Source organism: Desulfobaculum senezii, assembly GCF_054657395.1.
Window position 1 is genome coordinate 1 of sequence record NZ_BAAHYU010000003.1, and the last position, 57,671, is coordinate 57,671.

Here is a 57,671-nt window from a genome sequence, read left to right on the forward strand (position 1 = left end):
GAATGAGGTGAATTGCAATTCAAAACTGAACACAGCCCTCAAGCCCAAGCTGCTGCAGTTTTTCAATTGTCGAGCTATACCCAAACTTCTTGCGCGGCCTGTCTGCAAGCAGTCGGAGTTTATGTTTTAATTCAAATTCGCTTATTTTTCTGAAATCCATTTTGCGAGGGAAGAACTGCCGAAGTAATCCGTTTGTATTCTCATTCAGGCCACGTTCTTGTGGACACTGCGGGTGACAGAAATAGAATTTAGTCTCGTATTTCAACTGTAGGGCTTCATAGCCAAAGAACTCCGTACCTCTGTCAAGGGTCATAGTCCGTCTCAAGTCACCTGGAACATCCTTCATAAAACATTCCATAGCATGGGATACTGTAGCCTTTGACTTGTCCTTGCATCGATACGCTAAAGTAAGGCCGGTAAGACGTTCTACAAACGTGGCAATGAAACCTGTTCCTCTTTTTCCTGATATTAGGTCGCCTTCCCAGTCACCGAACCGAGCTCTTTCATCGACTACTGATGGACGCTGTTCAATGGAAGGCAAGGTGCGATTCACCTCTGCAGCGCTTCGGCTCTTGCCATGTCTAAAACTTCTTGTGCGTGCATGCTTCCGCCGAAGGTATTGCTTGTAGTGGACAAAATCTGTTCGAGGCGCACCCTTTGCTGGACAAATCTTATTGTAGATCGTTTTAAAGCTGATTCGCATTCGATGAGCAGTCGGGAAATCTTTTCTCAAACGGCCAACGATCTGTTCTGGAGACCAGCAGAAGCTGAGTTTTTCCTTAATATACGCATACAAAGCCGTATCTACAGGCTGGCGGTCTCTGTTGGCTCGAAGCCTACGTATCCGCGCTTTTTCCTGCGCCGACTTTGGAACATATCGCCCATCCTTCAAGCTGTTTCTCCGTACTTCCTGACTAATCGCTGAGGGGCTAAAGCCAAGAATATGGGCGATCTTTCGGATGCTCATGCCCTCAGAAAGTAATCGGGCTAGTATTTCGCGCTTCTCTAACGTAAGGTGTTTTTTGCCCATGCAGTTGCGCTCCCTTGTGGAGTTTTGGTCTGGTAACCAGCAGCTAGCATGGGCTTTTTTATTTGTTCAAGTCTGAGAAGGCGGCTTCCTGCCAAGTGTTCAGTTTTGGATTACAATCTGCCTGATTCCCTTAACAATCCCCAGGTTTTCGGGCCAGAAGCTGGCCCGAAAAAGGGTTGGGTGGGTTGAGCCTCAACGCACTCACCCCTCCCGCCCATATACTATATAATGGGCCACACACTCTTCACTCTCCCCTCTTCACTCAAACAGGGATCCTCACCGCCCATCCGGGGCACCAAAGCCCCCCAAAAAATCCTCTTCCATCCACAAGCCCGGGAGCCACTCAGGGGTGACGACAGTACCCGCCAAAGGAAGCCGGTCTGTGCGCAAAGGGGATATCTAAGGGCCCGCGGCCCTTAGACCGCCGGAGGCATCTCTTCCCTCTGCCTCCACGGCTCCACGCCAACACCAACCCAGACCAACTCCGCCCAACACACGCCGCCACAATACCCCATAATTCAACTGGCAGACAACGGTTTTCACGCCTTTAACCGCCACTGCACCACATTTATCGCCAAGGCCTTGGCTTCCCTTGCCATCTTCCACGCTCATCCCACTGGGCAAAAGAAAAGGCCCTCTCGCGAGGGCCTCTCCGTGTCGTCTCTTTACGCCCCACGTCATCTTAATACGTGCGGGGCCCGCGCATGCGGGGTGCTAGGCGTCGGCTTCCTCTTCGAGGGAGCGGGTGTACTTGCACTTCTTGTTGGGGCAGGCGAGGTGCTCGCCTTTGGCCTTGGTGGTCTTCTTCTCAAGCACGGGGAACCCGCAGTCGGGGCAGGTCTCTGCCACGGGCTTGTTCCACTGGGCGTACTCGCAGTCGGGGTAGCGGCTGCAGGAGAAGAAGAGCTTGCCGCGGCGCGAGGACTTCTCGACGAGGTCGCCTTCGCCGCACTTGGGGCACTTGATGCCTGTGGTGAACGGCTCGGTGTACGTGCAGTCGGGATAGTTGTCGCAGGCGATGAAGCGGCTGCCGGTGCGGGCGCGCTTGAGAACGAGCTCGCCGCTGCACTCGGGGCACTTGCGGCCAATCTTTTCCACTTCGGCCTTGGTCTTCTCGATGATTTCGATTTCGCCCTTGTCGTTTCGCGTGAAGTTCTTGGTATTGGTACACGCGGGATAGCCGGAGCAGGCGAGGAAGGTCCCGGCCTTGCCGAACTTGATGACGAGGGGCTTGCCGCACTCTTCGCACATGATCTCGGTCTGCAGACCGGTCTTCACGCGGGCCATGTTCTCTTTGGCCTGATCGAGGGTGGGGTAGAAGTCGGTGGTGAAGTCCTTGAGGAGCGCCACCCAATCCTGACCTCCGGTGGCAACCTTGTCGAGGCTCTCCTCCATGTTGGCGGTGAAGCTAACGTCGAGAAGCGTCTCGAAGTGCTCGGTGAGCTGGTCGCTGACCACGGTGCCGAGGTCGGTGGGGATAAACCGCTTCTCGGTAAGCTGCACATACTCGCGGGCGAGAATGGTGGAGATGATGGCGGCGTAGGTCGAGGGACGCCCGATGCCTTTCTCCTCCAGCTCCTTCACGAGCGATGCTTCGCTGTAGCGGGGCGGCGGCTGGGTGAACTTCTGTTCCTTCTGGAAGTCCTCAAGGGTGAGGTCCTGTCCTTCGGCGAGCTTGGGCAGCTCGTTGACGTCTGCCTTGTGGGCCGAGATGGACTGGAATTCGACGAGCTTGGTTCCCTGATAGGCCATCATGTAGCCAGGGAAGAGCAAACGCTCTCCCTTGGAGCGCCACTGCGTCTCACCGGCTTTGGTGATGACGGTGGTGTCCCAGAATTTGGCGGCGGCCATCTGCGATGCGACAAAGCGCTCCCAAATGAGCTTGTAGAGGCGGAACTGATCCGAGGGGAGCAGGGCCTTGACGTCATCGGGGGTGATGTTCACATCAACGGGACGGATGGCTTCATGCGCATCCTGCGCGGAGGACTTGGTCTTGAAGGCGCGGGCTTTTGGCGGATAAAAATCCTTGCCGTAGCGATCGGTGATGAAGTCCTTTGCGGCGTCGCGGGCATCGGCGGCGATGCGCACGGAGTCGGTACGCATATAGGTAATGAGCGCGGTGGTGCCGCGTTCGCCAAGGTCCACACCTTCATAGAGGCGCTGCGCGGTGCTCATGGTGCGCTTGGCGGAAAAGCCCATGCGGCGGTTGGCTTCCTGCTGCAGGGTGGAGGTGATGAACGGCGGCGCGGGCTGGCGGCGGCGTTCCTTCTCGGTGACGGACTCCACCACGAAGGAGCCTTCGCGCACGGCTTTTTCCAGCGCGAGGGCCTGATCCTCGGAGCCGACCTTGGCGGTCTTGCCCTTAATTTTCCAGAGGTCCGCGTCAAAGGGCGGCGGATTTTCGCCGGCCAGACGCACCTTGAGCACCCAGTATTCCTCGGGCTCGAAGGCGCGGCGTTCTTTTTCGCGCTCCACGATAAGGCGCAGGGCGACGGATTGCACGCGCCCGGCGGAGATGCCACGCTTGACCTTCTTCCACAGAAGAGGCGAGACCTTGTAGCCCACCAGCCTATCGAGGACGCGGCGCGCCTGCTGGGAGTTGAACAGGTTCTCGTCGAGATCGCGCGGGTGTTCAAGCGCTTCCTTGACGGCACGGGACGTGATTTCGTTGAACTGGATGCGCCGGATGGTGGCGTCCTTGTTCTGCTCGTGAATGAGGTTGGCCACGTGCCATGCAATGGCTTCACCCTCCCGGTCCGGGTCAGGTGCAAGGTAGACGACTTCGGCTTTTTCCGCCGCCTTCGTCAGCTTGTTTACCACCTTTTCCTTACCGGGGATGACACGGTATTCTGGCTCGAAGGTATCTTCGTCCACCCCGAGCTTCTTGTTTGGAAGATCGCGCACGTGGCCAACACTGGCCTCGACGGCGTACTTCCGGCCAAGAAACTTCTTGATGGTCTTCACCTTTGCCGGGGACTCGACGATGATTAAGTTCTTACTCATAACAAGTGGGTTCCGTAGCCGAAGGGTTGACGCAAGGCAACCCTTGCATTTCGGATTGAATTGATGGACGTTTCCGGTGCCGGAACATAACTGATTACGGTATACTATCTTTTGCCCGAGTCAATATCGGACAGAAAAAAACACCCTTAACAGGGCGAAAGCATACATCATCTATCAAGGAGAATAACTCCGCATGACGCATCGATTTGGAACTGTGGTCCTGCTGGGACCGCCGAATGCAGGCAAGTCCACGCTGCTGAACAACCTGCTCGGCCAAAAAGTGGCCATTGTCACGCCCAAGCCGCAGACCACGCGCAACCAGATAACCGGCATCCTCAGCGATGAGGATTCGCAAATCATCTTTTTGGACACGCCCGGCGTCCACCGCCTGCGTGGCAAGATGAACCGGTTCCTCTTGCAGGCGGCGTGGAACGGCGCTGGCGCGGCGGATGTCATGGTCGTTTTGGCGGACGCGGACCTCTACGCGAGAAAGCCGCACCTGCTGCAAAAGGAAATGGATCCGCTGGTGGAACGCGTGGCCGCGACATCGCAGCCCGTGTACCTGGCGCTCAACAAAATTGACCTCGTAAAGGAAAAGAGCGATCTGCTGCCGCTGATGGAGTATTTTACCTCCGTTTGGCCAAACGCAGAGATTATGCCCATTAGCGCGGCCAAGGGTGAAGGGGTAGACCGCCTGCTTGCGTCCGTCAAGGAGCACCTGCCGGAATGCCCGCCCATGTTCCCCGAGGATCAAATCTCTACCGTGCCGCTGCGGTTTATGGCTTCGGAAGTCATCCGCGAGAAGCTGTTTATGGGCCTGCGCCATGAACTGCCTTATACCACGGCGGTGGAGATTGAACAGTGGGAAGAGACGGACAAGCTGCTGACGATGTCGGCCATCATCTATGTTGCGCGGGCAAACCACAAGGCCATGGTCATTGGCAAAGGCGGCCAGAATCTCAAGGATATCGGCAAAAAGTCGCGCATTGAGATTAAGGAGCTGGTCGGCAAGAAGGTCCACATTGAGTTGTGGGTCAAGGTCCGCTCCGGTTGGACCGAGGACGAACCCTTCCTGCGTGCCATCGGCCTGACGGGCGGGCTGGAGGAATAACCAGCGCGCCAGAATGAGCGGAAAGCGGCGGAGCCGGGGACGGGTTCGCCGCTTTTATGTGCCACGCCCAGCCTGCGGCGTGAAACCCGGCCTGCGGCAAGGGGCGCGCTGCCCCATGCCCGCCGCCGATGTTTTGACGCCACCACCCCGAAACAGTTATATTTTTCCGCCTTTCACGGGCAAAATCCATGCATGAGGAAAAGTTTTCATGATTTCTGAACACGAAGCCCGCGCCATCGGCGAACGTTTGGCCGGTACGCGTGACGCCATTGCGGACGCAGCGCGCAGGGCAGGGCGCGCTGCTGAGGACGTCTCGCTGGTTGCCATTTCCAAGTTTCACCCCGCCGGTGCTGTGCGCGCCGCATACGACGCGGGCCAGCGCCAGTTCGGCGAAAACTACATTCAGGAAGCCCTCGCCAAGCAGGACGAACTGACGGATTTGGACATCTCGTGGCACTTTACGGGCAAACTGCAAAGCAACAAGGCCAAGTTTGTCCCTTGCCGATTCGACCTCATCCACACGCTGGAGTCCCCTAAGCTGGCCCAAGCCTTGCATAAACGCCTGTGTACCGCTGCCGCGCCACGACAGCGCGTGCTCCTTGAGGTGAACCTTGCCGGAGAGGAGCAAAAGGCGGGAGTGATGCCGGAGGCGCTTCCGGCGCTGGCCGAAGCCGTGCTAGGCTATGACAGTCTGGAGCTTGCCGGGCTGATGCTGCTGCCGCCCTTCGACCTCACCCCCGAGCAGCGACGGCCGCTGTTCGCGGAGCTGCGGCGCCAGCGCGACGCGCTTGAAACCCGGCTGAACATGACGCTCCCGGTCCTTTCCATGGGCATGACGGATGATTTTCCGCAGGCCATTATGGAGGGGGCAACCATCGTGCGTGTGGGAACGCGCATTTTCGGGCCACGACCAACCAAACAGTAGGAGCTGGCGAACGCCATGGATCTTGCGACGCTCATAGGCATTGTCCTCGCTTTCGGCCTGGTGGCCGCTGCCATCGTCACCGGGGGCAGCCCCCTGATATTCATTTCCATTCCGTCCATGCTCATTGTGATGGGCGGAACCCTCGGCGCGACCATGGTGAACTACCCCCTGGCCAATGTGCTGGGGGTGATGGGCATCATCAAAAAGACGTTCTTCTCCAGCTTGGAAAGCCCGGCGGAAATCATTGAAAAGTTCATGGACTACGCCAACCGCGCCCGCCGCGAGGGCATCCTCTCGCTGGAGCCGCTGATCAAGGAAATCGACGACGAATTCCTCAAGAAGGGCTTGCAGTTGACCGTTGACGGTCTGGAGCCGCAGACCATTCAGGAAATTCTGGAGACGGAAATTTCCTACATTGAGGAGCGCCACAGCAAGGGTGCGGACATCTGCTCCACCCTTGGGGCGTTTGCCCCGGCCATGGGTATGATTGGTACGGTTATCGGCCTTGTGCAGATGCTGCAGACCATGAGCGACCCCAGCACCATTGGCCCGGCCATGGCCGTGGCCCTGCTGACCACCTTTTACGGTGCGGTGCTGGCGAACCTTGTGTTCAACCCCATGGCGGGCAAGCTGAGAACGCGCAGCAAGGAAGAGGTCCTGCTCAAGGAAATGGTCATGAACGGCATTCTGTCCATCTCCAAGGGCGAGAACCCCCGCATCATTGAAGAAAAACTCAACAGCTTCCTGCCGCCCAAAGACCGCCGGCAGACCGACTAGCTCCCGGCACGGGACACAACAGCATGGCAAGAAAGGAACGAGAGGAAAAACAGGAAGGCGTCCCGGCATGGCTCGTCACGTTCTCGGACATGATGACCCTGATGCTGACGTTCTTCGTGCTGCTCGTGAGCATGAGCGTGATGGACGAACGCCGCAAACTGGTGGTCCTTGGGTCCATCGTGGGCACGTTTGGCCTTGGGCGCGACAGCTACGAGGTTCTCTCCCAGCAGGATAAAAAGCGCAGCGTGGAGCCCGGCCCCATAGAGGTGGAGGACACCAACGACCTGGAGCCGCTCAAGGAACTCATCTGGGACGACGCCAACGAGGACCTGGATTTCAAATCCAACGAATTCGTGCAGGTCTTTTCCATTGCGGACGATGTGCTCTTTGAAAGCGGCAGCAGCCGCCTGAAGCCGGGCGGCAAACGGCTGCTGGAAATGGCGCTGCCGGTGTTCTTTTCCGTACGCACGCCCATTTTGCTGGCGGGGCACACCTCGTCCCTGCGTGACGAAGAGGGCACGGCCTACCGCGTGGAAGACCGCGACAAGCCCATGGACAGCTCGTGGCGGCTCTCCTTTAGCCGCGTCATGAGCCTGTATCTGTTTCTGCTGAACTCGGGGATGGACCCGGACTTGATGCGCGTTGAGGCCTTTGGCCGCTTCCACCCCCGGTATTCTGAGCTCACGCCCAAGGGGCGGCGCAAAAACCGGCGGGTGGACATCATCCTCGACAAGCGCAACGCCCGCTGGCAGGACAAGTTCTTCTACCAGAGCAAGGACACCACGCCCGAGGAATTCAAGTACAAAGACTTCATCTTCCGGTTTGAACGCCGGGGCAGGACAGAGTAGGGAACCGCCATGGCACGCAAGAAGAAAAAACAAAGCGGCGGGCTGACAGGCGACGAATGGCTCATCACCTTCGGCGATCTGGTGACCCTGCTTTTGACATTTTTCGTGCTCCTGCTCAGTATGTCCTCAATGGACAGGAGCATCCTCACGCGCATCACACTGTTCACGGACGATATTGGCTTTTTGACGTACCGCAGCGCCGGGCAGATCCCCCAGCGCATCAAGTTCATCATCGACGCCATTGAAAAGCCGTGGGAAGTGCTGGATAAACAGCAGCGCATCAAGGATTTGCTGTTCCCCGAAGACGTCCTGCCGCCGGAGATCAACAAGAGCACGCTGGACGAAAACCTCCAGATACTGCAGCGCCCCGAGGGCGTGGCCCTCGTTTTGACGGACAAGGTGCTGTTTCCCCTTGGTGGTTCGGAGCTCAGCCAGCCGGCCAAGGTTGTGCTGGCGTCCGTGGCCGAGGTGCTGGCCTACATGACCGCGCCAATCAACATCTCCGGCTACACGGACAACGTGGGCGGCAACGCCGCGGGCAACTACCGCCTTTCTGGCGAGCGCGCGCTGTCCGTGCTGGACTTTTTCCTGTCGCGCGGGATTCCGGACCAACGGTTTTCCGTGTCCGGCTATGGTCCCAACTGGCCCATCGCCCCCAACACCACCCGCGAAGGGCAGGGGCAAAACCGCCGGGTTGAGATTCTGCTGAAGACCACCCCGTGGCTTGGCGCCTACACGCAATAGACTTTAACCTTCCGTCCGATAAAAAAGGAGCGACACCGTGGCTGACGAACAAATGGAAGCCCCAAAAGAAGAAAAGAAAAAAAGTGGGAAACTCAAGTGGATCATTCTGCTGGTCCTGCTGCTGGCCATTGGTGCCGGCGCCTTCTTTGCTTGGCCCATTGTGCAGGAAAAGCTGCTGGGCGGCGGTGACGCCCCCGCCAATGCCACAACCCAGACGCAGGAACCCGGCGCGCAGCCCATGGCTCCCGCCGGCGAGACGGAAATGGTCACCCTGCCGACCTTTGTGGTCAATCTGGCGGACCCGCTGGGCCGCAGGTACCTGAAGCTGACCCTCTCCGTGGAGGTTGCCAGCAAGGAAGCCGCGGAAACGCTCAATCAATCCGAGGCGAAAGTCCGCGACGCCGTGATTTTGCTGCTGTCCAGCAAGACCTTTGCGGACCTGTCCTCCATCGACGCCAAGCTGGAGCTCAAGGACCAGATTGTGAAGCGCCTGAACCAGATTATGGGCGGGTCGTCCATTCTGCGTGTGTACTTCACGGAGATGGTGGTCCAATAACTGCATTGGACCTGACAGGATTAAAATCAGACCCGATACGAGGATAGGCATGGAAAAGGAACTGGATCAGGATCAATTGGCCGCGGAATGGGCCGCCGCACTCTCGGACGAAGACGAGGGGCAGGACGCCCAGAACGGCGCTGCAGAAGCCCCCGCAGCTGACGCTGGCGGTGATGGCGACGACGACGCTTTGGCCGCAGAGTGGGCCGCCGCTCTTGCCGAGGACGAAGCCTCGGACATGCAGGCCGAGCAGGAAAAACAAGCGGGCTTTGCCGCTCAAAGCTCTGACGCCGCGTTCAAGGATTTGACGGACGACGCCAAGGCTCCGCGCCCGGATGCCACCAAGCGCGACCTTGATTTCATTCTGGATATTCCCCTTGATGTCTCGGCAGAGCTTGGCCGCACCAAGCTGCTCATCAACGAGCTGCTGCAGCTGGGTCAGGGTTCGGTCATTGAGCTGAACAAACTGGCTGGCGAACCGCTTGAAATCTACGTCAACGGCAAGCTCGTCGCCCGCGGCGAGGCGGTTGTCATTAACGAAAAGTTCGGCGTACGGCTGACGGACATCATCAGCCCCATCGAACGCGTGAAGCAGCTTGGGTAGCCGCATGCACGCCCTTTTGCGCCGCGCGCGTACCTGCGCCGCCACCGTTGCCCTGATGTGGCTGCCGTCCACACTTCTCGCCGCCGAGGAGGCCGCACCGGTTATGGCTCCCCAGCCAGCACTGGGTGCCGCCTCCCTCAAGGTGGTGGGGGTGCTGTGCTTGCTGCTGGCCGTCCTTTTCGGGGGCTTTTGGCTGCTGCGGCGCTTTGGCCCCCGCGCGGGCCTTGGCATGCTGGGGCGCAGCGACCTGAAACTGGAAGGGCAACTTGCCCTTGGCCCCAAAAAGAGCGTCATGGTGGTCCGTTTCTTGAATAAGCATTTGGTGCTTGGAGTCACCGACTCCACCATCAACCTGCTAACAGAAATGGACGCTGATGATGACGAGACCAACACCAATTTTTCCAAAGCGCTTCAAACGGCCAGCCGCAGCGACCGCTAGCATTGCGGCGCTTGCGCTGGCCGCGCTTGTCCTCCTTCCGGCGCTGGCCTGCGCCGAACCGAACATCCCCTCGCTGACCCTCAACCTCGCCGCCGGCCAGGCGGAGCCGGAGAAGGTCTCCGTCCTTTTGGAGATTCTCTTCCTGCTCACCATTTTGTCGCTGGCTCCGGCCATCGTCATCACGATGACGTCGTTTACGCGCATCATCATCGTGTTCTCCTTTTTGCGGCAGGCCATGGGCACGCAGCAGATGCCCCCCAATCAGGTTCTGGCCAGCCTTGCCATCTTTATGACCTTCGTCATCATGCTGCCCGTTGGCACCAAGGTGAACGACACCGCCCTGCAGCCCTACCTCAATGAGGAAATCGGCTTTCAGGAAGCCTTAGGCCGCGCGGAAATCCCCATGCGCGAGTTCCTGTTCCGCCACACGCGCGAGAAGGACCTCTCCGTCTTCTACTCCGTGACGGGTATGAACCAGCCCCAGACCAAGGTGGATGTGCCCATGCCCATGCTCATTGCCGCCTTTGTCATCAGTGAGCTGAAAACGGGCTTCACCATTGGCTTTCTCATCTACATTCCGTTCCTCATACTGGATATGGTTGTGGCGTCCATCCTGCTGGCCATGGGTATGATGATGCTGCCACCAGTCATGATATCACTCCCGTTCAAGCTGCTCTTGTTCGTGATGGTGGATGGCTGGAATCTGTTAACGGCGTCGCTGGTCAACAGCTTCTTTTATTGACGGGAGGAAACCGCATTATGACCCCGGAATTCGTTATCGGCTTTGCGCGTCAGGCCATTGAAATGACGCTGATGATTTCCCTGCCCATGCTGGGCATCGGCCTTGGCGTCGGCCTGTTCATCAGTGTGTTGCAGGCCGCCACGCAGATTCAGGAGATGACCCTGACCTTCATACCGAAGATTATCGCCATCTTTCTGGCGCTGCTTGTGGCGTTCCCATGGATTCTTGACAAAATGATCACCTACACCACCAACCTGTTCCTGAACATTCCGCAGTATATCCGCTGACGGCAGGGCAGAACATCATCGGCGTCCGCCGCGCGTCTCGTCCACGCGAAAAACGGGCCCGGAAGACATTATGTCTTCCGGGCCCGTTTTTTCATGTTCGTCGTAAGAAGGGGAAGGAGCTAGAACCCAAACTGGCGGCAGTAGCCATCCTTTCGGTTAATGAGCTGCATATAGCGGTAGCTGCCCTTCACCTGCGCCTCTTCCCACAGCCGAAGGCCCGTGTTCCGGCACCGCTCGCAGGCAGTGATGGGAATCTGGATGCCGACGGACAGCGGATTGACCGAGGACCACGTTTCTATCTTCAACACGCCCGGGCATTCGTCGCACACCTGCACGGACTCCACCTGCGATTCGCTGATGCCGTCGGTATCGTAGAAGATATCCTTGTGGCGCACAAAGAAGCCGTCCACCATCTCGCCCTTGAGGGCGCTTTTTGGCGGAGCAAAATACAGCTGCCGCATCTGGTCGGACATCTCCTTGATGTAGTCCGTCACCTTTTGCGGCTGCCGCAGGCGCTCGGCGTCAAAGTCGGGCTCGCGCACACCGGAGTAGTCCACCCCAGCCATGGCGAGGCAGATGCCAAGATTCACGTAGGGCAGGGCGCCCTGAATGGAGTAGCCGCCCTCCAGCACCGCGATGTCCGGGTTCAGCCGCTCGTTGAGCATAGCGTAGCCGCGGGCGGAGAAGTTCATATTGGTGATGGGGTCGGAGAAGTGATTATCCTGCCCGGCGGAATTGATAATAATGTCGGGCTTAAAGTCATCAAGGATGGGCTGCACCACATTGTCGATGACATGCAGGAACCCTTCGTCACTGGTGAAAGGGGGCAGGGGGATATTGATGGTCCGCCCGAGGGCGTTGGGACCGCCAAGATCCATGGGGAACCCCGTGCCCGGATACAGGGTGCGCCCGTCCTGATGCAGGGAGATGAACAGCGTATCCGGATCGTGCCAGTACACGTCCTGCGTGCCGTCGCCGTGGTGGCAGTCGGTGTCCACGATGGCGACGCGCTTGTGCCCGTAGGTGACGCGGATATACTCAATCATCACGGCTTCGATGTTGATATTGCAAAAGCCGCGGTTGCCGTGGACCACCTTCATGGCGTGGTGCCCCGGCGGGCGAACAAGGGCAAAGGCTTTGTCCTCCTTGCCCTCCATAACGAGGCGCGCGGCCTTGATGGCGCCGCCGGCGGAGACAAGATGGCTCTTGGTGGCCACGGTAGCGACATCGGGCATGCAAAAGTGCACACGCTCCACGTCCTCATTGGTGGCAACGTCGGGCTTGTGTTCGGTAATGCCCTCTATGTCGAAAAGCCCTTCCTCGCGCAGCTGATCCTGCGTGTAGAGCAGGCGCTCCTCCCGTTCGGGGTGGGTGGCGCTGATGGCCCAGTCAAAGGCCGGGAAAAAGATAAGGCCGAGTGAATGTTGTGCTTCAAGCATGGTGCGGATTCTCCAATGACCGCGCGGGACTGTTCGTTGTACGCATCCCGTGATGAGACGACGCAAAGGGGGAAATGTCAACCACCTCCACCCAAAAGACACTCATACGCTCCGCATGCGGCGTGGACGGCAGGCCGCACCCGGTCTATACTGCCGAAATGACGGCGCAACACTCCCACCCGGACCCGGACACGGCGCGGGCCGTGGCCATCATTCCCGCGCGCGGCGGCTCAAAGAGCCTGCCGCGGAAGAATATCCGCACTCTCGGCGGCGTTCCGCTCATTGCGTGGTCCATCATGGCCGCGCGCCGCGCCCGCCGCATCCAGCGCGTTATTGTCTCCACCGACGACGACGCCATTGCCGCCGTGGCCCGCGAGTGGGGGGCGGAAACACCCTTTATGCGGCCTGCGGAACTTTCTGGGGATACGGCGCGCCTTGGCCCGGTCACCCGGCACGCCGTGGACGCCCTCGCCCGTGAGGGCGACCGCTTTGACGTCGCCGCGACACTCTATCCCACCCATCCCTTCCGCCCGGACGGCCTTGTGGACCACCTTGTGGAGCGCAACCTTGCGGGCTACGCCGTGGTTGTCCCTGTGACGCGCATTCCGGCGCGGCAGGGGACTTACCTCTGCGGCAACGCCTTTCTGCCCGGAGAGGAAGCCCCGGTCTTCCGCCAGTACGGCCTGTACGACGGCACCTGCCTCAGCTTTACCGGCTCTGGCGTCTGGTATGAGGAAATGACCGACCCCGTGCACCTTGTGGACATCGACACCAAAGACGACCTCGCCCTTGCCGAAGCCGCGCTGGATGCCGGACTCTTCCGCTGGCCGGAGGACGCATGAACGCCCTGCTGCCCATCTTTCTCACCCCCGGAGAACCCATTGCCTTGCCAGAGCGCCTGAAGGCGCACATCAGCGCGGCGCTGGACCTGCTGGCCTGCCTGCCCCTCGTGGACGGCATCCTTGCCGCCACGGACAGCCCACAAATCAAAGCGCTCCTCACCGCGCGCGGTGTACAGGTGCTCACCTGCGCCCCCGGCCCGGACGCGCCGCCATTTTTGCCCTCCGGCACTGCAGAGGCCATGGCCCGTCCGGCAGAAGCGCCGTGGATTGTTCTCGACATCCGCAACCGCAGCGTCAGCGAGGCCCTTGTACGCAGCGCCCTTGAACGCATGCGGCGCGAAGGGGCGGACGTTGCCGTCAGCGCGGTGCGCCCGGACGACCATCCCTGTCAGGGCTGGACCCTGCACGGTGAGGCTCCCCACACCGCCCCGCGCGAGGCCTCGCCTTGGGGCAGCGGCCACGGCGGCGCAGAGCGCGCGCGATTTACCCCTCCGGGCGCGCCATGGGAGCAGGGTCCCGGCGGCGATCTACGGAGCACCACAACGGGGCGGACCATTTCCGGACGCCAGCAGTTCCCGCCCGTGTTCCGCGCCGAGGGGAGCTTTGCCATCATCGCCACCGGATGCTGGCCCAGCGTCTGGCACGCACAGCCGCGCCTTGCCGTGGCCGCCGTGGAGCTGCCAGCGCAGGCCATAGCCGTCCACACGCCGCTGGACGCCGTGCGCGAAGGCCTTGTCCGCGCAGGCTGAGCGCCCCATTCGGCCCTTTCCAGCGCCCCCGCATTGCTGATACGGTAACGCAATTTCTTTCGACATCCTCACAGGACAAATCTTCGGAGAATACAGCCATGTTGCTTGGAATTGACGTGGGCGGCACCCACACAGACGCCGTTGTCATCGATGGCCAAACCCTCATGGGGTGGGCCAAGATTCCCACGGACCACGACAACCTGCTCCAATCCATCCGCCGCGCCATGAAGGCCGTACTGGCGGACATCCCCCCGCAGGACATCAGCCGGGTGAACCTCTCCACCACGCTGTCCACCAACGCCATCGTCGAGGGGAAAACCGAGGACGTTGGCGTCATCCTGTCCGCCGGGCCGGGCATAGACCCGGAGCACCACCGCACCGGCGCGCAATATCATGTGATTCCCGGCTCCATCGACCACCGGGGCACCGAAATCTCCGCCCTTGAGACGGACGCCCTTGAGCGCGCCGTCAGCGCCTGCGCCGATGCGGGCGTGCGCGCCTACGCCGTGGTGGGCAAGTTCTCCACCCGCAACCCCACGCACGAGCGCGCCATGCGCCGCGCCGTGGAGGACTCCGGCGCCGCGGACTGCATCACCATGGGGCACAGCCTGTCCGGCATTTTGAACTTTCCCCGCCGCATCGCCACCGCCTACTTCAACAGCGCCGTGTGGCGCGTGTACAACGACTTTGCGTGGGCCGTGGAGGAGAGCGCGCGGGAATTCGGCATCACCGCGGATATCAATATCCTTAAGGCCGACGGCGGCACCATGCCCCTTGCGGCCTCGCGCACCACGCCTGTGGAGTCCATCCTGTCCGGCCCCGCCGCCAGCGTCATGGGCATTGTGGCCCTGTGCGACATTGACGAAGACGCCGTCATCCTCGACATCGGCGGCACCACCACGGACATCGCCGTCTTTGCCGACGGCTCGCCCATTATCGAGAGCGAAGGCATGACCGTGGGCTCCTATCCCACGCTGGTGCAGGCCCTTCGGGTGTCGTCCATCGGCATTGGGGGCGACTCCGCCATCCATGTCAGCGCCCACGGCGTCACCGTCGGCCCGGACCGGCAAGGCCCATCGCTGGCCGTTCAGCCACAGGGCGCGGGAGGCCCGGCCCTGACCGATGCCTTAAACGTCCTTGGCCTGAGCAGTTTTGGGGACATTGACGCCTCGCGCCGGGGCATCGAGAAGCTGGCCCGCCTGTGGGACATGCAGCCGCAAAAGCTGGCCCAACAGGCTGTGGACTTTGCCACGCACCGCATCTGCAGCGCTGTGAACGAAATGGTCACCGCCATCAACGAAAAGCCCGTGTACACCATCTATGAACTGCTGCGGGGCAAGCGTATTTCGCCCAAGCACTACTTCGCCATGGGCGGCCCGGCCGAGGCCATGCAGGGCGTCCTGACCGAACGCCTTGGGGCCGCCGTGGGCCTGCCGGAGCACGCTCCCGTGGCCAACGCCATCGGGGCGGCCCTCACGCGGACCACGCTGGATATTGAACTGTTTGCCGACACGCAAAAGGGCAAAATGTTCATCCCCAACTTGGACATCGCCAAGTCCATCCCCCGGAACTACACGCTGGATGAAGCCAAGGCCGACGCCCTCGCCGCACTCACGGGCTACTTGGAAGAGCAGGGCGTTGCCACGAACGCAGCGCCGGACATCACCGAGGCCGAAGCCTTCAATATGGTGGACGGCGTGGTGACCACAGGCCGCAACATCCGCGTCAAATGCCAACTGCGCCCGGGCATCGATGGCCCAAGGCCGCACTAGAGAAGACCCGACCATGCCCAATCCGTTTGCCAGCCCCTTTGAGGGCTACGAGATACAGGACCACATCACCAACCCCAACATCACCGTGGGCCGGCGGAGCTATTACTCCGGCTACTACCACGGCTGCCACTTTGAGGAAAACGTGCGCTACCTCGCCCCGGACCGGGACGACGTGGACCGCCTCGTCATCGGTAGCTTTTGTTCCATCGGCTCGGGCGCGTCCTTTATCATGGCGGGCAATCAGGGCCACCAGATGAACTGGGCGGCGACCTATCCCTTCCACTACATGCCGCACTATCCGGACTGCCCGGACGGCTGGGTGCCGCGCGGCGACACCGTGGTGGGCAACGATGTCTGGATAGGCACCGAGGCCATGATCATGCCCGGCGTGCACATCGGCAACGGCGCCGTCATTGCCGCCCGCGCCGTGGTGACCAAGCATGTCCCAGCCTACGCCGTGGTCGGCGGCAACCCCGCCAAGCACATCCGCTACCGCTTCAATGACGACGAGCGGCGCATGCTGGACGAACTGGCATGGTGGGACTGGGACGACCAACGCATAAACGCCAACCTCGACCTGTTGTGCAGTGGCGATATCACCGCGCTGTACAAGGCCAACAGCTAGCCAACCGCACCCCGCCCGGCCCGCCCCGGGCAGGGTGCGCTTTCCCATACCACGCGCCCTGCGCCGCACCACCCACGGAGAACGCCCATGGACATCACCGTCACCACCCCTGCGCTTTTGTTTCCGGCCATTTCACTGCTCCTTTTGGCCTACACCAACCGCTTTTTGGCCCTTGGTGCGCGCATCCGCCAACTGCACGACATCTACTGTGAAAACGGCGGCGAGCATCTGCGCGAGCAGATAGACAGCCTGAAAAAACGCGTAGTGCTCATCCGAAACATGCAGGCGATGGGTGTGTTCAGCCTGTTTTTATGCGTGGTGTGCATGTTTGTGCTGTTTGCCGGGCAGGTCTTTGTGGGCAAGCTGCTCTTTGGGGCCAGCCTCGTGATGCTGATGCTCTCCCTGACATGGTCCATGCGCGAGATTTACATCTCGGTTCAGGCGCTCAATATCCACCTCAGCGACCTGGAAGAGGCCGCGCCAAAGACGCCTGGGCAAAACTCATAGCGCCCCCGCGCCACCTGTGCATTTCGCCGCCGCACCCGCTGCGGCGGCGCTGCTGTACCCACCGAATTCCACGGGTATGGGGAGAACCACAGCCAGAAAATTTTTCGCCAGCTATCCCGGGGCGTTTCCCTGTGGGAACCATCTCACTTGCCCGAGGGGGCTTTCCTTCACACGCCCTCTGAGGTAGCGTCTGCGGCGATAGGGCCCCCTCCCTCATCAGTGCAATTTCCATCAATTTTTCCGGAGTGAGACCGTGCTACAGAAGACGACACAGTGCAGCGCACCAGCCATGCCCGACACCATCCGCCCCGCAGCGGTCAACGACAATGCCGAGGTAGTCCTCAGCCGCCGCTACTACCGCAAGGACGCCGAAGGCAACCCCACGGAAAACGCCACCCAGATGTTCTGGCGCGTGGCCGCCGGCATTGCCGCCGAAGAAGCAAAATATACCGAATCCCCCTATACCCCGGACCAGCTGGCGCAGGAATTCTATGACCTGATGACCAGCTTCAAGTTTCTGCCCAACTCGCCGACCCTCATGAACGCGGGAACGGCCCTCGGTCAGTTGGCCGCGTGCTTCGTTCTGCCCGTCGGCGATTCCATGGAAGAAATCTTCGATGCCGTGAAGCACGCCGCGCTTATCCACAAGTCCGGCGGCGGCACGGGCTTTTCCTTCTCACGCCTGCGGCAGAAGGACGCCGTGGTGGGCTCCACCGGCGGTGTGGCCTCCGGCCCGCTGTCCTTTCTGCGCATTTTCAACACCGCAACGGAGCAGGTGAAGCAGGGCGGTACCCGCCGCGGCGCCAACATGGGCATCCTGCGCGTGGACCATCCAGACATCCTCGAATTCCTCTCCGCCAAGGAGCGCGACGGCGAGCTGAACAACTTCAACCTCTCCGTGGCGCTGACCGAGCGCTTTATGCAGGCTGTGGAAAAGGACGAGGACTACGACCTCGTCACTCCCCACACCCATGAGGTGGTCGCCCAGCTCAAGGCGCGCGACGTGTTCAACCGCTTGGTGTGCAAGGCGTGGGAATCCGGCGATCCGGGCATCATCTTCCTTGACCGCATCAACCGCGACAATCCCACCCCCGCGCAGGGCGAGATGGAAAGCACCAACCCCTGCGGCGAGCAGCCCCTGCTGCCCTACGAGGCCTGCAACCTTGGCTCCGTGAACCTTGCCCTCATGGTGCGCGGCGAAGGCGACAACATCGAGGTGGACTGGGACGAACTCAGGCGCGTGGTGCACATGAGCGTGCGCTTTTTGGACAACGTCATCGACGCGTCCAAGTACCCGCTGGACCGCATCACCGAAACCGTCCGCAAAAACCGCAAAATCGGCCTCGGCGTCATGGGCTTTGCGGACCTGCTGTTCCAGCTACGCATCCCCTATTGCAGTCAGGAGGGCCTGCAGCTTGGTGAGCAGGTGATGAAGTTCATCCGCGAGCAAGCCCGCGCCGCGTCCAAGAAGCTGGCCAAGGAGCGTGGCCCCTTCCCGGCCTATGATGAATCCATCTTTGCCGAGCAGGACCTTGGCCCCTACCGCAACGCCACCACCACGACCATTGCGCCCACGGGCACACTGTCCATCATTGCGGGCTGTTCCTCGGGCGTGGAGCCGCTGTTTGCCCTGTCCTTTGCCCGCCACGTCATGGACGGCGACAAGCTGGTGGAAGTGAATCCCTATTTTGAAGACGCCCTGAAGCAGGCCGGAGCGTGGTCGTCCTCCCTCATGGAAGAGGTCGCCAAAAAGGGCACCATCCGCGACATGGACTACCTGCCCGAAGACCTGCGCGGCGTGTTCGTCACGGCCATGGACTTTGCCGCGGAATGGCACCTGCGCATGCAGGCCAGCTTCCAGAAATACACGGACAACGCCGTCTCCAAGACCGTGAATCTGGCGAACTCCGCCACCAAGGACGACATCCGCGCCATCTATTGGATGGCGTACGAGATGGGCTGCAAGGGCGTCACCGTCTACCGCGACGGCTGCAAAGCCGTGCAGGTGCTCTACACCGGCGACAGCGCCCCCGGCGACGTGCAGGAAGAGGAAATCGTCCGCGAAAGGCCCGACGTGGTCTACGGCTTTACCCAAAAGATCGAAACAGGCCTTGGCGCCATGTACCTCACCATCAACGAGGTGGACCACAAGCCTTTTGAAGTCTTTGCCACCATTGGCAAGTCCGGCCGCTCCATCACCGCCAAGGCCGAGGCCATTGGCCGTCTGGTGTCACTGGCGCTACGCTCCGGCATCTCCGTACGCGCGGTGGTGCAGCAGCTCAAGGGCATTGGCGGCGAACACCCGGTGTTCCGCAAAAAGGGCATGATCATGTCCATCCCCGACGCCATCGCGTGGGTGCTGGAGCAGCGCTACATCACGCAGGATGAATCGCCCGTGACCGGCGGCGACGACCTGTTGGCCCCCTCCTGCCCCGAATGCGGCGCGGAGCTGCACTTTCAGGAAGGGTGCTTCCTGTGCGGCGCGTGCGGCTACACCAAGTGCGGCTAGCCCCGCCACCCTCCACACATTCAAAAAGCCCCCGGACCACGGTCCGGGGGCTTTTTTGCGCCGCATCCACCTGCCGCGCCATGGGGCCATACGCCCCGGCCAACGCACTTATCCCCCGAAAAACGCCACCACCAGCGCAGCATCACCTTTTGGAGAACGCTCCAACACACCGTCGCTCTTTACAAAACACATTGCACAATCCAATCGGTCTAGCGTATACAGGAAGGCATATATCCATCTGCCACCTCAGCCCCACAGGATGCTATGGGTACCGACAACACTCCAGGCCACTGTACAGAGCATGTCGTCCACTGCCACGATGAGCTCCAAACCCTGCGGCAACGCTATGCCCGTCTGCGGCGGGAGCACGACGACCTGCTCCGCCTCATGCAGCACGGCCAAACCACACGCATTCCGGCGTGGCTGCCATCGGTGGTGGAGCATTCCCCAACGCTTGTTCTGGTCACGGACCTTGAGGGGACGGTTGAATACGCCAACCCCATGTTCTGCGATATTTCTGGCTTTTCCACTGACGAAGTGGTGGGGCAGAGCGTTTTTACCCACACCTCCAAAATGCTGCCCCCGGCGGAGCGCGACCGGATGATGCGCGCCCTTGTTCACGGGCGCGAGTGGCGCGGGCTTCTGCGCCAGTGCAAAAAAGACGGCGAGTGCTACTGGCTGGACGCCGTCATCCGCCGGCACGACAATCCCGACGGCACCGCCAATCTCGTAGGCATTATGGAGGACGTGACCGAGCGCCTCAACACCCGCAGCGAAGGCCTCAGCAACGAACGCCGCCTCGGGCTGTTGTACCGCATTGCCAACGTGGTCAACGTTTCGCCCTCCATCGACGAGCTGTTTCCCACCATCCACCGCATTCTGCTGGAATACATCGCCGCACCCAACTTTTACATTGCCCTCATCGACAAGGACAACGACCGCCTCGTCTTTCCCTACTACATGGACGAGATGGAATCCTTTTTGGAAATCCGGGGCATCAGCGACCCCGCCACCAAAAGCCTGACGCTGGACGTCATCCGCTCCGGCAAGCCACTGCTCATCAATGCACAGGACGTAGACGCGGGCGGCGACGGCCTGCGCGAGGGCGTTTCAGGCGTGGTGGGCACCATGAGCGCGGTATGGCTGGGCGTTCCCCTCATGGTCAGCGGCACAATCATCGGGGCCATGGCCATTCAGGACTACCACAATCCGCATCAGTACACCGAGCAGGACGCCGACCTTTTGGCCGCCATCTCCGGGCAGGTGGCGCTGTCCATTGAACGCATCCGCATGGAGGACGCCCTGCGCTGCTCCGAAAAGCGCTACCGCACCGTGTCCGACTCCGCCTTTGGGCTGGAGACGTGGTGCTCGCCGGGCGGGCGCATGCTGTATGTGTCCACCTCGTGCCTCCGGCTCACGGGCTACGCCGAGAAGGACTTCCTCGCGGACCCGCAGTTTATGCTTGGCCTGTTGCACCGCGACGATGTGCCCATCTGGACCCAGTTCATGGAAACCGACGAGCACTCGGACACGGACTCCATCGACGTGCGCTTTTTCCGCAAGGACGGGCGCATGCGCTGGCTGAATGTGGTCTGCCGCAGCGTCTTTGACGACGACGGCTCCCCCCTTGGCGTCCGCTGCAGCATGCGCGACATCACGGACCGCAAAAGCTTAGAGCGCCGCCTCAGCTACGAATCCCTGCACGACACCCTCACAGGCCTCGCCAACCGCGAACTCTGCCTTGACCGCATCCGGCAGGTTTTGGCGCGCTCCAAGCGCCGCCCTGACTACCACTACGCCGTGGTCTTCCTCGACATTGACCGCTTCCGCGTCATCAACGACAGCCTCGGCCACGCCTTTGGCGACAGCGTCCTGCGCGAAACAGGCCTGCGGCTTTTGCACTGCGTGCGCAGTCTGGACACCGTGTGCCGCTTTGGCGGCGACCAATTCATCCTGCTCCTCGACGAACTGGAATCCCCGCGCGAGGCCATTACCGCCGTGCACCGCGTGCGCGCAGCCCTTGCCAAGCCCCTGACCATTGGGGACCGCTCCATCCGCCTGACGGCCAGCTTCGGCATCGTCCTCAGTCAAACCGGATGCACCCAGCCCGAAGAAATTTTGCAAAACGCCAACATAGCCCTGTATGAAGCCCGGCGCGAAGACCGCCGCAACCACATCAAGGTCTTCACCACCCGCATGCGCGAGCGCGCCGCGCGGACCATGTTCTTTGAAAACGACCTGCGCCGCGCCATCCAAAACAAAGAATTCTACGTCCTGTACCAGCCCATCCTGTCCATCAAAACCGGCGAAGTCGTCGGCTTTGAGGCCCTATGCCGCTGGCGGCATCCCATCCACGGCGAAATTCTGCCCAGCGACTTCATCCCCCACGCCGAGGACACCGGCGACATTATTGACCTTGGCCTTTTGGTGTTGCGCCAAGCCTGCGCCACCATGGCCGAGTGGCAGGCCGCCTACCCCTCGCGCGCAGATCTGGTGCTGTCCGTCAATCTTTCCGCCGTGCAGTTTTCCCAGCCAAGCCTTGTGGACCAGATTACCTGCATCCTCGACGAAACAGGCCTCACCCCCTCGTGCCTCAAGCTGGAAATCACCGAAACCGCCATCATGCGCAATGCCGAAAGCGCCCTTGTCATGCTCAAGCGGCTCAAGGCGCTGGGCATTCAACTCTCCATCGACGACTTTGGCACAGGCTACTGCTCGCTGTCCTATCTCTTGCAATTCCCGGTAAATACACTCAAGGTGGACCGGTCCTTCATCGTGGACATGAGCAAGGGGAGCCAAAACACCGAAATTGTGCGCATTGTTCTCGCCCTTGCCCGGACCATCGGCCTCGACGTTGTTGCCGAGGGCGTGGAGCAGGCCGACCAGCTCGACCTGCTCAAAGGACTAAGCTGCGATTTCGTGCAGGGCTTTTATTTTTCCCGCCCCCTCGAATCCACCGCCGCCAAAGCCCTCATCGCTGGAGCGCGCACCAGCTGACACCTTCAGCCACCAGTAGCTCCCTATGGCCTTCCGCTTCCCAGACGGGCTGTCCCTTTCATCGCTGACAGACACCGAAAGACAACTCCTTTCCGCCGTGATGGACAACGCGCAGCTAGGCATCATCGTCTTTGATGCTGAGGCAAAGCCGCTTTTTGTCAATGCCAGCTTTACGGCCATGACGGGCTATACCCTTGCGGACCTTACCCCCCTTGGCGCATGGCTGCACCGGGCCTATCCCGACCCCACGCTGCGCCACCGCCTGCTGCATCTGTGGCGCGAGGACCGCACCCGCTCCTTTGTGGAGCGCGAGCATCCCCTCACGTGCGCTAACGGCGAAACACACATCATCAATTTTCGGCTCATCAATCTGCCCTCGGGCCTGAAGCTGGCCACCCTTGTGGATGTGACAGCCAACAGGCGCTACGCGCATATGCTGGCCACCAAGGAACTCTTCCTGCGCAAGGTTTTCGAGACACTCAACGACGGCCTCGCCCTGACAGATGCGGACCAAACCGTCATTGCCGTCAACCAAAGATACTGTGAAATCATGGGGAAACAGCGGGCGGAAATCCTTGGGCGGACGGTGCTGGACTACATTGACGATGGCCTGAGCGCCACAACGCGCGCCACCATCCGCGAGCAACTCCAAACCCGCGCCGCAGGCAAGGCCGATGTCTACGAAATTGACTTCCGCCGCAGCAACGGGCGCAACGTCCACTGCCTCATCTCCGCCGCGCCGCTGTTTTCCGAAACCGGCCACTTCAACGGCAGTGTCGCCGTGGTCACGGACGTCACCCGCGTGCGAGAAATGGAGCGCGCCCTCACCGAAAGCGAAAAGCGCTACCGCGCCATCGTGGAGGACCAGACGGAATACGTCTGCCGCTTCCGCCGCAGCGGTACGCTCACCTACCAAAACCGGGCCATGCAGAACCTGCGCCTTGCCTCGCAGGCCCCGCCGTCCACATTTTTCGACCTCATCAGCAAGCAGGACCGGGGCGCGGTGCGGCGTGGTGTCTCCGCGTTGTGCGGGGCATGCCCCATCGTCACCTGTCAGACCAGCCTCACCACGGCAGACAACACCATGCGGCATTTGGAATGGAACGTCCGCATCATTTTCAACGACGACGGCTCCCCCGCGGAATACCAAGCCGTCGGGCGCGATGTGACCCGCCGCGTGCAGTACGAGCAGCGCCTGAAGGAAAATGAAAAACGCCTGCGCATTCTCTCGCGCCGCTTTTTTCAGGCGCAGGAGCAGGAACGCCAGCGCCTTGCGCGCGAACTGCACGACGACGTGGGACAGACCCTTGCCGCCGTCAAATACGCGGTGGAAAATGCCATTCTCGACGTTGCCCCCGTGGCGGACGAAGCCAGCGTAAAGCCCCTTCGCAGCGTGGTGACCCTCACCCAAGGCCTCATCGACAAAATCCGCAACATTCAGGCGGCGCTGCACCCGCCAAGCATTGAGGACCTTGGCCTCATCACGTCCATGAACGGCTTCTGCGCAGAATACGAAAGCATTTATTCCCACGTGCTGGTGCAAAAGCGCATAGAAATAGAGGAAGCCGACATCCCGCCCAGCCTCAAGGTGACCTTCTACCGCATCATGCAGGAGGCCATGAGCAACGCCGCCCGCCACAGCGGGGCCAGCGTGGTCTGGCTAACCCTCGCCCACGAGGACGCCGCCCTTGTCCTGCGCATCCGCGACAACGGCTGCGGCTTCTCCCTCAGCACCGACGCCATGCGCGAGCGCATCACCACAGGCATGGGGCTGGAAAATATGCGCGAACGCACGGAAATGAGCGGCGGCGACTTTGGCATTTTTTCCCAGCCCGGCAAGGGCACCGTTATTCAGGCCACATGGGACGCCGCAAACGGGTAGGGCGCCCTGTTTTTCCCGCAACGCAAAACGGCCCGGACAAATTTTGTCCGGGCCGTTTTGTTTCCGCCTAGTGGACCAGCGTCACCGCATGGCGCCGCCCTAAAACAGCGTCCGCACCGTCTTAAGGCTGGCCTGTGGGCCCCACGAGCCAGCAGGGTAGGGGTGCAGGTGCTCCTCCGCGTCGCCGCAGGCTTCGCACAAATCAAGAATTGGCGTCAGGTAGCCCCAGCACGCCTCCACGCCATCCTGCCGCCAAAACAGCGTCTGGTCCCCAAGCATACAATCCAGAACCACCTTTTCATACGCATCCAGCCCCGTTCCCGAGGCCTCGGCGGAAAAGTCATAGCGCATGGTCACGGGCCGGAAGCACAGCTGCGCCCCCGGCACCTTGGCCTGAAATTGCAGCGAAATGGCATTATCCGGCGCCACATCCACCACCAGCCGGTTGGGCGCCATATCCCCCTGCGCCACCTCACGGAACATGGAGTGCGGCACATCGCGGAATGTAATCACAATGCGCGTCAGCTTTTCCTGCAGCCGCTTGCCGGACATGATGTGAAACGGCACCCCCTGCCAGCGCCAGTTGTCCACATACGCCGTGAGCATGGCAAACGTCGGCGTTATGGATGAGCCGGAGACACCACGCTCCTCGCGGTAGGCGGGCACCTCGCGCCCATCCACCACACCCCGCGCGTACTGCCCCAGCACCAAATGCTCCCGCAGCCGCTCCGGCGCAAAGGGGCGCAGTGCCCGGTACACCTTCACCTTTTCATCGCGCACCCGGTCCGCCTCAAAGAGCGCGGGCGGCTCAATGGCCACAAGGGACAAAATCTGCATCATATGGTTCTGGAACATATCGCGCAGGACGCCCGCGTGCTCATAGTATCCAGCCCGGTGCTCCACTCCTATCTTCTCCGACGATGCGCAGGTAATGGACGCAATATACCGCCGGTTCCAAATCGGCTCGAACACCGCATTCCCAAAGCGAAACAGCAAAATATTCTGCACGGTTTCCTTGGCAAGGTAGTGGTCTATGCGAAAAATCTGATGCTCGGCAAAGGCCTCGTGCAGGGTGGCGTCCAGCGCGCGGGCGCTTGGCAGGTCATGCCCAAAGGGCTTTTCCACCACCAGCCGCGCGTACGCCTCTTCTGTTTCGCGGGCGAGGCCGCTCCGGCCAAGGTGCTCGGCAATGGTGCCATACACCGCAGGCGGCGTTGCCAAATAAAACAGGCGGTTGCCGCCATCTCCGCGCTCCGCCTCCCACTGGCCAAGGCGCTCGGCCAGCGCGCCGTATTCCTTGGGGCTGTCATACTGCAACTGGTGGTAGTGCAGGTTCTGCGCGCACTGGTCCCACAGGTCTTCTTCAAAAATATCGGCATCCTCAAGCGCCTGCTTCATGCGGCGGCGGAACATGGCGTCATCCATGCCGGAGCGCGCCACGCCCACCACCGTGCTTCGCGGGTCTAAGAGCCCACCACGCAGCAGCCGAAACAGCGCCGGGAACAGCTTGCGCGCCGTCAAATCCCCAGACGCACCAAAGATGACAAGTGAGCACGGCGCAGGAGCGCCCCCACGCGCGCACTCGCCATGGGTCAGCGCCGAGGGCGAAAATGCACGCCCAAGTGCAGACGACGAAACACTGTCCACAGCACTACTCCTTGTTCGGACGTTTTACCGCGTGCCCGCCAAACTCAGCGCGAAGCGCCGCAAGCAGCCGGTCCGCAAACGAATTCTCCTGCCGCGAACGGAAGCGCTCCATGAGCGCCAGCGTCAGCACCGGCGCCGGGACAGCCGCGTCCACAGCCTCAGCAACAGTCCAGCGCCCTTCGCCCGAGTCCTCCACGAACGCGGCCACATCCTCAAGGCGCGCGTCCCCGGCAAAGGCCGACTCCGCCAACTCCAGAAGCCACGAGCGGATAACGCTCCCCTGATTCCACAGCCCCGCAACGCGCGAAAAATCCATCTCCTCGCCATAGCGCGAGGCCTCCAGCAGCGCAAAGCCCTCGGCATAGGCCTGCATCATGCCGTATTCAATGCCGTTATGGATCATCTTCACGAAGTGCCCCGCGCCGTGACCGCCGCAGTGCAAATAGCCATCCTTGGGCGCAAGGGTTTCAAGGAGCGGCGTCAGGTGCTCCACATCAGCGGCGTTGCCGCCAAGCATCGTACAGTAGCCAACCTCCAGCCCCCAGATGCCGCCGCTCACCCCGGCGTCCACGTACCGCAGGCCATGCCCGGCCAGATTCGCCGCGCGCCGGATGTCATCATGGTAGCGCGAGTTGCCGCCGTCCACGATGATGTCCTCCGCGTCCAGCAGCGGAATCAGCACGTCAATATGGTCATCCACAGTCTGCCCCGCAGGCAACATAATCCACACCACGCGCGGCCGCTCCAACTGCTCCACCAGCTCCTCAAGGGTATACGCCCCCGCCGCCCCGGCAGCGCGGATGTCATCCACCCGCTGGGGCGTGCGGTTATACGCCACCACAGCGTGCCCGCCGCCAAGCAGCCGCCGCGCCATGTTCATGCCCATGCGGCCAAGGCCAACCATACCTATCTGCATAAGTCCTCCATATGCATCTCCATGTGCGCCGCGCAGCACAGCGCGCCGACTTCGTGCGTTTGGTTCAGCATAGCAGGAAGCAAGAGGGCTTGAAATGGGAGAGCAGGCGCAGGGGGGCGCGGGGGAGGAGAACAGGCCCAAGGAAGGGGGGAGGGGGCCAGAGTTTTTTGCTCCGCAGGCCTAAGGGCCGGGGGCCCTTAGGGATCCCATTTGCGCACATGCCGGGTGCGAGTGGATGCGGCAGTCGTCACCCCTGACGGCTCTCGTCCGTGTGGATGTTTTTTTGGGGGGGGCGTTGGCGCTGAGTGAATACCGGTGAGAATCCCTGTTGGGGCGTGGGGAGAAGAGAAAGGCGGAAGGCCCGCCCACCCCTATTTTCTGGAGCGGCTTCCGCTCCAGAAAATCCTAAGGATTGTTAAGGAAATTATTTCCTTAACCCGCCGGAGGCACTCTTCCTCTTCCCGTACCTACCCCGGCAACACCGACCAATCCACGGGCAGGCGGACGTCTCTTTTCGCTTTATTACGGAAGAGCAGATAGCCGTGCTCGGCGCCGTAGCGGTAGAGATCGCGTGTGACAGCGACGTCCTGTTTGCAGTAGGCGACAATATCGTCGATGCGACCTTCCTTCCACCACTTGAGGGCTTGCAGGCCGTCGGCGGATTTTTGCGCGCCAAGGGTGGCCTGCGCCAGATGGTCGAGGGACAGGCGGTAGCCAAGGCGGCGGTGCACGTGTTCCAGCAGGTCGATGGTCGTCAGCGTGCGGAAGTCAAAATCCGTGTAGCCCGTGAGCACGGTGTAGTCGAAGCGCTTGATGTTGAAGCCGACGACGAAGTCATAGCCTTGCAGGTCGTCAATAAGCTGGGGGATGTCGTCCTCCAGATAGGACAACGTCTCGTCGGCGGCGGAGTCGTACACGCACACGCAGGAGACCCCCATACGGTACGCCTTGCCCCACCCGCCGACCTCCTGCGCGGAGCGCTGGGTTTCGAGGTCGAGCACGGCGTAGCGTCCGTTGCCCTGTTCGGCGGCAGAAGCGCGGGGCGCACTGGCGGCAACGGGGACTGCCGGTCCTGCTGGCTCATCGGACGCAGACGCGGATGAAGAGGGGGCGGGGGTGGTCTGACCGTTGGCTTTAGGCTTCATTGTATTACGCTCCGTAGTCGTTTTGTCATCAGTGCCCGGCGCATCCTCCAGTGTCAGATTCTGAGGACGCGGGGCAGCCTTGATGGCGCGCAGAATAAAGAGGGACGCGGCTTTGTCGATGGGGCGGTTGCCGGAGCCGCACTTGGGGGAATGCACGCAGGAGGGGCACCCGAGTTCGCACTCGCAGTCTGCGACGACCGAAAGAGTCCGCTCAATAAGTTCCTCGGCGGTGTCAAAGGCCTGCCGCGTCAACCCAACGCCGCCGGGCACGCCGTCGTAGACAAACACCGCTGCGCCGCCGACTTGCTGATGATAGGGCGTGGAAATGCCGCCAAGGTCGTTTCGGTCCGTCATGACGAGCAGCGGCAGAATGCCAATGGCGGCGTGTTCCACCGCATGGATGCCGCCCATAAAGTGCAGATACTCGTCCTCGGCCTTGCGCTGAATCTCGCGCGGGATTTCTATCCACAGGCCGTCGGTCTCAAACGTGAGGGGCGGCAGATCCAGCGGGACAACGGTCATGAGCTTGCTGCCGCGAATGCGCCGCTTTTCATAGCCCTTTACGGTCTGCGTTACGCGCAGGCGTCCCACAAACACCCGGCAGCCGTAGGCCGCACGCACGCCTGTGGTGGATAAAATTTCCGTGGTCTTCTCACTGCGCACGCGGGTGTAGTAGTCCACCTTGGCCGGGCGCACGTGCACAGCGCCGCCCTCCACATCCAGCTTGTCCACCACATAGGACCGGCCGCGGTGCAGATACACCGCGCCGGTGTAGGTCTCCGTAAAGGCGCGGTGTTCGTCGATGTCGCCAATGCTGACCTGCCCCTCGCCGCCGGCTTCCTCAAGGGAATCATGCCCCGTAACAATCTGAAAGGTCCGGCTGGAACCGCGTAGGCTGATTTCGCGGTGCGGGCGCTTGCGGTGGGAGTAAATATCACGGCCATCCGCACTGCGCAGCAGTTTGCCTTCGGCCTCAAGGCGCGCAACCTGCTCGGCCATGCCCGGTTCGGCAAGCCACGGCTCGTCAGGCGACAGCGGCAACTCCGCCGACGCGCACACAAGGTGCTTTTCTACAATGACCGGATTAACCGGGTTCAGCACCGCATTCTCGGGCGGACGCGCGAAGAAGTCGCGCGGGTTCTTCATAAAATACTGGTCCAGCTGATCCTCGCCCGCAACAAGGGCCACGGCGGATTCTTGCTGGGCGCGGCCAACGCGCCCCCCGCGCTGCAGGGTGCTCATGATGGTGCCGGGGTAGCCCACCAGAATGCACAGGTCCAGATTGCCGATGTCGATGCCAAGTTCCAGCGCGCTGGTGGATACGACGGCCAACAGCTCGCCGGAGGCCATGCGCTCCTCAATATCGCGCCGCTCCTCGGGCAGAAAGCCAGCGCGGTAGGCGCTGATGCGGTCCCTGTAGCGCCCGGCGCGCTGGGAGGCCCACATGGAGATAAGCTCCGTCATCTTGCGCGACTGGCAGTAAACAATGGTCCGCATGCCGCGTGCAAGGGCGGCCTTCAGGAGATGAATAGCCACCTGCGAGGGGCTCTCGGCCATGGTCAGGGCCGGATTCACAAACACAAAATGCCGCGAACCCTGCGGCGCGCCAGACTCGGTAACGGTCTCGACGTCCAGCCCGGTAAGGTCATGCGTCAGCTGGCCGGGATTGCCCACCGTGGCGGACAAAAATGCAAAGGACGGGTTCGCCCCGTACCGCGCGCACACGCGCCGCATCCGGCGGAAAACCTGCGCCATGTGCGAGCCAAGCACCCCGCGATAGGTGTGCACCTCGTCCACCACCACATGGGTCAGCCCCGCCCAGAATGCGGCCCACCGCTCATGGTAGGGCAGCATGGACAGATGCATCATCTCCGGATTGGTCATGAGCACATGAGGTGGATTATCGCGAATTTTCTTACGGAACCACTGGGTGGTGTCGCCGTCGTAGATGCGGGCTTCGGGCCGGTCGTCGCCGGGCCATGGGGCCACAAGCTCGTTGAAGCCCTTCAACTGGTCCTGCGCAAGGGCCTTGAGGGGGAAAAGATACAGCGCGCGGCTGTCGGGGTTGGAAAGCACCTGTTCGATGACGGGCAGGTTGTAGATGAGCGTTTTGCCGCTGGCCGTTGGGGTGGCGGCAACCATACTGCGCCCACTGCGCAGAATATCCATGGCGCGGGCCTGATGAGAATACAGCTGCGTGATGCCGCGCCACGCCAGCAAGCGCTCCACAGTGACGGGCCATGGGCGACGGCACGCCGCCGTGACGGCGGGGCGTCCCTCCACAACCTGATGGTGGACCACAAGTTGGCCCAGCTGTTTGGAATCCTTGAGGGCCTGAATATATTCGCGGACGTCTGCTGCCATTCTCTCTCCCCGGCGCACTGCGCCGAGGGACAATCCTTACTGCGCCCGGGGCCTGAGGGCAAGGGGGCAAAGGCCTTCCGCCCCCTTCACTGCAGGAGGACAAATCCCCAAATCGCCCCGCCGTTTCACGCGAAACACTCCTCAGCCACTGCGCGAAGGGCGGAAGCGCACCCCATGGGCGGGACAAGCGAGGCGGGCAGGGCGTCCACCAAGGGGCGCCCCACGCCGTAGCCAGAGCAGGGCGCCCAAACACAAAGCGCCGCCCACCTCAGTAAGGCGGGCGGCGCAAAAGAGCGAGAAAAGGCGCGAGGCACTACATCTTGCGGAATGTCGCGCCAAAGAAGAACTCGCCGAGGGGGGTATCCTCCGGCGTGCGGAAGCGCGTCATCAGGGCGGCGTCCTTGGCGCGGCGCAGGAAGCCCTCCACCTGCTGCTCATTCTCCTGCGGAGTCATGGTGCAGGTCACATAGGCCAGCATGCCGCCGGGGGCGACGGCCTGCCACGCCGTGTCGAGGATACTGGTCTGGAGCGCGGCAAGTTCCGCAAGGTCCTTGCGCGTACGGCGGTACTTGGCATCCGGGCGGCGTGACAGCACGCCAAGGCCGGAGCACGGCGCGTCAACCAGCACCACGGGAAAAGGCTCGGCAAAGGGCGCGGGCTCGTCCGCGCGCGCCTGCGCCACGGTCACGTCGTCAATGTCCTTGCCCGCCAGCAGGGCGCTGAGGCCACGCAGACGGGCAGGGCTTGGGTCGCTGGCCACAATGGGGCCGCCCCCAAGGCTGTGCAGAAAAAGGGCTTTGCCGCCACGGCCACAACAGGCATCCCATAAAGGGCGGGGCCAGTCCTTGGCGCCAAGGGCCAGCATGGCCTCCTGCCCTGCAGCGCTCTGGCGCACGGCAAAACCATCGCGCTCGGCGCTCAGGGCCTCGGGCGTGGGGGCGCGCATGGCAAGGCCGGTGCCCATGGTGGCGAGGCAATCCTCCTGCGCCGCAAGCTGCTCATGCGCCGCCCGCGAGGCAGGGGAGGAAAAATCGAACCGCAGACCAAGGGCCGGCGCCTTCACCGACGCCGACAGCAGGGCAATGGCCTTGCGTTCGCCGTAGGCCTTGCGCCACAGCTTCACCAGCCACTTGGGGCAGGAGTAGTAGCGGCTAAGGAAGGTATCCCGGTCCGGCTTGTCCTGCCGGTAGTAGTCATGGGAGGTCGCCTCGGCTCCTAGGCGGCTCACGGCGCGCAGGACGGCGTTGGCAACGCCAGACAGCTTGGGCGTGATGTCCTTTTTCACATGCGTGACGCACCAGTCCACGGAGGCGTAGGCCGGAACGCGGTCGAGCATAAGAATCTCGAACGCGGCCACGCCAAGGGCGAGGCGCATGCGCCGGGGCGTTTTGCCGGGGGACTTCAGATGGGAGTCGAGGATAAAATCAAGGCGCAGCCGCAAGCGCAGATAGCCATAGGCCAATTCCGTCGCCAGCGCGGTGTCGCGGGCGTCAATGCCGCCTGCGTCCCTGAGGGAGGTGATGGCGGCATCAAGGGCCGCCTGAATGTCAATGCCCTGATCAAGGCAAGCCGTCAGAGCGTCGATTGCCGCCAGTCGTGCTGGCGGCAATTGAGGTCGATATTTTCGTTTTTTGGTCATGATGGGTTACGCACCCGCCTCAGCCGTGGTGGAAAGAGGCTTCAGCGTGGGTGAAGGTTCGGGGGGCGACACCATAAAGCGCTGGAGCGCCTTCTCCACCAGTGCGGTGGAGACCTGCGTATCCAGACACGGCCCGTGGGGGCGCTCGTTCATGACACCGTAGGTTGGGATGGGGTAGGTGTCCTGAATGCCGCTGGCGAGGTCGCGTTCACAGGCGACGGCCAAGATGAGTTTCGGCCGCGTCTGCACCACGATGCGCCGCGCAATGGTCCCGCCGGTGGCAATTGCCATATGCACGCCATACCGCTCGGAAAGTTCAAGAAGGTCTTTGATGGGGCATTTGCCGCACCGCTTGCAGTTGTTCATGTCATAGGTCAGCCGCATGTCGCAGCGGCTGTTCTGCAGGCAGTGGGGCAAAAGGAGCAAAATGTCATCGGCCTCGTAGCGCGAGGCCTCGTTCCGCACCAGCTCGTTATTCACCTTAATGAACGAGGAACGCACGCGCCGCTTGGATATGCCAAGGGCTTTGCCCAGCAGCACCATAAGCGGCAAAAACAGCTTGATGGTCAGGCCGTGAAGACGCCGCGTATACGGCAGACTGCGGCCCACAAGAATATTCAGCACAAGGCCCAGCCCAGCCCACAGCACGCCGCCAACGGCAACGGCCACAACCGCGCCCATAAGCCACGGCATAATGGGATGGATGGAGGTCAGCCCCACATAGGGCACGTACCACAGCAAAAGCAGCACAGCGCTCACAAGCACGGAGGCCAAAGAAATAAGACCGATGAACAGCCGCTTGCGCTCTCGGCTGACCTCTCGGTCCGTCGCGTCGAAATCCGTCAGGTCGTTATGCTGGTGGGTCATTCCTCTCCCTGCGCCCTTGGGGCTTGTACCGTGCTAGTGGCATGAATTCACTGACATACCACCAACAGGCCCGGCAAAAGTCAAGCTCCGGAGCCTACTCCGCGCAGCGGTTCAAGTAGCCGCAGCAGAAGCCTTCGGCCGTCATGCACTTCTTGCCGGCGGGCTTCACCGCAGCAGCAAGGTACACCTTGTCAGCGCAGGCAATGGCGAGCTTGCCGTCAACATCGCCGATGATGGTTCCCGGTTCGGGGTTGCCGTACTCCTCAAGGGAGGGGCCAACTTCGCCGGGAGTCAGGGCAATGCGCAGGGGCTTGTCACGGTCTGGCGCGCACCAGAAGAAGTACGCCCCCGGCCACGGATGCATGGCGCGGGCGCGGTTATGCACCTCTTGCGCGGGGCGGGTCCAGTCCAGCTGGCCCTCGCTCTTGGACAGCTTGGCCGCGTAGGTGGCCTTGTCCTCATCCTGCTTGATGCGGCGCAGCGTTCCGGCAACCATGGCGTCCAGTGTTTCCACCAGCAGTTTGCCGCCAAGCTCGGCCAGCTCGTCATGCAGAATTTCCGCGGTGTCATCCTTGCCTATGGCAAGAGCGCGCGCCTTCAGGATGTCGCCGGTGTCCATGCCCTTGTCCATCTGCATGATGGTCACGCCGGTCACATCGTCGCCATGTAAGATGGCGCGCTGGATGGGCGCAGCGCCGCGGTACTTGGGCAGCAGGGAGGAGTGCACGTTCACCGCGCCATGCGGAGCAATGTCCAGCACAGCCTGCGGCAGAATGAGACCATAAGCGGCAACCACCAGGACGTCCGGGCGCAGGGCGGCCAGTTCGTCAATGGCGGCGGAGTCCTTGAAGTTAACGGGCTGGTAGACGTCCCATCCCTGCTCAAGGGCCAGCTGCTTCACCGCGGAGGGCTTGCAGACCTGTCCCCGGCCACAGGGGCGGTCGGGCTGGGTGTACACGCCCACAATCTCACCGCCGTCCCACGCAGCAAGGTGCTCAAGGGACGTGCGGGCAAAATCGGGCGTGCCCATGAAAACTATGCGGAGTGGCGTTTTTTCTGTCGAACCCATTTTTTCACTTTCTTGTCGTACAAGGACCGCTTGAGGCGGCTTAAATGGTCGATGAACAGCACGCCGTCGAGGTGGTCGATCTCGTGCTGCAGGCAGATGGCCAGCAGACCGTCGGCCTCGATGTGGACAGGGTTGCCCTCAAGGTCGGTGGCGTCCACGGTGATGTTTTCCGCACGCGTGACCTTGCCACGCAGTCCGATAACGCTCAGGCAGCCCTCTTCGGACTCCACCTCGCCCTCGCGGGAAGTGATGCACGGATTCACGAGGATGCGCAGGTCGCTGCGGTCATTGGGGCCGGTGATGTCCACCACCACAAGGCGGCAGCTTTCGCCCACCTGCGGCGCAGCAAGGCCAATGCCGTCGCCTTCGTACATGGTTTCGGCCATGTCTTCGGCAAGGGCACGGATTTCTGGCGTAATCTCGGTAATCTCGGCCGCCTTTTCGGCAAGGACCGGCTCCGGATACGTGACGATTTCTCTTTTCATAGCAGTGTCCCGACGTGCCGGACGCCCGGGATGGGGTAGCGCTTCCGCCGCACAGGACGGCGGAAGCGATTCCGGCTAGTTGCTGGGTTTCTCCCGCAGCTTGATGCCAAGCTCGCGCAGCTGCGCGGTGGCAACGGGGCTGGGGGCTTCGGTCATCAGGCACGTCCCCCTCTGGGTCTTGGGGAAGGCGATGACCTCTCTGATGGACTTTGCGCCCGTCAGAATCATAATAAGTCTGTCCAGACCAAAGGCAATGCCTCCGTGCGGCGGAGCGCCATATTCCAGCGCCTCAAGCAGGAAGCCGAACTTCTCCTGCGCTTCCTCTTCGCCAATGCCGAGGGCCTCAAACATGCTGGCCTGCACTTCACTGGAGTGGATGCGGATGGAGCCGCCGCCAACCTCATGGCCGTTGATGACCATGTCGTAGGCGTTGGAGCGCACCTTGCCGGGATCGGTCTTCAGAAGCTCAATATCGTCCGGATGCGGGGCCGTGAAGGGGTGGTGCAGCGCCGCGTAGCGCTTGGACTCGTCGTCCCATTCCAGCAGGGGGAAGTCCGTCACCCACAGGGCGTTGATGGCTTTCTCGTCGATGAGGCCCATCTGCTCGCCAATGCGCAGGCGCAGGTTGCCCAGCGCCGCGTTGACCATATCCGCAGGACCGGCCTGGAAGAACACAATATCGCCCGGCTCAAGGCCAAGCGCCTCGGTGAGGCCCTTGCGCTCGTCGTCGGACAGGAACTTGGCAATGGGGGACTGCCAGTCGTCTTCCTTCACCTTAATCCACGCCAGACCCTTGGCGCCGTAAATCTTCACGAACTCGGTGTGGTCGTCGATTTCCTTACGGCTCATGGTGGCGCCGCCCTTGACGGTCATGGCCTTGACCAGCTCCGCCGTGGCAAACAGGCGGAACTCGGAGCCCTTCACAACGTCGGTGACGTCGGTGAGCAGCAGTTCAAAGCGGGTGTCCGGCTTGTCCACGCCGTACTTGTCCATGGCCTCGGCGTAGGTCATACGCGGGAAGGCCTCGGGCAGGTCCACGTCCAGCACGTCCTTGAACATGCGGCGGGCCATGCCTTCGCCCATCGCCATAACCTGCTCGTGGTCCACAAAGCTCATCTCGCAGTCAATCTGCGTGAACTCGGGCTGGCGGTCGGCGCGCAGGTCTTCGTCGCGGAAGCAGCGTACAATCTGGTAATAGCGCTCCATGCCTGCCACCATCAGCAACTGTTTGAACAGCTGGGGAGACTGCGGCAACGCATAGAACTGGCCCTGATTCACACGGCTGGGCACGAGGAAGTCGCGCGCGCCCTCGGGCGTGCTCTTGGTCAGGATGGGCGTCTCGATGTCGAGGAAGCTCAGCTCGTCCAGATAGCGGCGCACGCTCTGCATGGCCTTGTGGCGGATGATGAAATTCTTGGCCAGACGCGGGCGGCGCAGGTCGAGGTAGCGGTACTTGAGGCGCAGGTTCTCCGTCGCCTCCACACGGTCCTCAATGCCAAAAGGCGTGGTGCGGCACGTGTTCAGCAGTTTCCAGTCCGACACCACAACTTCAATCTCGCCGGTGTGCAGATTGGAGTTGGCCATGCCCTCGGGGCGCAGGCGGACGCGGCCCTTGATGGCAAGGACATATTCGGTGCGCAGGATGTGCGCGGTCTTGTGGGCCTCTTCGTTCTCCTCGGGGGAGAAGACGACCTGCGTCAGGCCTTCACGGTCGCGCATGTCGATAAAGATAAGGCCGCCGTGGTCGCGGCGGAACTGCGCCCAGCCCATAAGCAGGACTTCGTCACCCACGTTTGCCGCGGTGAGTTCGCAGCAGGAGTGGGTGCGCACCCAGTCGCCCAGCGGCTGGATGTATTGCTGATGCTCCATCTGAATATCAGAGGACTCGCTCATGAAAATTACCTACCCTTATAAGAAAATCTTGCGCCGGTGCATCCGGCGCAGCGTTGTCAGTGTACTACGGCGCGATTACTTTTTCGCGGCAAGGTGGGCGCACACGTCAGCCAGCGCCACGCGCTCCTGCTCGCCGCCCTCAAGGTCCTTCACCGTCACTTCGCCTGCGGCCAGCTCGTCCGTGCCAAGCAGCAAGCACCAGCGCGCGCCGGACTTGTTCGCGGCGCGCAGGCGGCTCTTCATGCTGCCCTTGGTGAATCCGGCTTCGCCGGACAGACCAGCGGCGCGCAGCGTCTGCGCCAGCGTCAGTGCGGGAGTGGACCCGTTTTCGTCCAGAACTGCTACGTAGAAGTCCTGCCCCTCGGTCTGCATATCGCCCAGCAGCAGCGCAAGGCGCTCCATGCCGATGCCAAAGCCCGTGGCAGGCAGGTCCGGACCGCCCAGCTGCTTGATGAGGCCATTGTAGCGGCCACCACCAGCAACAGCAGTCTGCGAGCCAATGTCCGAGGATGTCACCTCAAACGTCAGCCCCACGTAGTAGTCAAGGCCGCGCACCAAGCGCGGATTGTGCGTATACTCAACGTTCATGGCGTTAAGGATGCCCTTGATCTCTTCAAAGTCGCTACGGCACGAATCGCACAGGTGGTCCGTGATTTCAGGAGCGCCCTGGGTCAGTTCGCGGCACCGCTCGACCTTGCAGTCCAGCACACGCAGAGGATTGGTATCGACGCGACGACGGCAGTCGTCACAGAGTTCCTCCTTGTTCACGTGGCTGAAGAACTCCTTCAATGCCTCGCGGTGCGCAGGGCGGCAGTCATGACAGCCCAGCGAATTGATTTCAAAGGACAGCTTCCTCAGGCCCAGCGTGCGCAAAAACGCATTGAGCATCAGCAGAAGCTCGGCGTCCGCCTGCGGCTCGCTTGCGCCAATCATCTCCACATCCAACTGGTGGAACTGGCGCATGCGGCCCTTCTGCGGGCGCTCGTAGCGGAACATGGGGCCAAAGGTGAACAGCTTCGACACAGCCTGCGAGGCGTGGAGCTTGTTCTCAATGTAGGCCCGCATCAGTCCTGCGGTGGCCTCCGGGCGCAGCGTCAGGGAACGGCCCTTGCGGTCCGGGAAGGTGTACATCTCCTTCTGGACCACGTCCGTCTCCTCACCGATGGAACGGGCAAAAAGCTCCGTCTTTTCCATGATGGGGATGCGTACCTCGCGGTAACCGTAACGCGAGAAGACCTCGCGCGCGGTCCGCTCCATGAAGGCGAACTTGTCGCTCTCGGGCGAGAAGAGGTCTGCTACGCCCTTGATTTTTTGAATCTTGCTCATTGCTCTAACGTCGATTCGTTCAGGATTTGAAGGGACTCGGCGCACCCCTTGGATGCGCGCGGGCTAAGCCGATAGGCAGTAGTCCATACGCCGTGAAATGTCAAAAGCGTCAGCGTACGCAAACGCACCGCAAGACGCCCGCCGCGCGCCGCATTCGCACCGCGCAGGGCGCGCCCTGTACGGCGCCGCCAATGCACCACGCAACCTCGCCAATTCTATTTCGGAAGTTCCCGGCTCGCCGGGAGAAGCAGAAGTGCCCCGCGCCCCTACGTCGTTCCGCACGGACGCGCGCTAAAGGCCATCAGCGGCGTAAGCGGTTTGCCGCCAGTAAAATCAAGCCGCACAGCGCAAAATGCGCCAACACCATGCGGATACACCAGCCTGTTCAGCACCGTCCACGGCCGCCGCCCACGCCACGTTTTCGGCGGCCCCGGCAGCACGGACCCCGCCTCCTCCGGCAACACGCCAAGAGCATTGCCCAGCATCCGGCGCATATCCAGCGGCGAGAACCAGCGCGCCCGCGCAAGCCGCCCGCCACGCCCATTGCGCCCCGGACGGCCAACCAGCAGCCAATACAAGCTCCATTTATTCAAATAACACACAATCATACCGTGGCGCGTTACCCGCGCAGCCTCGCGAAGCACCGCCTCCGGGTCCTCGCAAAACTCCAACACGTTCATCACCACAGAAAATTCAAATTCGTTGTCGTCAAACGGCATATGGTCCGCCTGACCAACATGGTACGCCGCACGCGCGCCCATGCGCCGGCGCGCCGCGCCCAGCATCTCCGGTGCAGCGTCCAGCCCCGTCACATCAAAGCCAGACTCCCACATGGACTTCAACATCATGCCCGGGCCGCACCCAACATCAAGCAGGCGCTGCCCACGGCGCGGCCATGCAGAAACCAAACGCTCCACAAGGCGGCGCTCCTGCGAAAAGGCAAACGCCCCCTCCGCAGTCTCAAACCACTCCTCGTAGCTCGCAACAGCTTCCCTGTCCCAACGCTCCGACATTTCGCCTCCGATTCGCGCCCGCTTGAGGGCCTCAATTCCATGCCGATTCAGTCACTTCCCTCGGTTCTATGACAACTTCAACAGGAGCGCAATGCGCCCGCAATGTTCATCATCATAAGCCGGTGACGGTGGTGAAGCGGGGAGGCAGGAGCGAGCGTGGGAGAAGATTCGTCTCCGTGACTTGAGTTCGTAGGGCGTTCGGCCTGAAAAAACGACGGGGCTAAGAGATAAAGATAGCCTCCGGCGACTTAAGCTCTTAGGTTTCTCGGCCTGAAAGGGCGAGAAGCCTTAGAGATAAAGATAGCAGAGCTGGTTAAGGACTACTGTCCTTAACGATCCTGCGTGCGCACAGACCGGGTGGCTTTGTATGGAACTGTCGTCACCCCTGACGGCTCCCGTCCGTGTTGATGTGGATATTTTTTTGGGGGGCTTTGGCGCCATTTGAATACCGGTGAGAATCCCTGTTGGGAAGGGGAAGAACAAAAAGGCATAAGGCAGAAGACCCCGCCCACCCACCCCTATTTTCGGGGCGGCTTCCGCCCCGAAAATCCTGGGGATTCTCAAGGGTGTCACACCCTTGAGCCGCCGGAGGCAAAAAAAGAAGCTCCCCAAACACACTCTGGAGTGTTTGGGGAGCTTTCGAACTACATATCGTCCCGATACACACCGCCGCTGGCGGCGGAGGTGACGAGTCTGCTGTAGCGCTTGAGGATGGGCGACGTAATTTCTTTGGTGGGGTGCACCAGTTTGTCACGTCGGCGCGCGAGTTCGTCGTCATCGACGAGCAGATTCAGCTTGCGCTGAGGGATGTCGATTTCGATGGTGTCGCCTTCCTGCACAAGGGCGATGAGGCCGCCGTCTGCGGCTTCGGGCGACACGTGGCCGATGGCTGCGCCGCGGGTGCCGCCGGAGAAGCGGCCGTCGGTGATGAGGGCCACGGATTCGCCAAGGCCCATGCCGCCGATATTGGCGGTAGGGGAGAGCATCTCTCGCATGCCGGGGCCTCCGCGCGGGCCTTCGTAGCGGATGACGATGATTTCGCCGGGGTTGATGCTGCCGCCAAGGATGGCCGCGTTGGCGTCCTCTTCGCCGTTAAAGACGCGGGCGGGGCCGGTCTGCGTCATCATGGCAGGGGCAACGGCGGACTGCTTGACCACGGCCCCCTGCTCGGCGAGGTTGCCGCGCAAAATGGCAATGCCGCCTTGCTTGGCATACGGCTCGTCGTAACTGCGGATGACGGCGCGGTCTTTAGCCTTGGCGCCAAGGGCGTCGAGATTCTCGCCAACGGTGTGCCCGGTGACGGTGAGCGCGTCGCGGTGAATGTGGCCGTGGGCGTCAAGCTCGCTCATCACGGCGGGAATACCGCCCGCGCGGTGCAGGTCGTGAATATGGTTCGGCCCGGCGGGGGAGAGCTTGCAGAGGTTCGGAGTCTTGCGGCTGACGTCGTCAAAGATGGTCAGGTCCAAATCAAGACCGGCCTCGGCGAAGACGGCGGGCAGATGCAGGACGGTGTTGGTGGAGCACCCAAGGGCCATGTCCATGGCGACCGCGTTGGCAACGGCCTTTTCGGTGACGATGTCGCGCGGGGTAATGTTCTCGCGCACAAGGTCCATCACACGCGCGCCAGCGGTCTTGGCAAGGCGGATACGCTCGGCAGTGACGGCGGGAATGGTGCCGTTGCCGGGCAGGGCAAGGCCGATGGTCTCGGACAGGCAGTTCATGGAATTTGCCGTGAACATACCGGAACAGGAGCCACACCCCGGACAGGCGCACTGCTCCAATTCGGACAGCTCGTCCTCTGTCATTTCGCCGCGCTTCACGCGGCCCACGCCCTCAAACACGCTGATAAGGTCCGTATCGTCCACTCCGGCCATCATAGGGCCGCCGGACACAACAATGGCGGGGATATTCATGCGCAGCGCCGCCATGAGCATGGCGGGCACGATTTTGTCGCAGTTGGGTATGAGCACCAGCGCATCAAAGGGATGCGCACTGGCCATAATTTCAATGGAATCCGCGATGATTTCGCGCGAGGGCAGGGAATAGTACATGCCCTCATGGTTCATGGCGAGGCCGTCGCACACGCCAATGACCGGAAACTCCATGGGTGTGCCGCCCGCGGAGCGCACTCCGGCCTTCACGGCTTCGGCAATCCGGTCGAGGTGGATATGCCCCGGGACCACCTCGTTTGCAGCGTTCACCACGCCCACGAGCGGGCGCTGCATTTCGTCGCGCGTCATCCCCAGCGCGTACAACAGCGAGCGATGCGGAGCCTTCTCCAGCCCCTGCGTCATCTTTTTGCTTCGCATAGTCGGTATCCTTTCTCCATGCTGTGAATAAATTGGTTGCGTACCCAGCACGGTAGACAGGATGCGCCACGGGCGCAAGGGCGTTGTCCTCCGGCCCATAAAAAGCCGCCCCCGCGCGCCAATGCGCACGGGGGCGGTCTGTGCTGAAAACAGGCGGGAGCAGGGCGGGAATCAGTATTCCTTCACAGCCACCCAGCCACTGGCCATCCCCACAACGGAGGGGCCGACCACCATGGCAAGGCTCTGTGCCCACGACAGGTAGTGCACCTCCAAATGCAGGGGCGGCGTGGCGCAAAATTCCGCCAACGCGAGCTGCGCCCCGCGGAGGAGCACAAGGGCCAAGACACCCGCCACCACGCCAAGACTCGCCCCGCCAGCAAGGAGCGGAAGGCGAATATACCACCGCGCCGCGCCCACAAGATGGAGGATTGCCACCTCATCCCGCCGCGAAAGCATGGACAGCTTCATCGTATTCGCCACCAGCAGCGCCACCACAAAGGCAAGCAGCGCAATAAGCGGCCACAAGATGGTGCGCGAGAACGACGCCCACGAACTGGCAAGCTCTATCTGCAACGCGTCGTAATGCACGTCCACCACACCGGGCAGCGCCTGCAACTGCGCCAGCATATCCCGCGCAAAGGCGTCGGCATCGCCCGGCGGCGGAGAAAAGTGGAGGAGCGCCGTGGGCGGCAGGGGGTTGTCCTGCCCCAGCGCCTTGAGCGCCTGCGCGCCGTCAAGGGTCTCCCCAAGGTCGGCCAGTGCCTCGTCCGGCGTAAAGGTCTTCCACGATGTCAGGTGCGGCAGAGACTGAAGGCGCGCCCACGCATCCTGAACGGTCTGCGCGTCAGCCTCGGCGTTCCAGTACACCTGAAAGGCAAAGCGGCCCTTCACGTCCAAAAGCTCACGGTCCAGATTGCTCACCACCAACAAAAACAGCCCGCCAAGGAACACCGCAAGCGTCACGGCAAGAAGCGTCAGCGTCTGGGACAGGGGATTGCGGACCATATCCCTCAGCCCCCGGCATATCAGGCGAAACACGGTGCTCAGCATACCGGCTCCTCCTGCGGGGCAATGTCGCACACCGGCCCCCATTCGCCTGCCTGCGCCTCGCCAATGACCTGCCCGTCCGCAAGCTCCAGCCGCCGCGCATGCGGGACGGAGCGCACAATCTCGCGGTTATGCGTTGCAAGGATAATGGTCGTCCCAAAGGTATGAAACTGCTTAAAGACGTCCATCAAGTGCATAGCGAGGTCGAGGTCAAGGTTGCCCGTGGGCTCGTCCGCCAACAGCAGCTTGGGGTTCACCACGATGGACCGGGCAATGGCCACACGCTGCTGTTCACCGCCGGAGAGTTCCGCACACAGGCAGCGGCTCTTGCTGGAGAGATTGAGGCTCCTGAGCACGGCGTTGACGCGACGGTCGATGGTGCGCCGCTTTTCACCGCGCACCTCAAGGGGCAGGGCCACATTTTCCGCAACCGTTCTATCCGGCAACACGCGAAAATCCTGAAACACCACGCTCACCTGCCGACGCAGCTGCGGGAGCCGCGTCTTTTTCAGGCCTTTCAGCTGAAAGCCCGCCACCTCCGCCGCGCCGCGCGCCAGCGGAAGTGAGCCGTACAGGAGGCGCAGCAGCGTTGTCTTGCCCGCGCCAGACGGCCCCGTCAAAAACAGAAAGCCGCCTTTTTCCAGCGACAGGCTCACGTCCTTCAGCGCCCAGTGGGTGCCAAAGTTGTGCGACACACGCCGCACATCGACAATATTACCGCTCGAACGCTTTTCCATCGGTTCTCCGGTGCTGTGTCAGTTCAGAAAAGGCCCAAACGGTAGCGGGTTTACCGCGCAAGGGCAAACCTGAGCGCCGCCGCATGCAGGCAAAAAGGAGTGTTCCACGGGAAACACTGGGGATTCTAGCCCAACTGCTCGCGCAGAAGCGCCCGGGCATCCTCCAAGGAGAACATCTCGCCCGTCCACAGCCGGAACTGCTCCACAGCCTGGTGCAGGAACATCTCCAGCCCATCCACCGTGTGGCACCCCGCCTCGGACGCCTGCTCAAGGAATGTTGTCCGCACAGGGTTGTACACAATGTCATAGGCAATCTGTCCCGGCCCCAGCTTCACGCCCTCCGGCAAGGGAGACAATGCAACACCGTCGCCAGACATGCCAAGCGGCGTCGCATTCACATGCAACTGCGCGTCAATACGATGACGCTCGTCCCAATCCGCCGCTGACACGTGGAACTCGCTCGCCAGCTCCATTGCCTTGTCCGCCGATCTGTTGACAATCACAATGTCCGGGACGCCAAGCTCCAACAGCCCAGCCACCACCGCGCGCGATGCTCCACCAGCGCCGTACACAATCGCCGACTCAATGCGGACCGGCATCTTGCGAAGCGGCGCCTGAAAGCCAAATACATCAGTATTTTCCGCCATAAGGCGCTTTCCGTCCCAATACAACGTATTGGCCGCGCCAACCGCAATAACGCCGTCAGACAGGCCGTCCACATAGCCCTTTATCGCCAGCTTGTGCGGAATGGTTACCGACAGTCCGGACAGCGGAGCCTCGCGCATATGCGCCATAAAATACTCCAAGTCCTCCGGCGGAAGAGGGTACGCCTTATACTCCGCATTCATGCCCAGCTGACCAAACGCCCAGTTGTGCAGAAGAGGACTCATACTATGGCCCAGCGGCCACCCAATTATTCCATAGCGCTTCGGCTCATCCGAGGCGCTGTGCGTCTGCTGTGCAGTCATATCGTCTCCATGTGCGTTTTCGTGCGCTACTCTTCAGGAGCGCGGCGCGACCGCGCTCCAAGAACGCGCAATCGCTTCGCTATCCTCGGTCAGCACGGGCGTGACGTCAACGCCCAACCACGACAACGGTGGCGTCCGGGCGGTGGAGTGGGCGCATGGGAGGTGGGGCGGCGAACGTTTTGTGCCTCCGGCGGGTTAAGCTCTTTGGCTTCTCGGCCTGACAGGGCGAGAAGCCTAAACGATAAAGAGAGCCTCCGGCGGGTTAAGGACTACCGTCCTTGTATATTGACCCTCAAGCCGAAGGCGGAGAAAAAAGAAAGCCGCCTCCATGACTGGCATGAAGGCGGCTGTTGCGGCAGACCGTACGTCCTTGAGTAATGAGCTCGTTGTTAAGCTGGGTCGCCGCAATATGTAGTACAAACTCGAATGATTGTTAGAGCACAAAGCTCGAATTTGCAAGGAAGAGTGAACTACGATGAAACGCACCATGGGCATTGACGTATCGAAGGCCAAGCTTGATGTCGCCATTTCTGGTGACGACAGCACGTCCACTGTTGAAAATAACCCTTCGGGTTTTCAGCAAATCGTTGAGACTGCAGAAGCGCATAAAGTTGAGCTCGTCATCGTGGAAGCGACAGGTGGATATGAGTCTGACGCCGCAGATTTTTTGATGGAGCAAGGCATTCCCGTCGCTGTCGTAAATCCGCGCCGTGTGCGTGACTTTGCCCGGAGCCTCGGAGTGTTGGCGAAGACGGATCGTATTGATGCTCTTGTTCTTGTTCAGTTTGGGGAAGTCGTCCCTGTCCGGGAAAATCAAAAAGTCCGGGCAACTCAGCGCAAGCTGGAAACTCTTGTTAACCGTCGTCGGCAGGTCGTCGAAATCCTTTCCCGGGAGCGCGTTCGCTTGCAGCGAGCTTCGTCTGATGTGCGCCCTTACATTGAAGACGTCATTGCGACTCTGAGAACGCAAGAAAAGAGTTTGTCACTTGAAATCAAGAAACACATTCTCAGTGACAAAGATTTTAGCGACAAGGCAACGTTGCTTGAAACCATGAAAGGGATTTCGTCTGTAACCTCTGCGACCCTTCTTGCTTTCTTTCCTGAGTTGGGGACGTTAACGCCGAAGCAAGCAGCTTCTCTAGCAGGCCTGGCACCATTCAACAGGGATAGCGGCAAGAAAACGGGGCAACGCTGCGTTTGGGGAGGACGAATAAAAGTACGTAGCGCCCTTTACATGAGCGCAATCTCAGCGACTGTCTGGAACCCTGCAATTCGAGCCTTCTACCAGCGTCTTTGCGATGCGGGCAAACCTAAAAAGGTCGCCCTCACTGCCTGTGCAAGGAAGCTTCTCGTAATTTGCAATGCGATTTTACGGACGGGAAAACCTTGGGATCCTGCACTTAACGCTTGATTGCCAATACGATTGCTTAACAATCCTGCGTGCGCACAGACCGGGTGGCTTTGTATGGAACTGTCGTCACCCCTGACGGCTCCCGGCCGTGTGGATTGGAAGATATTTTTTGGGGGGCTTTGGCGTCGTGTCCTTGCCGGTGAGAATCCCTGTTTGGGATGTGTGTGAAGAAAAAGAGAGAAGGCAGAAGAACCCGCCCACCCACCCTTATTTTCGGGGCGGCTTCCGCCCCGAAAATCCTGGGGATTCTCAAGGGTGTCACACCCTTGAGCCGCCGGAGGCTCTCTTTCTTTCTCTATCCCTTCGTCCTTTCAGGCCGAACGGCCTAAGAGCTCAAGCCGCCGGAGGCAAACAAACCTCTTCACAAAAAAAGGGGAGGGCGCAACCACGCCCTCCCGTATTCTTCTCATGTCCACCTTTGGCGCTAGTGCAGCGCCTTGGCGGCAACGTCGGCTCCTGCTTGCAGGGCTTCGGCGTTTTTGGGGATGAGTTTTTCGTAGCGTTTGGAGATGACGCTTGGCAGTGCGTCCTGCACGGCGCTGACGGGCATGACGCCTGTGGCCTGCACGTAGGCGCCGAGGGCGACCATGTTGGCCATGCGCGTATTGCCGATGGAGTCGGCGATATCGTTGCAGGGGACCATGATGGAGCGCACGCGCTCGGTTTCGACAAGAGACTCGTCCACGAGGGACGAATTAACGATCTGCACGCCACCGTCCTGCATCCGCGGCTGGAACTTATCCAGCGAGGGTCTATTCATGATGATAAGGCTCTTGGGGGTGCGGATGATGGGCGAGCCGATTTCCTCACTGGACACAACGACGGTGCAGTTGGCGGTACCGCCACGCATTTCCGGGCCATAGACCGGGATATAGGTAACGTTAAAGCCTTGGCCCATACCGGCGTAGGCCAGCAGATTGCCAATGAGCATCACGCCCTGTCCGCCGAACCCCGCCATGATGACATCCTGATACAGCATAGCGGCTCCTTATTCCTCACCCGCGGCGCGGTCAGTGAACACGCCGAGCGGGAAGTAGGGGATCAATTCCGACGCGATGCGTTCGTTGGCAGCGACGGGGGACATCTTCCAGTTGGTGGGGCAGGTGGCGAGGAACTCCACAAAGCCGAAGCCTTCGCCATTTTCCTGCGCCTCGAAGGCGCGGCGGACGGCTTTTTTGGCCTTAGCGATGTTGCCCACGGTGTTGACGGCCACGCGCGCGGAATAGGCGGTGCCGCCCAGCCCGGCGATGATTTCCGCCATTTTGATGGGCAGGCCTTCTTTATCTTCACAGCGTCCGCCGGGGCAGGTGGTGGTGGCCTGACCAATCATGGTGGTGGGGGCCATCTGTCCGCCGGTCATGCCGTAGACGGTGTTATTCACGAAGATGATGGAGATGCGTTCGCCGCGGTTGGCGGCGTGCATAATCTCGGCAAGGCCGATGGACGCCAGGTCGCCGTCGCCCTGATAGGCAAAGACAAAGGCGTCTTCGCGGGCGCGCTTGGCACCGGTGGCAACGGCGGGGGCGCGGCCGTGGGGTGCCTCGACGGCGTCTACCGTGAGGTAATTGTAGATAAACACCGAACAGCCGATGGAGCCGATGCAGACGGTCTTTTCGGCAAGACCCATCTCTTCGAGGCACTCGGCCACGATGCGGTGCACTGTGCCGTGCTGGCATCCGGGGCAATAATGCGTCGGACGGTCAACGAGAACCTCCGACGGCTTGAACACGAGTTTTTCCTGTGTCTGAGGCATGCTTATTTCCCTCCCAGCCGCTCAAGAATAGGGGCTTCGAAGTCATCGGGGTTGGGCAGGGTGCCGGGCATCTGGGCATGGAAGTCAGAATCCGCATGCCGCCGCACGGCCAGCCGCACATCGTCGACCATCTGCCCAAGGTTGTGCTCGATGGTCAGGAACCGCTTGCCGTTGGCGGCCAGCTGTTCCAGCGCTTCGGTGGGGAAGGGGTACAGCGTGATGGGCCTGAACAGGCCAACCTTGTGCCCCTTGGCGCGCAGGGCGCGCACAGTGCTTTTGACAATGCGTCCGATGGAGCCATAGGCCACGACAACAAGGTCCGCATCATCGCACTCAAAGGCCTCGTAGCGGATTTCCGCCTTCATGGCCTCGTACTTGTTCTGCAAAACGGTGTTGTGCGCGGCAAGGGCGCCTTCTTCGAGGAAGAGGGACTTGATGAGCCTTGGGTCGCGGCCAGCGGCGCCATCCAGCTGCCACGGGCCTGCGTTGTCGTCCACGTCCTCTGGCTGCCAGCAGGAGACAGGCTCCTTCATCTGGCCGAGGATGGCGTCGCCAAGAATCATCACAGGGTTCTTATAGCGGAAGGCGAGGGTGAAGGCCTCGATGATGAGGTCATAGCCTTCCTGACAGGTTGCGGGGGCGAGGACGAGCAGGCGGTAGTCGCCGTGTCCGCCGCCGCGGGTGGACTGGTAATAGTCGCCCTGACTCGGGCCAATGTCGCCAAGGCCCGGACCGCCTCTGTTCATATTCACGAGGACGGCGGGCAGCTGGCTTCCGGCCATGTAGGAAATGGCTTCCTGCTTCAGAGACATACCGGGGCTGGAGGACGACGTCATGGCGCGCACGCCGCACGCGGCGGCGCCCAGCAGCATGTTTGCTGCGGCGACTTCGCTCTCTGCCTGCACAAATTCGCCTCCGGCGTCGGGGAGCGCCTTGGAGAGGAATTCAGGAATCTCGTTCTGCGGGGTGATGGGGTAGCCGAAGAAGCACTTGCACCCGGCGGCGAGGGCGCCGCGGGCGATGGCCTCATTGCCTTTGACGAAGCGTTTTTCCGGAGATTGTTTGGCCATCGTCTACGCCTCCTTGGCCTTTGGGGTCTTGTAGACGGTGAAGCAGAAGTCCGGGCAGATTTTTGCGCAAGACATACAGCCGATGCATTCCTCCATTTTCCCCTGAGGAACCTCGACCACTTTGTAGCCCTGGGCATTGAACCTGTCGGACTGCTGAATGATCTCCTTCGGGCAGACGGTGGTACAGAGCAAACAGCCCTTACACCGCTCCTCCCGAATCTCGATTCTCGACATACGCAGCTCCTTGCTGATTCAAGAGTCAATCAGCCAGCCGTCCGAGAGCAGGTCAATGCGCGGGGCGCGGCTGGCTAGAGTATGAGCATTGCGTCGCCGTAAGAGAAGAAACGAAACTTGTTCTCGAGCGCGGTTGCGTACGCTGCGAGCACGGAATCCCTTCCAGCGAGCGCAGAAACCATAATAAGGAGCGAGGACTCTGGCAAATGGAAATTCGTCAGCATGCGGTCAACGACATTGAATTTCCGCCCCGGATACAAATAAATATTCGTCCATCCGGTGTAGGGCTGTATGCCGCCCGTGGCCGCAAAAGCGCCCTCAAGGGACCGCACGCTGGTGGTGCCGACGCACACCACGGGGCGTCCAGAGGCCTTGGCCTCGCGCACGGCGCGGGCGGTATCCTCGCTGACTTCAATGTATTCGCCATGCATGGAGTGCTCGCGAATATCCTCGCACCGCACGGGGCTGAAGGTGCCGTAGCCCACGTAGAGCGTGACCTCCGCCCATTCAATGCCGCGCTGGGCAAGGCGCTCGCGCACCACCGGCGTAAAGTGCAGGCCCGCAGTCGGCGCAGCCACGGAGCCGAGCTTGGCGTCCTCGGCGTAGACCGTCTGGTAGCGCTTGGCGTCCTCGGGGGTGTCGGGGCGGCGGATGTAGGGGGGCAGGGGGTAGTGGCCGTTGGCGATGAAGAGTTGGGCCAAATCGCCGCGCCAAAGAAGGCGTACTGTGCTCTGGCCGAACTCGCGCCGGTCCAGCACATCAAGGCGGAAATCATCGCTGATGGTAATGGTCTGGCCGACTTTTGGGCCCTTGGAGGCGCGCAGCAACCCGCCAACCTCGGCGGTGGACCAGCCGTCTCCGGCGTCCTGCACGCGCTCAAGCACGAGGGGGAGGGGGGTGAGCAGCAGAAACTCCACTTTGCCGCCAGTCTCCTTGTGCCCAAACACACGGGCGGGGAGCACCTTGGAATTGTTGGCGACGAGAAGGGTGTTCTCGGGCAAACGGTCTACAATGGAGGCAAAGGTGTCTATCTCGGTCTGGCCGGAGGCCTTGTCGAGCACGAGGAGCTTTGACGCATCGCGGTTGGCGGCTGGCTCCTGCGCTATTTGGTCCTCGGGCAGCTCGAAGGTATAGGACGAAAGTTGGTATTCTACGGGTATATCACTCATGGCAATCTGCATCCCGGCGGGGGGACGGTCCCACCGCATTTGCGGGCAGGGCATACGAGAGGGGCGCCCCCGCTGTAAAAAAGCGGGAGAACCGGACCGGTTACGCACCGGGAGGCCCCGTCCTGATTGATGTTTGGCTTCGAGTCGATTAGGGTGTACGACTGGCTGAAACGTGGCTTGCCACACTATCAACTGTACACGCAATCACCGTGACTCTGGAGGCAACATGCATAGACCGATTCTCCTGATCCTGGCAATGGTTTCCTTGCTGTCCCTGTGCTCCTGCCAGTCGGCACTGCAAAACCGTTCCGATGCCTCTCCCGAGCCGAACCGCCACGTTGCCCCCAAGGCCGTGAGTTCGTATCAGGAGTTTGACGATATCCTTATTCCCAATGACTTGGAGCTGGACAACAAAAAGTCCTTCGTCTTTGAGACGCCGAACTTCAAGACCGGTATCGTCACCTACGCTGGCCGCGTTAACGCCGTGGACCTTGCCAACTTCTTTGAGCGCAACATGACCAAGGACAACTGGCACCTGCGCAGCAAAATGAAGTACAACCGCACCATCATGGTCTTCGAAAAGCCGGACCGTGACTGCATCATCAATATTCTGGACGGCACCTTCGACACCGTTGTCGAGATTATGATTGCCCCGCGCCAGTCCTCCGGCGACGTGCCCACGCAGAGCATCCCCGCTCCCGTTGAGGAAAACCTGGCCCAGTAAGGGATACCGCATCATGTACCCACACACAGCGTTCACCGGTTTTCGGGGCAAGCGCCTGCATCTTGGCGTGAGCGGCAGTGTTGCCGTGGTCAAGTCCCTTGAGCTTATGCGGGCCCTTGCCAAAACCGGCGTCCACACCAGCGCCACGCTGACAACTGGCGCCCAGCGCTTTATCACCCCTCTGTCTTTTGAGGCTCTTGGGGCGGCGCCGGTGTACACCAGCATGGACAACACGGAGTCCAGCATCTTCGGCCACCTTGAGCCGGGGCAGGACGCCCACGTGTTTGCCGTTGCTCCGGCCACGGCAAACATCCTTGCCAAAATCGCCCACGGCATCGCGGACGACATGCTGTCGTGTCAGGCGCTGGCCTTCAACGGCCCCATGGTTCTGGCCCCGGCCATGAACCCGCGTATGTGGAACGCTGCGGCAACACGCGAAAACTGGCAGAAGCTGAAGGATCGCGGCGTTATCTGCATCGAGCCCACCTGCGGCGAAATGGCCTGCGGCGAGGACGGCAAGGGCCGTTTCCCCGATGTGGACAGCATCTCTCTGACCATTCTGCGCGCCCTCAGCCCGCAGGACTTGGCGGGGAAGAACATCCTCATCACCCTTGGCCCCACGCGGGAATACTTCGACGCCGTGCGCTTTTGGAGCAACCCTTCGTCCGGGACCATGGGCGCGGCCATCGCCGTTGCGGCGTGGCTTCGCGGGGCGAACGTCACCGCCGTATGCGGCCCGACCAACGTCTGGCTGCCGGAAGGCATCACCAGCATTGACGTGGGCACCGCCCGCGAAATGTTTGACGCCACCACAGCCCACTGGCCTGCGGCAGACATCGCCTGCCTCAGCGCAGCGGTGGCCGACTACCGCCCCGTTCCCTACGGAACTGGCAAATTCAAAAAGGAGGGGAGTGCAGGTCTGGAGGTCGCCTTTGAGCAGAACCCAGACATCCTGTACACCCTTGGTCAGAACAAGAAGGACGGCCAGCGCCTTATCGGCTTTGCGGCCGAGGCGTCCGACCTAGAGGCTAACGCCGCCGGCAAACTCACCAGAAAGAATCTGGATATGATTGTCGGCAATGACGTTTCGCGTCCGGACTCCGGTTTCGGCACGCCCACCAACGCCGTGGTCATCCACGACGTGACAGGCGCCACCGAGGCATGGGACCCGATGTCCAAGGCCGACGTTGCATGGAGGATTTGGGATTGGATGCTCGCGCTCTAAACATCCGCGAGGGGCTTCGCTCGTGGCACGAAGCCGGCCTGCGGCTGGTCTTCAAAGCAGACTTCCCTGCGGCCAAAGCCGCTGAGGAAGCCCGCGCCGCACGTGCGGCAGCGGCTCCTGCCCCTGCGCCAAAGCAGGGCGCACATGTTTCACATGAAACACCCGCCGCGCCAAAGCGCCGCCCACCGCAGCGCCCGCAAAAGGTCAACCCGCGCCAGCAGACCGCCCAGCCCTCTGCGCCCAAGAAATCCGCACCGCCTCCGGCAGGCCCGCAGTTTCCGTGGGAGGACTTCCGCCCCAAACTGCACACGCCCAGCCGCACGGTGTGGACCTATTGGGACCTTGGCGACGACTTTGGGGAGAATCCGAGCGCCGAGCGCCGCAAGCTCTTTGCAGCCATCATCAAAAACCTGCACTGGCCTGCGGGGTCCATCACCTTCTGGCCCGTCTCTGCGCAGCACCGCGGTTTTTTGCTGCCGCATCCCGGCAGCTTCTGGCGCGGCGTGCGAGAGGCCGAGGCGCAGACCGTTTTCTGCTTTGGCGAACGCGCCTTTCAGGCGCTGTTTCCGGGGCAGGACTTCACACCCGGCATCCGCCAAAAGAACGGCATGAATGTCTACGTCCTCCCCGGACCAAATGCCATGCTCGCGGGCGACAAACAGGCGAAGCTCGTCGCATGGAATGGCCTCAAGAGCTTCACACCGTCCTAAACACCTCCGCGCCAATACCGCACCACACGCCCCGCATTGACCACTGGTCAATGCGGGGCTTTTTTGGACGCCAGAAGGGCGGTGCACATATGGCAGGAGAGTGAACAAAGGCCCCCCCGCGAGGACGCATAATCCTCAAAGAGAACCATCCCGCGTCGCCCGAAGCGAAGAACACAGAAGAAGACACATCCCCTCGCCGAGTCGGACGGCAAAAGAGGACCAGAAAATCAAAACAACGACCTACCGCCCCAAAAAATAATCGTCACCAGTCACAGAGCGTCAGGGCTGAACGAATGCGCCTTCGCAAACCACAACGCCGCAGGTGCCCCCCCAAAAAAGCCAGAAGGGTGAAGCGAAAACAAATCACCCTCCATTTCCCCCTCACACACACTGATGAAAGGTCAACACCTCACCATTGAACAATCCAGCCCCAGAGACATAGTCCCGAATCGCCCGCAAACACCATCCCCTCCCAATCACATTGCCCACACCAAAACGACACACCAGACCAACTCCCCCCCTCCCCAATGAAAGGATTTTTAAGCATGAAATCCTTAAACCACCGGAGGTAACAAACGTAGAGCGCCCCCCCCCACGGCCCGCCCCGCGCACACAACAACGCCCCCTGCACCCAAAACGCACCACACCCGCCAATCAACCCGCTCACTCCCACCACCACGCCCCACACCCAATGCCCCCGCACCACCTCCGCCCCACATTTCTCCCCCTCCCGCAGCGCCCACACTCGCGACGAGTGCGATCGCGAAACGGCTTTTGCCGCCCGCGCGAAAAGCGCAGAATCCTTTGCCCATGCCGCCCATTATTTGGTAGTATTCTCCAACTCCCTTTTGGCCATTTGGAGGAATGCTGTCATGCTCGGAGCCTTACGGCTGTTCACCACGTGTCTCATTGCGCTGTGCTGCCTGTGTGGTGCGGGCAGGGCGGGCGCCGAAAACGCCACTGACCCTGTACCGGTCCGGGCTCCTTTTACTGTGCTGGAATTCGCCATAACGGGCACCATCAACCCAGCACAGGCCGACGCCTTAAACGACGCCATCCACCATGCCCAAACGAGCGGCGCGGACCTGCTTCTGCTTCGCATCGATACCCCGGGGGGCCTTGGCACCAGCATGCGCGAGATGGCGCAAAGCATCCTTGGCGCGCCCATTCCCGTTGCCGTGTGGGTTGGCCCGGGCGGCGCGCGGGCGGCATCTGCGGGGGTGTTCCTCGTCGCCGCGTCGCATATTGCGGGCATGAGCCCGCAGGCAACTATTGGCGCAGCCAGCCCCGTGAACCTCTCCGGAAAGTCCGTTAACGGCACCATGGGGCAAAAGGTCACCAACGACATCATGAGCCTTGTGCGGGCCATGGCGCACTCCCGGGGGCGCAATGTGGAGTGGTACGAGAAGGCGGTGGAGGAGAGCGCCAGCATCACTGGCACCGAAGCCGTCAACACGGGCGTGGTTGAAATCCTTGCACGTTCCGAAGACGATTTTCTCCGCGCCATTGCCAAAGAGGGCATTCCCTTCCGGGGCGGCACCATCGCCTTCGACCCGGCACGGATCGAGCGGGTCACATTTTCGCCAGGGGCAAGGCACACTATCCTGTCATGGCTCCTGAGCCCGCAGGTGGCTTACCTGCTCCTTCTCGGGGGCATGGCCGGACTGTTCTTTGAACTCGCGACACCGGGGGCCGTTTTTCCCGGTGTGTTCGGCGGACTGTGCCTGCTGCTGGCCCTCTACGCACTGTCCATCCTGCCAACCACCGCGGCAGGGGTACTGCTCATCCTCTTTGCGATGCTCCTCTTCATTCTGGAAGTGTTTGTCACCAGCTACGGCTTGCTTGCCATTTCGGGCCTCGCTGCGCTGTTCTTTGGGTCCACTATTTTGTTCCGCTTTGAATATGGCTTTACGGCGCTGCCCATGGGCATCATCGCGTCCACGGTTGTTGGCGTGGGGTGTATCGTTTTCCTGGGCGTCTACTTGGTCGCCAAAGCGCAAACCATCCCCGTCCGCCTCGGCCCCCAAACCCTTGTGGGCAAGACCGCCGTGGTGCGGACATGGCAAAACGGCAAGGGCCAAGTACTCGTGCGCGGAGAGATTTGGACCGCAGAGCACCCCGAGGGGCTGCCCATGGACGAAGGCGACACCGTCCGCGTTGTGCGGACGGAAGGCCTCCGCCTCATTGTCGTGAAAGAAGAGGGCGCGGCCGTGTGATGCCGACGCACCACCACGACCATATCACCAACTGGCCAACGGCCACGAGAGCACCTGCCACCCGGAGGAAACATGCTGTATCAAGTCCTGCCAGCGTTGGGCCTTATCATCCTCGTTCTTCTGGCATCCTTGCGGGTGCTCAACGAATACGAGCGCGGCGTCATTTTCCGCCTTGGGCGCGTCATCAAAGCCAAAGGCCCGGGCCTTATCATCCTCATCCCGGTCATTGACCGGATGGTGAAGGTCAGCCTGCGCATCCTTGCCCTTGATGTACCCAATCAGGACGTCATCACGCGCGACAACGTGAGCATCAAGGTCAACGCCGTGGTCTACTTCCGCGTGCTGGAGCCCATCAAATCCATCCTTGAAGTTGAGGACTACCTCTTTGCCACGTCCCAGTTGGCCCAGACCACGCTGCGCAGCGTGTGCGGCGGGGTGGAGTTGGACGAGATTTTGTCCCACCGCGACATGGTCAACAATCAGATTCAGGAGATACTGGACCAGCACACGGACGCGTGGGGCATCAAGGTCAGCACGGTGGAACTCAAGTACATTGACCTGCCGCAGGAGATGCAGCGCGCCATGGCCAAGCAGGCCGAGGCCGAACGCGAGCGCCGCGCCAAGGTCATTAATGCCGAGGGCGAATATCAGGCCGCCAACAAATTAGCCGACGCGGCGGAAATCATCAGCCAGTATCCAGAGGCCCTGCAGCTGCGGTATTTACAGACCATGCGCGAGATGGCGGCGGAAAGCAAAGCCTCCACCGTCCTGCCCCTGCCTCTTGATTTTTTTTCATTTAACTGGAAGTCTCGGCCGGGGCACGGGGGCGACTGACCCCACCCCGGCATGTTTCACGGGAAACATGTAGTGCCGATGCGGCGTGGGAAACACGCACTGCATCGCGCCGCCTTTCGGCTTCAGGGGCACTGCACGCGACCCCTGTCTTCCTGTAGCATCACACCGCAACATGCGAGAACACACAATGAAGATATTGGTGACCGGCGCTGCCGGGTTCATTGGCTCTACGCTGAGCATGCGCTTCCTTGAAGAAGGGCATACCGTTGTCGGCCTCGACAACCTCAATGACTATTATTCCGTTCAGCTCAAGAAGGACCGTCTGGCCCGCATTCAGGATCACCCCAACTTCACCTTTGTGAAGATGGACCTGGAAGACGAGCAGGGCATGGACGAACTGTTCAAGCGCGAGCAGTTCACCCACGTCATCAACCTTGCCGCTCAGGCTGGCGTTCGGTACTCCATCGAGAACCCCAAGTCCTACATCAATTCCAACACGGTCGGCTTTCTGCACATCCTTGAGGGCTGCCGCCACTACGGCGTGAAGCACCTTGTGTTTGCGTCCTCCAGCTCCGTGTATGGCCTGAACACCACCATGCCGTTTAGCGTGCATGACAACGTGGACCATCCCATCAGCCTCTATGCTGCGACCAAAAAGTCCAACGAGCTGATGGCGCATACCTACTCCTACCTGTACGGTCTGCCGTGCACCGGTCTGCGTTTCTTCACTGTGTACGGCCCGTGGGGCCGCCCGGACATGGCGCTGTTCCTGTTCACCAAGGCCATCCTTGAAGACCAGCCCATCAATGTCTTCAACCACGGCAAAATGCGCCGCGACTTCACCTACATTGATGACATCGTGGAAGGTGTGCTCCGTGTAACTAAGCACACCCCCGCACCGAATCCCGAATGGACCGGTGAAACGCCCGACCCGGGCACCTCCTGCGTGCCCTACAAGATCTACAACATTGGCAACAACAATGTCGTGGAGCTTGGCAAGTACATTGAAGTACTGGAAGACTGCCTCGGCAAAAAGGCCAAGAAGAACTACATGGACATGCAGCCCGGTGATGTACCGGCAACATACGCCAATGTAGATGATCTTGTCCGCGACGTTGGCTTCCGCCCGAATACGCCGATAGAAGAGGGCATTGCCCGATTCGTAGAGTGGTACAAGGAGTACCACGGTCTATAATTCACATTGACAGGGGAGAGGGGCTTCCAGTATCGCAACTGGTAGTCCCCCCTTGTCCCTTAACGAATGGAGTAACTCAGAGGCTTCGACATGGATTTCCAGACGCTGAAAAACGACCTTGAAACAACGTTCGCCCAGCTTCTTGACAACACCAGCCACGGCGAGATGCCTCAGAAGGAGGTGGTGGACAACTTTGTTCGCCTGTGCCGCATGCTGCAAAACCAAGCGTATGACGATTGGGCCGGGGAGGCTGAAGACTTCGCCCACATGGCCGTTAAGCTCCAGCAAGCCGTCAAGCGAAAGGAACTCCAAGAGGCCGTCATGATAGTCGAATCCCTCGACGCCGCTAAAGACTATTGCCATCGCATGTTTAGCATGTAAGCAAAGCCCTGCGATGTTTCCCGTGAAACAGCGGGAAGGAGTAGTAACGCGTGTCGCGCATCATTATTGTCGCCAACCAAAAGGGCGGCGTGGGCAAAACAACCACGTCCGTCAACCTCGCCGCCAGCCTTGCCGTTATGGAAAAGAAGGTCTTGGTCGTTGACTGCGACCCGCAGGCCAACGCATCCAGCGGTCTAGGCATTTACCCCGAAAGCGTGCAGAGCAGTACCTACAGTATCCTGCTCGATCCGCCTTCGGCTCCGGAAGCCGTCAAGCTGACTTCCATTCCGTACCTCTCCATCATTCCTGCCCATCAGGACCTTGTGGCGGCGGAAATCGAACTGGTCGGCAAGCCTGCGCGTGAATACTTCCTGAGAGAAGCCCTCCTGCCGCTCAAGGACGAATACGACTTCATCATCGTGGACTGTCCGCCGTCCCTCGGCCTGCTGACGCTCAACGCCATGTGCGTGGGCGAAGAGGTGCTCATCCCCCTCCAGTGCGAATACTTCGCCCTTGAAGGCATCGCCAAGCTCCTGCAAACGTATGGGCTTGTCCGCAGACGCCTCAACCCCGGCATCCGCCTGCTGGGCGTGGTGCTCACCATGTACGACACCCGCAACAGGCTGTCGCGACAGGTGAAAAACGAAATCCGAAAAACCCTGCCGCAGCACCTGCTTGAAACGGTGGTCCCGCGCAATATCCGCCTCTCGGAAGCGCCAAGCTATGGCAAGCCGGTCGTTGGATATGATATCAAATCCAAAGGCGCGGAGGCATACCTGCAACTTGCCAAGGAAGTCGTCACCCGCAGGCCCCAGGCCTAACGCCCGATATTTCAATGCAGAAAAGCCCCCGCACTGGGCAGGGGCTTTTCGTGAAGACATCCGTTTCGCAACACCGCCACGCGGCTAGCGAGATTTTCTGTCCACCGGCGGCTTGCATTCAAAGGTCACTTTGTCCTTGAAATGCCGCTTCGTA

Annotated in this window: 50 protein-coding genes (1 of these 50 running past the window's edge); 27 read left to right on the top strand and 23 right to left on the bottom strand. The window is 61.2% G+C overall.

Going from position 1 to position 57,671, the window contains the following annotated elements:
- Positions 1 to 19: 19 nt before the first annotated feature.
- Both ACYQ2T_RS09165 and topA read right to left on the bottom strand, forming a co-directional pair.
- Positions 20 to 1,030, bottom strand: a complete 1,011-nt coding sequence (locus tag ACYQ2T_RS09165; protein WP_459899053.1) for an IS30 family transposase — start codon at positions 1,028 to 1,030, stop codon at positions 20 to 22.
- Between the two features lie 714 nt (positions 1,031 to 1,744).
- Entirely contained in the window at positions 1,745 to 4,033 is a 2,289-nt protein-coding gene (gene topA, locus ACYQ2T_RS09170) for a type I DNA topoisomerase (protein ID WP_459900103.1), read from the bottom strand.
- Positions 4,034 to 4,226: 193 nt separating this feature from the next.
- Here topA and era point away from each other — a divergent pair, with 193 nt between their 5' ends.
- From era to fliQ, 10 genes are all read left to right on the top strand, one after another.
- Positions 4,227 to 5,144 (top strand): GTPase Era, encoded by a 918-nt coding sequence (gene era, locus ACYQ2T_RS09175; protein WP_459900104.1) that lies wholly within the window; start codon positions 4,227 to 4,229, stop codon positions 5,142 to 5,144.
- 208 nt (positions 5,145 to 5,352) lie between these two features.
- Positions 5,353 to 6,069 (top strand): YggS family pyridoxal phosphate-dependent enzyme, encoded by a 717-nt coding sequence (locus tag ACYQ2T_RS09180; protein ID WP_459900105.1) that lies wholly within the window; start codon positions 5,353 to 5,355, stop codon positions 6,067 to 6,069.
- Between the two features lie 15 nt (positions 6,070 to 6,084).
- Positions 6,085 to 6,846, top strand: coding sequence for a motility protein A (locus ACYQ2T_RS09185; RefSeq protein ID WP_459900106.1), 762 nt, complete (start codon positions 6,085 to 6,087; stop codon positions 6,844 to 6,846).
- Positions 6,847 to 6,869: 23 nt separating this feature from the next.
- Positions 6,870 to 7,694: an OmpA/MotB family protein gene (locus ACYQ2T_RS09190; RefSeq protein ID WP_459900107.1), complete on the top strand. Its 825-nt coding sequence runs from the start codon at positions 6,870 to 6,872 to the stop codon at positions 7,692 to 7,694.
- 9 nt (positions 7,695 to 7,703) lie between these two features.
- On the top strand, positions 7,704 to 8,438 hold the full coding sequence (locus tag ACYQ2T_RS09195; protein WP_459900108.1) for an OmpA/MotB family protein: 735 nt from the start codon (positions 7,704 to 7,706) through the stop codon (positions 8,436 to 8,438).
- 37 nt (positions 8,439 to 8,475) lie between these two features.
- The gene (locus ACYQ2T_RS09200; protein WP_404844094.1) at positions 8,476 to 8,994 is read left to right on the top strand and encodes a flagellar basal body-associated FliL family protein; all 519 of its coding nucleotides are present in this window, start codon (positions 8,476 to 8,478) and stop codon (positions 8,992 to 8,994) included.
- A gap of 49 nt (positions 8,995 to 9,043) precedes the next feature.
- On the top strand, positions 9,044 to 9,598 hold the full coding sequence (fliN, locus tag ACYQ2T_RS09205) for a flagellar motor switch protein FliN (protein WP_459900109.1): 555 nt from the start codon (positions 9,044 to 9,046) through the stop codon (positions 9,596 to 9,598).
- Positions 9,599 to 9,602: 4 nt separating this feature from the next.
- Positions 9,603 to 10,037, top strand: a complete 435-nt coding sequence (gene fliO, locus ACYQ2T_RS09210; protein ID WP_459900110.1) for a flagellar biosynthetic protein FliO — start codon at positions 9,603 to 9,605, stop codon at positions 10,035 to 10,037.
- The gene (fliP, locus tag ACYQ2T_RS09215; RefSeq protein WP_404844126.1) at positions 9,976 to 10,779 is read left to right on the top strand and encodes a flagellar type III secretion system pore protein FliP; all 804 of its coding nucleotides are present in this window, start codon (positions 9,976 to 9,978) and stop codon (positions 10,777 to 10,779) included. Before fliO ends, fliP begins: the two co-directional genes overlap by 62 nt.
- Before the next feature lie 17 nt (positions 10,780 to 10,796).
- Positions 10,797 to 11,066 carry a flagellar biosynthesis protein FliQ gene (gene fliQ, locus ACYQ2T_RS09220; RefSeq protein WP_404844091.1) on the top strand — a complete coding sequence of 90 codons (270 nt, stop codon included), beginning with the start codon at positions 10,797 to 10,799 and terminating at the stop codon, positions 11,064 to 11,066.
- A 119-nt stretch (positions 11,067 to 11,185) separates the two neighbouring features.
- Here fliQ and ACYQ2T_RS09225 read toward each other — a convergent pair whose 3' ends face one another.
- On the bottom strand, positions 11,186 to 12,505 hold the full coding sequence (locus ACYQ2T_RS09225) for a histone deacetylase family protein (protein WP_459900111.1): 1,320 nt from the start codon (positions 12,503 to 12,505) through the stop codon (positions 11,186 to 11,188).
- A gap of 74 nt (positions 12,506 to 12,579) precedes the next feature.
- On the opposite strand from ACYQ2T_RS09225, the gene ACYQ2T_RS09230 reads away from it, so the two are divergent.
- The 8 genes from ACYQ2T_RS09230 (at position 12,580) to ACYQ2T_RS09265 (ending at position 24,388) form a co-directional block, all read left to right on the top strand.
- Positions 12,580 to 13,347: an acylneuraminate cytidylyltransferase family protein gene (locus ACYQ2T_RS09230; RefSeq protein WP_459900112.1), complete on the top strand. Its 768-nt coding sequence runs from the start codon at positions 12,580 to 12,582 to the stop codon at positions 13,345 to 13,347.
- On the top strand, positions 13,344 to 14,096 hold the full coding sequence (locus ACYQ2T_RS09235) for a hypothetical protein (RefSeq protein ID WP_459900113.1): 753 nt from the start codon (positions 13,344 to 13,346) through the stop codon (positions 14,094 to 14,096). Before ACYQ2T_RS09230 ends, ACYQ2T_RS09235 begins: the two co-directional genes overlap by 4 nt.
- Before the next feature lie 98 nt (positions 14,097 to 14,194).
- Complete coding sequence (locus ACYQ2T_RS09240; RefSeq protein WP_459900114.1) at positions 14,195 to 15,868, top strand: hydantoinase/oxoprolinase family protein; 1,674 nt, start codon at positions 14,195 to 14,197, stop codon at positions 15,866 to 15,868.
- A 13-nt stretch (positions 15,869 to 15,881) separates the two neighbouring features.
- Positions 15,882 to 16,493, top strand: a complete 612-nt coding sequence (locus ACYQ2T_RS09245) for a CatB-related O-acetyltransferase (protein WP_459900115.1) — start codon at positions 15,882 to 15,884, stop codon at positions 16,491 to 16,493.
- Between the two features lie 87 nt (positions 16,494 to 16,580).
- Complete coding sequence (locus ACYQ2T_RS09250) at positions 16,581 to 17,000, top strand: DUF2721 domain-containing protein (protein ID WP_459900116.1); 420 nt, start codon at positions 16,581 to 16,583, stop codon at positions 16,998 to 17,000.
- A gap of 289 nt (positions 17,001 to 17,289) precedes the next feature.
- Positions 17,290 to 19,509 carry a vitamin B12-dependent ribonucleotide reductase gene (locus tag ACYQ2T_RS09255; protein WP_459901608.1) on the top strand — a complete coding sequence of 740 codons (2,220 nt, stop codon included), beginning with the start codon at positions 17,290 to 17,292 and terminating at the stop codon, positions 19,507 to 19,509.
- 264 nt (positions 19,510 to 19,773) lie between these two features.
- Entirely contained in the window at positions 19,774 to 22,506 is a 2,733-nt protein-coding gene (locus ACYQ2T_RS09260; RefSeq protein WP_459900117.1) for a sensor domain-containing protein, read from the top strand.
- A gap of 25 nt (positions 22,507 to 22,531) precedes the next feature.
- Complete coding sequence (locus ACYQ2T_RS09265) at positions 22,532 to 24,388, top strand: PAS domain-containing sensor histidine kinase (protein ID WP_459900118.1); 1,857 nt, start codon at positions 22,532 to 22,534, stop codon at positions 24,386 to 24,388.
- A 99-nt stretch (positions 24,389 to 24,487) separates the two neighbouring features.
- On the opposite strand, the gene zwf is transcribed toward ACYQ2T_RS09265, so the two are convergent.
- The 14 genes from zwf to aroE form a co-directional block, all read right to left on the bottom strand.
- A complete protein-coding gene (zwf, locus tag ACYQ2T_RS09270) occupies positions 24,488 to 26,035 on the bottom strand; it encodes a glucose-6-phosphate dehydrogenase (RefSeq protein WP_459900119.1) in 1,548 nt (515 codons plus the stop codon).
- A gap of 4 nt (positions 26,036 to 26,039) precedes the next feature.
- Entirely contained in the window at positions 26,040 to 26,951 is a 912-nt protein-coding gene (gnd, locus tag ACYQ2T_RS09275) for a phosphogluconate dehydrogenase (NAD(+)-dependent, decarboxylating) (RefSeq protein ID WP_459900120.1), read from the bottom strand.
- A gap of 467 nt (positions 26,952 to 27,418) precedes the next feature.
- On the bottom strand, positions 27,419 to 30,460 hold the full coding sequence (locus ACYQ2T_RS09280) for a DEAD/DEAH box helicase (protein WP_459900121.1): 3,042 nt from the start codon (positions 30,458 to 30,460) through the stop codon (positions 27,419 to 27,421).
- Between the two features lie 313 nt (positions 30,461 to 30,773).
- Positions 30,774 to 32,099, bottom strand: a complete 1,326-nt coding sequence (locus ACYQ2T_RS09285; RefSeq protein ID WP_459900122.1) for an RsmB/NOP family class I SAM-dependent RNA methyltransferase — start codon at positions 32,097 to 32,099, stop codon at positions 30,774 to 30,776.
- 6 nt (positions 32,100 to 32,105) lie between these two features.
- Positions 32,106 to 32,966, bottom strand: a complete 861-nt coding sequence (locus ACYQ2T_RS09290) for a DUF116 domain-containing protein (protein ID WP_459900123.1) — start codon at positions 32,964 to 32,966, stop codon at positions 32,106 to 32,108.
- A gap of 94 nt (positions 32,967 to 33,060) precedes the next feature.
- Positions 33,061 to 34,035 carry a methionyl-tRNA formyltransferase gene (gene fmt / locus ACYQ2T_RS09295; protein ID WP_459900124.1) on the bottom strand — a complete coding sequence of 325 codons (975 nt, stop codon included), beginning with the start codon at positions 34,033 to 34,035 and terminating at the stop codon, positions 33,061 to 33,063.
- Positions 34,002 to 34,520 carry a peptide deformylase gene (gene def / locus ACYQ2T_RS09300; protein WP_459900125.1) on the bottom strand — a complete coding sequence of 173 codons (519 nt, stop codon included), beginning with the start codon at positions 34,518 to 34,520 and terminating at the stop codon, positions 34,002 to 34,004. Before def ends, fmt begins: the two co-directional genes overlap by 34 nt.
- 75 nt (positions 34,521 to 34,595) lie before the next feature.
- Positions 34,596 to 36,413 carry an aspartate--tRNA ligase gene (gene aspS, locus ACYQ2T_RS09305; protein ID WP_459900126.1) on the bottom strand — a complete coding sequence of 606 codons (1,818 nt, stop codon included), beginning with the start codon at positions 36,411 to 36,413 and terminating at the stop codon, positions 34,596 to 34,598.
- A gap of 75 nt (positions 36,414 to 36,488) precedes the next feature.
- The gene (gene hisS, locus ACYQ2T_RS09310) at positions 36,489 to 37,739 is read right to left on the bottom strand and encodes a histidine--tRNA ligase (RefSeq protein ID WP_459900127.1); all 1,251 of its coding nucleotides are present in this window, start codon (positions 37,737 to 37,739) and stop codon (positions 36,489 to 36,491) included.
- A gap of 266 nt (positions 37,740 to 38,005) precedes the next feature.
- Positions 38,006 to 38,752 (bottom strand): class I SAM-dependent methyltransferase, encoded by a 747-nt coding sequence (locus ACYQ2T_RS09315; RefSeq protein WP_459900129.1) that lies wholly within the window; start codon positions 38,750 to 38,752, stop codon positions 38,006 to 38,008.
- 644 nt (positions 38,753 to 39,396) lie between these two features.
- A complete protein-coding gene (ilvD, locus tag ACYQ2T_RS09320; RefSeq protein ID WP_459900130.1) occupies positions 39,397 to 41,061 on the bottom strand; it encodes a dihydroxy-acid dehydratase in 1,665 nt (554 codons plus the stop codon).
- 171 nt (positions 41,062 to 41,232) lie between these two features.
- Complete coding sequence (locus ACYQ2T_RS09325; RefSeq protein ID WP_459900131.1) at positions 41,233 to 42,111, bottom strand: cell division protein FtsX; 879 nt, start codon at positions 42,109 to 42,111, stop codon at positions 41,233 to 41,235.
- A complete protein-coding gene (ftsE, locus tag ACYQ2T_RS09330) occupies positions 42,105 to 42,821 on the bottom strand; it encodes a cell division ATP-binding protein FtsE (RefSeq protein ID WP_459901610.1) in 717 nt (238 codons plus the stop codon). Before ftsE ends, ACYQ2T_RS09325 begins: the two co-directional genes overlap by 7 nt.
- A 149-nt stretch (positions 42,822 to 42,970) precedes the next feature.
- Positions 42,971 to 43,813, bottom strand: a complete 843-nt coding sequence (gene aroE / locus ACYQ2T_RS09335; RefSeq protein WP_459900133.1) for a shikimate dehydrogenase — start codon at positions 43,811 to 43,813, stop codon at positions 42,971 to 42,973.
- Positions 43,814 to 44,288: 475 nt separating this feature from the next.
- Between aroE and ACYQ2T_RS09340 the strand changes: the two genes are divergently transcribed.
- Complete coding sequence (locus ACYQ2T_RS09340) at positions 44,289 to 45,224, top strand: IS110 family RNA-guided transposase (RefSeq protein ID WP_459900134.1); 936 nt, start codon at positions 44,289 to 44,291, stop codon at positions 45,222 to 45,224.
- A 424-nt stretch (positions 45,225 to 45,648) separates the two neighbouring features.
- On the opposite strand, the gene ACYQ2T_RS09345 is transcribed toward ACYQ2T_RS09340, so the two are convergent.
- The 5 genes from ACYQ2T_RS09345 to queA form a co-directional block, all read right to left on the bottom strand.
- Positions 45,649 to 46,203: a 2-oxoacid:ferredoxin oxidoreductase subunit gamma family protein gene (locus ACYQ2T_RS09345; protein WP_459900136.1), complete on the bottom strand. Its 555-nt coding sequence runs from the start codon at positions 46,201 to 46,203 to the stop codon at positions 45,649 to 45,651.
- Between the two features lie 9 nt (positions 46,204 to 46,212).
- The gene (locus ACYQ2T_RS09350) at positions 46,213 to 46,977 is read right to left on the bottom strand and encodes a thiamine pyrophosphate-dependent enzyme (RefSeq protein WP_404844068.1); all 765 of its coding nucleotides are present in this window, start codon (positions 46,975 to 46,977) and stop codon (positions 46,213 to 46,215) included.
- A 2-nt stretch (positions 46,978 to 46,979) separates the two neighbouring features.
- Entirely contained in the window at positions 46,980 to 48,047 is a 1,068-nt protein-coding gene (locus ACYQ2T_RS09355; RefSeq protein WP_459900138.1) for a 3-methyl-2-oxobutanoate dehydrogenase subunit VorB, read from the bottom strand.
- Between the two features lie 3 nt (positions 48,048 to 48,050).
- The gene (locus ACYQ2T_RS09360; RefSeq protein ID WP_404844066.1) at positions 48,051 to 48,281 is read right to left on the bottom strand and encodes a 4Fe-4S binding protein; all 231 of its coding nucleotides are present in this window, start codon (positions 48,279 to 48,281) and stop codon (positions 48,051 to 48,053) included.
- 74 nt (positions 48,282 to 48,355) lie between these two features.
- Complete coding sequence (gene queA, locus ACYQ2T_RS09365) at positions 48,356 to 49,450, bottom strand: tRNA preQ1(34) S-adenosylmethionine ribosyltransferase-isomerase QueA (protein WP_459900140.1); 1,095 nt, start codon at positions 49,448 to 49,450, stop codon at positions 48,356 to 48,358.
- Between the two features lie 226 nt (positions 49,451 to 49,676).
- Here queA and ACYQ2T_RS09370 point away from each other — a divergent pair, with 226 nt between their 5' ends.
- The 8 genes from ACYQ2T_RS09370 to ACYQ2T_RS09405 all read left to right on the top strand — a co-directional run bounded on the left by ACYQ2T_RS09370 (position 49,677) and on the right by ACYQ2T_RS09405 (position 57,517).
- Positions 49,677 to 50,174: a hypothetical protein gene (locus tag ACYQ2T_RS09370; protein ID WP_459900142.1), complete on the top strand. Its 498-nt coding sequence runs from the start codon at positions 49,677 to 49,679 to the stop codon at positions 50,172 to 50,174.
- 13 nt (positions 50,175 to 50,187) lie between these two features.
- Positions 50,188 to 51,399: a bifunctional phosphopantothenoylcysteine decarboxylase/phosphopantothenate--cysteine ligase CoaBC gene (gene coaBC / locus ACYQ2T_RS09375; protein ID WP_459900143.1), complete on the top strand. Its 1,212-nt coding sequence runs from the start codon at positions 50,188 to 50,190 to the stop codon at positions 51,397 to 51,399.
- Positions 51,381 to 52,109, top strand: a complete 729-nt coding sequence (locus tag ACYQ2T_RS09380) for a hypothetical protein (RefSeq protein ID WP_459900145.1) — start codon at positions 51,381 to 51,383, stop codon at positions 52,107 to 52,109. Before coaBC ends, ACYQ2T_RS09380 begins: the two co-directional genes overlap by 19 nt.
- An 872-nt stretch (positions 52,110 to 52,981) precedes the next feature.
- Entirely contained in the window at positions 52,982 to 54,325 is a 1,344-nt protein-coding gene (locus ACYQ2T_RS09385; RefSeq protein WP_459900147.1) for an NfeD family protein, read from the top strand.
- Between the two features lie 72 nt (positions 54,326 to 54,397).
- Entirely contained in the window at positions 54,398 to 55,159 is a 762-nt protein-coding gene (locus ACYQ2T_RS09390) for a slipin family protein (protein WP_459900149.1), read from the top strand.
- 148 nt (positions 55,160 to 55,307) lie between these two features.
- Positions 55,308 to 56,315, top strand: coding sequence for an NAD-dependent epimerase (locus ACYQ2T_RS09395; protein WP_459900151.1), 1,008 nt, complete (start codon positions 55,308 to 55,310; stop codon positions 56,313 to 56,315).
- A 90-nt stretch (positions 56,316 to 56,405) separates the two neighbouring features.
- On the top strand, positions 56,406 to 56,696 hold the full coding sequence (locus tag ACYQ2T_RS09400) for a GAK system XXXCH domain-containing protein (protein ID WP_404844058.1): 291 nt from the start codon (positions 56,406 to 56,408) through the stop codon (positions 56,694 to 56,696).
- 50 nt (positions 56,697 to 56,746) lie between these two features.
- Entirely contained in the window at positions 56,747 to 57,517 is a 771-nt protein-coding gene (locus ACYQ2T_RS09405) for a ParA family protein (RefSeq protein ID WP_459900153.1), read from the top strand.
- 84 nt (positions 57,518 to 57,601) lie between these two features.
- On the opposite strand, the gene ACYQ2T_RS09410 is transcribed toward ACYQ2T_RS09405, so the two are convergent.
- Positions 57,602 to 57,671 carry the end of a hypothetical protein gene (locus ACYQ2T_RS09410; protein ID WP_459900155.1) on the bottom strand. 353 nt of this gene lie beyond the right edge of the window, so 70 of the gene's 423 nt are visible here — the last part of the coding sequence; the start codon falls outside the window, past its right edge — the gene reads right to left on this strand; its stop codon occupies positions 57,602 to 57,604.

Bases quoted from the DNA above. Each gene is read 5' to 3' on its own strand.
- ACYQ2T_RS09260 (WP_459900117.1), top strand. From the start codon at position 19,774: ATGGGTACCGACAACACTCCAGGCCACTGTACAGAGCATGTCGTCCAC.
- fliN (WP_459900109.1), top strand. From the start codon at position 9,044: ATGGAAAAGGAACTGGATCAGGATCAATTGGCCGCGGAATGGGCCGCC.
- ACYQ2T_RS09340 (WP_459900134.1), top strand. From the start codon at position 44,289: ATGAAACGCACCATGGGCATTGACGTATCGAAGGCCAAGCTTGATGTC.
- ACYQ2T_RS09225 (WP_459900111.1), bottom strand. From the start codon at position 12,505: ATGCTTGAAGCACAACATTCACTCGGCCTTATCTTTTTCCCGGCCTTT.
- ACYQ2T_RS09245 (WP_459900115.1), top strand. From the start codon at position 15,882: ATGCCCAATCCGTTTGCCAGCCCCTTTGAGGGCTACGAGATACAGGAC.
- ACYQ2T_RS09355 (WP_459900138.1), bottom strand. From the start codon at position 48,047: ATGGCCAAACAATCTCCGGAAAAACGCTTCGTCAAAGGCAATGAGGCC.
- ACYQ2T_RS09370 (WP_459900142.1), top strand. From the start codon at position 49,677: ATGCATAGACCGATTCTCCTGATCCTGGCAATGGTTTCCTTGCTGTCC.
- fliQ (WP_404844091.1), top strand. From the start codon at position 10,797: ATGACCCCGGAATTCGTTATCGGCTTTGCGCGTCAGGCCATTGAAATG.
- gnd (WP_459900120.1), bottom strand. From the start codon at position 26,951: ATGCAGATAGGTATGGTTGGCCTTGGCCGCATGGGCATGAACATGGCG.
- ACYQ2T_RS09280 (WP_459900121.1), bottom strand. From the start codon at position 30,460: ATGGCAGCAGACGTCCGCGAATATATTCAGGCCCTCAAGGATTCCAAA.
- queA (WP_459900140.1), bottom strand. From the start codon at position 49,450: ATGAGTGATATACCCGTAGAATACCAACTTTCGTCCTATACCTTCGAG.
- aroE (WP_459900133.1), bottom strand. From the start codon at position 43,813: ATGACTGCACAGCAGACGCACAGCGCCTCGGATGAGCCGAAGCGCTAT.
- era (WP_459900104.1), top strand. From the start codon at position 4,227: ATGACGCATCGATTTGGAACTGTGGTCCTGCTGGGACCGCCGAATGCA.
- ACYQ2T_RS09255 (WP_459901608.1), top strand. From the start codon at position 17,290: ATGCCCGACACCATCCGCCCCGCAGCGGTCAACGACAATGCCGAGGTA.
- ACYQ2T_RS09190 (WP_459900107.1), top strand. From the start codon at position 6,870: ATGGCAAGAAAGGAACGAGAGGAAAAACAGGAAGGCGTCCCGGCATGG.
- ACYQ2T_RS09240 (WP_459900114.1), top strand. From the start codon at position 14,195: ATGTTGCTTGGAATTGACGTGGGCGGCACCCACACAGACGCCGTTGTC.
- ACYQ2T_RS09325 (WP_459900131.1), bottom strand. From the start codon at position 42,111: ATGCTGAGCACCGTGTTTCGCCTGATATGCCGGGGGCTGAGGGATATG.
- ACYQ2T_RS09235 (WP_459900113.1), top strand. From the start codon at position 13,344: ATGAACGCCCTGCTGCCCATCTTTCTCACCCCCGGAGAACCCATTGCC.
- ACYQ2T_RS09350 (WP_404844068.1), bottom strand. From the start codon at position 46,977: ATGCCTCAGACACAGGAAAAACTCGTGTTCAAGCCGTCGGAGGTTCTC.
- def (WP_459900125.1), bottom strand. From the start codon at position 34,520: ATGAAAAGAGAAATCGTCACGTATCCGGAGCCGGTCCTTGCCGAAAAG.
- ACYQ2T_RS09230 (WP_459900112.1), top strand. From the start codon at position 12,580: ATGTCAACCACCTCCACCCAAAAGACACTCATACGCTCCGCATGCGGC.
- ACYQ2T_RS09180 (WP_459900105.1), top strand. From the start codon at position 5,353: ATGATTTCTGAACACGAAGCCCGCGCCATCGGCGAACGTTTGGCCGGT.
- ACYQ2T_RS09265 (WP_459900118.1), top strand. From the start codon at position 22,532: ATGGCCTTCCGCTTCCCAGACGGGCTGTCCCTTTCATCGCTGACAGAC.
- fliO (WP_459900110.1), top strand. From the start codon at position 9,603: ATGCACGCCCTTTTGCGCCGCGCGCGTACCTGCGCCGCCACCGTTGCC.
- ACYQ2T_RS09315 (WP_459900129.1), bottom strand. From the start codon at position 38,752: ATGTCGGAGCGTTGGGACAGGGAAGCTGTTGCGAGCTACGAGGAGTGG.
- aspS (WP_459900126.1), bottom strand. From the start codon at position 36,413: ATGAGCGAGTCCTCTGATATTCAGATGGAGCATCAGCAATACATCCAG.
- ACYQ2T_RS09185 (WP_459900106.1), top strand. From the start codon at position 6,085: ATGGATCTTGCGACGCTCATAGGCATTGTCCTCGCTTTCGGCCTGGTG.
- fmt (WP_459900124.1), bottom strand. From the start codon at position 34,035: ATGGGTTCGACAGAAAAAACGCCACTCCGCATAGTTTTCATGGGCACG.
- topA (WP_459900103.1), bottom strand. From the start codon at position 4,033: ATGAGTAAGAACTTAATCATCGTCGAGTCCCCGGCAAAGGTGAAGACC.
- ACYQ2T_RS09390 (WP_459900149.1), top strand. From the start codon at position 54,398: ATGCTGTATCAAGTCCTGCCAGCGTTGGGCCTTATCATCCTCGTTCTT.
- ACYQ2T_RS09290 (WP_459900123.1), bottom strand. From the start codon at position 32,966: ATGACCCACCAGCATAACGACCTGACGGATTTCGACGCGACGGACCGA.
- ACYQ2T_RS09250 (WP_459900116.1), top strand. From the start codon at position 16,581: ATGGACATCACCGTCACCACCCCTGCGCTTTTGTTTCCGGCCATTTCA.
- ACYQ2T_RS09285 (WP_459900122.1), bottom strand. From the start codon at position 32,099: ATGACCAAAAAACGAAAATATCGACCTCAATTGCCGCCAGCACGACTG.
- ACYQ2T_RS09395 (WP_459900151.1), top strand. From the start codon at position 55,308: ATGAAGATATTGGTGACCGGCGCTGCCGGGTTCATTGGCTCTACGCTG.
- ACYQ2T_RS09165 (WP_459899053.1), bottom strand. From the start codon at position 1,030: ATGGGCAAAAAACACCTTACGTTAGAGAAGCGCGAAATACTAGCCCGA.
- ACYQ2T_RS09360 (WP_404844066.1), bottom strand. From the start codon at position 48,281: ATGTCGAGAATCGAGATTCGGGAGGAGCGGTGTAAGGGCTGTTTGCTC.
- ACYQ2T_RS09385 (WP_459900147.1), top strand. From the start codon at position 52,982: ATGCTCGGAGCCTTACGGCTGTTCACCACGTGTCTCATTGCGCTGTGC.
- ilvD (WP_459900130.1), bottom strand. From the start codon at position 41,061: ATGCGAAGCAAAAAGATGACGCAGGGGCTGGAGAAGGCTCCGCATCGC.
- ACYQ2T_RS09400 (WP_404844058.1), top strand. From the start codon at position 56,406: ATGGATTTCCAGACGCTGAAAAACGACCTTGAAACAACGTTCGCCCAG.
- coaBC (WP_459900143.1), top strand. From the start codon at position 50,188: ATGTACCCACACACAGCGTTCACCGGTTTTCGGGGCAAGCGCCTGCAT.
- ACYQ2T_RS09195 (WP_459900108.1), top strand. From the start codon at position 7,704: ATGGCACGCAAGAAGAAAAAACAAAGCGGCGGGCTGACAGGCGACGAA.
- fliP (WP_404844126.1), top strand. From the start codon at position 9,976: ATGACGAGACCAACACCAATTTTTCCAAAGCGCTTCAAACGGCCAGCC.
- ACYQ2T_RS09345 (WP_459900136.1), bottom strand. From the start codon at position 46,203: ATGCTGTATCAGGATGTCATCATGGCGGGGTTCGGCGGACAGGGCGTG.
- hisS (WP_459900127.1), bottom strand. From the start codon at position 37,739: ATGAGCAAGATTCAAAAAATCAAGGGCGTAGCAGACCTCTTCTCGCCC.